This window comes from Stenotrophomonas sp. 364, assembly GCF_009832905.1.
GTDB lineage: Bacteria > Pseudomonadota > Gammaproteobacteria > Xanthomonadales > Xanthomonadaceae > Stenotrophomonas > Stenotrophomonas maltophilia_AP.
The window spans coordinates 4699778-4754874 of sequence record NZ_CP047135.1; the positions used below are offsets into that span (position 1 = coordinate 4699778).

The 55097-nt window shown below is 66.4% G+C and carries 57 protein-coding genes, 1 tRNA gene and 2 pseudogenes (2 of these 60 running past the window's edge); 38 read left to right on the forward strand and 22 right to left on the reverse strand.

The window, feature by feature from the left end:
• Together GQ674_RS20820 and pnuC are read right to left on the reverse strand one after the other, a co-directional pair.
• Positions 1 to 806, reverse strand: the 5' portion of a protein-coding gene (locus GQ674_RS20820; RefSeq protein WP_159498945.1) for an AAA family ATPase. The gene continues 259 nt to the left of window position 1, outside the view; the window shows 806 of its 1065 coding nt (coding positions 1–806); it begins with the start codon at positions 804 to 806; its stop codon lies beyond the left edge, outside the window.
• Complete coding sequence (gene pnuC, locus GQ674_RS20825; RefSeq protein WP_159498947.1) at positions 799 to 1377, reverse strand: nicotinamide riboside transporter PnuC; 579 nt, start codon at positions 1375 to 1377, stop codon at positions 799 to 801. Before pnuC ends, GQ674_RS20820 begins: the two co-directional genes overlap by 8 nt.
• Before the next feature lie 155 nt (positions 1378 to 1532).
• On the opposite strand from pnuC, the gene GQ674_RS20830 reads away from it, so the two are divergent.
• From GQ674_RS20830 to GQ674_RS20885, 12 genes are all read left to right on the forward strand, one after another.
• The gene (locus tag GQ674_RS20830; RefSeq protein WP_159498949.1) at positions 1533 to 2309 is read left to right on the forward strand and encodes a hypothetical protein; all 777 of its coding nucleotides are present in this window, start codon (positions 1533 to 1535) and stop codon (positions 2307 to 2309) included.
• A gap of 70 nt (positions 2310 to 2379) precedes the next feature.
• Positions 2380 to 2949, forward strand: a complete 570-nt coding sequence (locus tag GQ674_RS20835) for a sigma-70 family RNA polymerase sigma factor (protein ID WP_159498951.1) — start codon at positions 2380 to 2382, stop codon at positions 2947 to 2949.
• A complete protein-coding gene (locus GQ674_RS20840) occupies positions 2946 to 3731 on the forward strand; it encodes an anti-sigma factor (protein ID WP_159498953.1) in 786 nt (261 codons plus the stop codon). Before GQ674_RS20835 ends, GQ674_RS20840 begins: the two co-directional genes overlap by 4 nt.
• Before the next feature lie 494 nt (positions 3732 to 4225).
• The gene (locus GQ674_RS20845) at positions 4226 to 5185 is read left to right on the forward strand and encodes an acyl-CoA desaturase (RefSeq protein ID WP_159498955.1); all 960 of its coding nucleotides are present in this window, start codon (positions 4226 to 4228) and stop codon (positions 5183 to 5185) included.
• A 1-nt stretch (position 5186) separates the two neighbouring features.
• On the forward strand, positions 5187 to 6467 hold the full coding sequence (locus GQ674_RS20850) for an FAD-dependent oxidoreductase (protein WP_159498957.1): 1281 nt from the start codon (positions 5187 to 5189) through the stop codon (positions 6465 to 6467).
• Positions 6464 to 7231 carry a DUF1365 domain-containing protein gene (locus tag GQ674_RS20855; protein ID WP_159498959.1) on the forward strand — a complete coding sequence of 256 codons (768 nt, stop codon included), beginning with the start codon at positions 6464 to 6466 and terminating at the stop codon, positions 7229 to 7231. The genes GQ674_RS20850 and GQ674_RS20855 overlap by 4 nt, the downstream gene beginning before the upstream one ends.
• A complete protein-coding gene (locus tag GQ674_RS20860; RefSeq protein ID WP_159498961.1) occupies positions 7228 to 8484 on the forward strand; it encodes a cyclopropane-fatty-acyl-phospholipid synthase family protein in 1257 nt (418 codons plus the stop codon). Before GQ674_RS20855 ends, GQ674_RS20860 begins: the two co-directional genes overlap by 4 nt.
• A gap of 1 nt (position 8485) precedes the next feature.
• Complete coding sequence (locus tag GQ674_RS20865; protein ID WP_159498963.1) at positions 8486 to 9040, forward strand: DUF2878 domain-containing protein; 555 nt, start codon at positions 8486 to 8488, stop codon at positions 9038 to 9040.
• Complete coding sequence (locus tag GQ674_RS20870; protein ID WP_159498965.1) at positions 9037 to 9834, forward strand: DUF1295 domain-containing protein; 798 nt, start codon at positions 9037 to 9039, stop codon at positions 9832 to 9834. Before GQ674_RS20865 ends, GQ674_RS20870 begins: the two co-directional genes overlap by 4 nt.
• Positions 9831 to 10904, forward strand: a complete 1074-nt coding sequence (locus GQ674_RS20875) for a cyclopropane-fatty-acyl-phospholipid synthase family protein (protein WP_159498967.1) — start codon at positions 9831 to 9833, stop codon at positions 10902 to 10904. Before GQ674_RS20870 ends, GQ674_RS20875 begins: the two co-directional genes overlap by 4 nt.
• 25 nt (positions 10905 to 10929) lie before the next feature.
• Positions 10930 to 11466, forward strand: a complete 537-nt coding sequence (locus GQ674_RS20880; RefSeq protein ID WP_159498969.1) for a lipocalin family protein — start codon at positions 10930 to 10932, stop codon at positions 11464 to 11466.
• Positions 11467 to 11614: 148 nt separating this feature from the next.
• Complete coding sequence (locus GQ674_RS20885; protein ID WP_328803843.1) at positions 11615 to 13510, forward strand: RpoH suppressor; 1896 nt, start codon at positions 11615 to 11617, stop codon at positions 13508 to 13510.
• Between the two features lie 522 nt (positions 13511 to 14032).
• On the opposite strand, the gene GQ674_RS20890 is transcribed toward GQ674_RS20885, so the two are convergent.
• On the reverse strand, positions 14033 to 15403 hold the full coding sequence (locus tag GQ674_RS20890) for a short-chain fatty acyl-CoA regulator family protein (RefSeq protein ID WP_236546141.1): 1371 nt from the start codon (positions 15401 to 15403) through the stop codon (positions 14033 to 14035).
• 111 nt (positions 15404 to 15514) lie between these two features.
• On the opposite strand from GQ674_RS20890, the gene GQ674_RS20895 reads away from it, so the two are divergent.
• The 5 genes from GQ674_RS20895 to mmsB are packed head-to-tail and all read left to right on the forward strand — an operon-like array spanning position 15515 to position 21059.
• Positions 15515 to 17020, forward strand: coding sequence for a CoA-acylating methylmalonate-semialdehyde dehydrogenase (locus GQ674_RS20895; protein ID WP_159498975.1), 1506 nt, complete (start codon positions 15515 to 15517; stop codon positions 17018 to 17020).
• Positions 17021 to 17039: 19 nt separating this feature from the next.
• Positions 17040 to 18206, forward strand: coding sequence for an acyl-CoA dehydrogenase family protein (locus tag GQ674_RS20900; RefSeq protein WP_159498977.1), 1167 nt, complete (start codon positions 17040 to 17042; stop codon positions 18204 to 18206).
• A complete protein-coding gene (locus GQ674_RS20905; RefSeq protein WP_159498979.1) occupies positions 18203 to 19000 on the forward strand; it encodes an enoyl-CoA hydratase in 798 nt (265 codons plus the stop codon). The genes GQ674_RS20900 and GQ674_RS20905 overlap by 4 nt, the downstream gene beginning before the upstream one ends.
• Complete coding sequence (locus GQ674_RS20910) at positions 18997 to 20172, forward strand: enoyl-CoA hydratase/isomerase family protein (protein WP_159498981.1); 1176 nt, start codon at positions 18997 to 18999, stop codon at positions 20170 to 20172. The genes GQ674_RS20905 and GQ674_RS20910 overlap by 4 nt, the downstream gene beginning before the upstream one ends.
• A complete protein-coding gene (gene mmsB / locus GQ674_RS20915) occupies positions 20169 to 21059 on the forward strand; it encodes a 3-hydroxyisobutyrate dehydrogenase (RefSeq protein WP_159498983.1) in 891 nt (296 codons plus the stop codon). The genes GQ674_RS20910 and mmsB overlap by 4 nt, the downstream gene beginning before the upstream one ends.
• A 221-nt stretch (positions 21060 to 21280) precedes the next feature.
• Here the strand turns inward: mmsB and GQ674_RS20920 are convergent, their stop codons facing one another.
• On the reverse strand, positions 21281 to 21706 hold the full coding sequence (locus GQ674_RS20920) for an organic hydroperoxide resistance protein (RefSeq protein WP_159498985.1): 426 nt from the start codon (positions 21704 to 21706) through the stop codon (positions 21281 to 21283).
• A gap of 110 nt (positions 21707 to 21816) precedes the next feature.
• On the opposite strand from GQ674_RS20920, the gene GQ674_RS20925 reads away from it, so the two are divergent.
• Positions 21817 to 22650: an AraC family transcriptional regulator gene (locus GQ674_RS20925; RefSeq protein ID WP_159498987.1), complete on the forward strand. Its 834-nt coding sequence runs from the start codon at positions 21817 to 21819 to the stop codon at positions 22648 to 22650.
• Positions 22651 to 22727: 77 nt separating this feature from the next.
• On the opposite strand, the gene GQ674_RS20930 is transcribed toward GQ674_RS20925, so the two are convergent.
• The 3 genes from GQ674_RS20930 to GQ674_RS20940 form a co-directional block, all read right to left on the reverse strand.
• A complete protein-coding gene (locus tag GQ674_RS20930) occupies positions 22728 to 23120 on the reverse strand; it encodes a hypothetical protein (RefSeq protein ID WP_159498989.1) in 393 nt (130 codons plus the stop codon).
• Positions 23121 to 23380: 260 nt separating this feature from the next.
• The gene (locus GQ674_RS20935; RefSeq protein ID WP_159498991.1) at positions 23381 to 24337 is read right to left on the reverse strand and encodes a cation transporter; all 957 of its coding nucleotides are present in this window, start codon (positions 24335 to 24337) and stop codon (positions 23381 to 23383) included.
• A 46-nt stretch (positions 24338 to 24383) separates the two neighbouring features.
• Complete coding sequence (locus GQ674_RS20940) at positions 24384 to 25097, reverse strand: hypothetical protein (protein WP_159498993.1); 714 nt, start codon at positions 25095 to 25097, stop codon at positions 24384 to 24386.
• A 434-nt stretch (positions 25098 to 25531) separates the two neighbouring features.
• Between GQ674_RS20940 and GQ674_RS20945 the strand changes: the two genes are divergently transcribed.
• Both GQ674_RS20945 and GQ674_RS20950 read left to right on the forward strand, forming a co-directional pair.
• The gene (locus GQ674_RS20945; protein ID WP_159498995.1) at positions 25532 to 26572 is read left to right on the forward strand and encodes a nucleoid-associated protein; all 1041 of its coding nucleotides are present in this window, start codon (positions 25532 to 25534) and stop codon (positions 26570 to 26572) included.
• Entirely contained in the window at positions 26553 to 27764 is a 1212-nt protein-coding gene (locus GQ674_RS20950; RefSeq protein WP_159498997.1) for a hypothetical protein, read from the forward strand. The genes GQ674_RS20945 and GQ674_RS20950 overlap by 20 nt, the downstream gene beginning before the upstream one ends.
• Here GQ674_RS20950 and GQ674_RS20955 read toward each other — a convergent pair.
• Positions 27744 to 28142, reverse strand: coding sequence for a hypothetical protein (locus tag GQ674_RS20955; protein WP_159498999.1), 399 nt, complete (start codon positions 28140 to 28142; stop codon positions 27744 to 27746). The two genes, GQ674_RS20950 and GQ674_RS20955, sit on opposite strands and share 21 nt — an antisense overlap.
• On the opposite strand from GQ674_RS20955, the pseudogene GQ674_RS20960 reads away from it, so the two are divergent.
• Positions 28138 to 28476, forward strand: a pseudogene (locus tag GQ674_RS20960) (Presumed portal vertex protein); the annotation flags it as partial. The gene GQ674_RS20955 and the pseudogene GQ674_RS20960 overlap by 5 nt on opposite strands.
• An 83-nt stretch (positions 28477 to 28559) precedes the next feature.
• On the opposite strand, the gene GQ674_RS20965 reads toward GQ674_RS20960, so the two are convergent.
• Both GQ674_RS20965 and GQ674_RS20970 read right to left on the reverse strand, forming a co-directional pair.
• Positions 28560 to 29459 (reverse strand): hypothetical protein, encoded by a 900-nt coding sequence (locus tag GQ674_RS20965; RefSeq protein ID WP_159499003.1) that lies wholly within the window; start codon positions 29457 to 29459, stop codon positions 28560 to 28562.
• A gap of 138 nt (positions 29460 to 29597) precedes the next feature.
• Positions 29598 to 30170 (reverse strand): annotated as a pseudogene (locus GQ674_RS20970) (Rha family transcriptional regulator); the annotation flags it as partial.
• Positions 30171 to 30410: 240 nt separating this feature from the next.
• On the opposite strand from GQ674_RS20970, the gene GQ674_RS20975 reads away from it, so the two are divergent.
• Positions 30411 to 32084 carry a hypothetical protein gene (locus tag GQ674_RS20975; RefSeq protein WP_159499005.1) on the forward strand — a complete coding sequence of 558 codons (1674 nt, stop codon included), beginning with the start codon at positions 30411 to 30413 and terminating at the stop codon, positions 32082 to 32084.
• Here GQ674_RS20975 and GQ674_RS21685 read toward each other — a convergent pair.
• Positions 32070 to 32315 carry a tyrosine-type recombinase/integrase gene (locus GQ674_RS21685; RefSeq protein WP_236546143.1) on the reverse strand — a complete coding sequence of 82 codons (246 nt, stop codon included), beginning with the start codon at positions 32313 to 32315 and terminating at the stop codon, positions 32070 to 32072. The genes GQ674_RS20975 and GQ674_RS21685 overlap by 15 nt on opposite strands.
• A gap of 299 nt (positions 32316 to 32614) precedes the next feature.
• Positions 32615 to 33130, reverse strand: coding sequence for a hypothetical protein (locus GQ674_RS21690; RefSeq protein ID WP_236546144.1), 516 nt, complete (start codon positions 33128 to 33130; stop codon positions 32615 to 32617).
• Positions 33131 to 33252: 122 nt separating this feature from the next.
• On the opposite strand from GQ674_RS21690, the gene dusA reads away from it, so the two are divergent.
• The 4 genes from dusA to GQ674_RS21000 all read left to right on the forward strand — a co-directional run bounded on the left by dusA (position 33253) and on the right by GQ674_RS21000 (position 37034).
• Positions 33253 to 34248, forward strand: a complete 996-nt coding sequence (dusA, locus tag GQ674_RS20985) for a tRNA dihydrouridine(20/20a) synthase DusA (protein ID WP_159499007.1) — start codon at positions 33253 to 33255, stop codon at positions 34246 to 34248.
• Positions 34249 to 34459: 211 nt separating this feature from the next.
• Positions 34460 to 34831 (forward strand): hypothetical protein, encoded by a 372-nt coding sequence (locus GQ674_RS20990; RefSeq protein WP_201290296.1) that lies wholly within the window; start codon positions 34460 to 34462, stop codon positions 34829 to 34831.
• Between the two features lie 71 nt (positions 34832 to 34902).
• Positions 34903 to 35586, forward strand: a complete 684-nt coding sequence (locus tag GQ674_RS20995) for a response regulator transcription factor (RefSeq protein WP_038691087.1) — start codon at positions 34903 to 34905, stop codon at positions 35584 to 35586.
• Positions 35587 to 35609: 23 nt separating this feature from the next.
• Complete coding sequence (locus tag GQ674_RS21000) at positions 35610 to 37034, forward strand: ATP-binding protein (RefSeq protein WP_159499009.1); 1425 nt, start codon at positions 35610 to 35612, stop codon at positions 37032 to 37034.
• A gap of 126 nt (positions 37035 to 37160) precedes the next feature.
• Here GQ674_RS21000 and GQ674_RS21005 read toward each other — a convergent pair whose 3' ends face one another.
• Together GQ674_RS21005 and GQ674_RS21010 are read right to left on the reverse strand one after the other, a co-directional pair.
• A complete protein-coding gene (locus tag GQ674_RS21005; protein WP_159499011.1) occupies positions 37161 to 37982 on the reverse strand; it encodes a M90 family metallopeptidase in 822 nt (273 codons plus the stop codon).
• Positions 37949 to 38221, reverse strand: a complete 273-nt coding sequence (locus GQ674_RS21010; protein ID WP_159499013.1) for a hypothetical protein — start codon at positions 38219 to 38221, stop codon at positions 37949 to 37951. The genes GQ674_RS21005 and GQ674_RS21010 overlap by 34 nt, the downstream gene beginning before the upstream one ends.
• Before the next feature lie 118 nt (positions 38222 to 38339).
• Here GQ674_RS21010 and birA point away from each other — a divergent pair, with 118 nt between their 5' ends.
• The 4 genes from birA to GQ674_RS21030 all read left to right on the forward strand — a co-directional run bounded on the left by birA (position 38340) and on the right by GQ674_RS21030 (position 40974).
• Positions 38340 to 39317, forward strand: a complete 978-nt coding sequence (gene birA, locus GQ674_RS21015; protein WP_201290194.1) for a bifunctional biotin--[acetyl-CoA-carboxylase] ligase/biotin operon repressor BirA — start codon at positions 38340 to 38342, stop codon at positions 39315 to 39317.
• Entirely contained in the window at positions 39314 to 40051 is a 738-nt protein-coding gene (locus GQ674_RS21020) for a type III pantothenate kinase (protein ID WP_141058168.1), read from the forward strand. Before birA ends, GQ674_RS21020 begins: the two co-directional genes overlap by 4 nt.
• Positions 40052 to 40060: 9 nt before the next feature.
• On the forward strand, positions 40061 to 40882 hold the full coding sequence (locus tag GQ674_RS21025) for an SPOR domain-containing protein (RefSeq protein WP_159499015.1): 822 nt from the start codon (positions 40061 to 40063) through the stop codon (positions 40880 to 40882).
• A 16-nt stretch (positions 40883 to 40898) separates the two neighbouring features.
• Positions 40899 to 40974, forward strand: a tRNA-Thr gene (locus tag GQ674_RS21030).
• A 50-nt stretch (positions 40975 to 41024) separates the two neighbouring features.
• On the opposite strand, the gene GQ674_RS21035 is transcribed toward GQ674_RS21030, so the two are convergent.
• The 5 genes from GQ674_RS21035 to GQ674_RS21055 form a co-directional block, all read right to left on the reverse strand.
• Positions 41025 to 41960: a hypothetical protein gene (locus tag GQ674_RS21035; protein WP_159499017.1), complete on the reverse strand. Its 936-nt coding sequence runs from the start codon at positions 41958 to 41960 to the stop codon at positions 41025 to 41027.
• 31 nt (positions 41961 to 41991) lie between these two features.
• Positions 41992 to 42531, reverse strand: a complete 540-nt coding sequence (locus tag GQ674_RS21040) for an ATP/GTP-binding protein (protein WP_159499019.1) — start codon at positions 42529 to 42531, stop codon at positions 41992 to 41994.
• Complete coding sequence (locus tag GQ674_RS21045) at positions 42528 to 43484, reverse strand: hypothetical protein (RefSeq protein WP_159499021.1); 957 nt, start codon at positions 43482 to 43484, stop codon at positions 42528 to 42530. The genes GQ674_RS21040 and GQ674_RS21045 overlap by 4 nt, the downstream gene beginning before the upstream one ends.
• 90 nt (positions 43485 to 43574) lie before the next feature.
• On the reverse strand, positions 43575 to 43934 hold the full coding sequence (locus GQ674_RS21050) for a roadblock/LC7 domain-containing protein (RefSeq protein WP_159499023.1): 360 nt from the start codon (positions 43932 to 43934) through the stop codon (positions 43575 to 43577).
• A 78-nt stretch (positions 43935 to 44012) separates the two neighbouring features.
• Positions 44013 to 44465, reverse strand: coding sequence for a roadblock/LC7 domain-containing protein (locus tag GQ674_RS21055; RefSeq protein WP_159499025.1), 453 nt, complete (start codon positions 44463 to 44465; stop codon positions 44013 to 44015).
• Positions 44466 to 44774: 309 nt separating this feature from the next.
• On the opposite strand from GQ674_RS21055, the gene rocF reads away from it, so the two are divergent.
• From rocF to GQ674_RS21070, 3 genes are all read left to right on the forward strand, one after another.
• The gene (gene rocF / locus GQ674_RS21060; RefSeq protein WP_159499027.1) at positions 44775 to 45695 is read left to right on the forward strand and encodes an arginase; all 921 of its coding nucleotides are present in this window, start codon (positions 44775 to 44777) and stop codon (positions 45693 to 45695) included.
• Positions 45696 to 45927: 232 nt separating this feature from the next.
• Complete coding sequence (locus GQ674_RS21065) at positions 45928 to 46065, forward strand: entericidin A/B family lipoprotein (protein ID WP_137191860.1); 138 nt, start codon at positions 45928 to 45930, stop codon at positions 46063 to 46065.
• 218 nt (positions 46066 to 46283) lie between these two features.
• On the forward strand, positions 46284 to 46505 hold the full coding sequence (locus GQ674_RS21070) for a CsbD family protein (protein ID WP_038691077.1): 222 nt from the start codon (positions 46284 to 46286) through the stop codon (positions 46503 to 46505).
• A 94-nt stretch (positions 46506 to 46599) separates the two neighbouring features.
• Here GQ674_RS21070 and GQ674_RS21075 read toward each other — a convergent pair whose 3' ends face one another.
• A complete protein-coding gene (locus GQ674_RS21075; RefSeq protein ID WP_159499029.1) occupies positions 46600 to 47418 on the reverse strand; it encodes a hypothetical protein in 819 nt (272 codons plus the stop codon).
• A gap of 107 nt (positions 47419 to 47525) precedes the next feature.
• Between GQ674_RS21075 and GQ674_RS21080 the strand changes: the two genes are divergently transcribed.
• The 4 genes from GQ674_RS21080 to GQ674_RS21095 all read left to right on the forward strand — a co-directional run bounded on the left by GQ674_RS21080 (position 47526) and on the right by GQ674_RS21095 (position 52040).
• Complete coding sequence (locus GQ674_RS21080; protein ID WP_159499031.1) at positions 47526 to 48821, forward strand: tryptophan--tRNA ligase; 1296 nt, start codon at positions 47526 to 47528, stop codon at positions 48819 to 48821.
• A gap of 138 nt (positions 48822 to 48959) precedes the next feature.
• Positions 48960 to 49298, forward strand: coding sequence for a hypothetical protein (locus GQ674_RS21085; RefSeq protein WP_159499033.1), 339 nt, complete (start codon positions 48960 to 48962; stop codon positions 49296 to 49298).
• 31 nt (positions 49299 to 49329) lie between these two features.
• Positions 49330 to 50265 (forward strand): MBL fold metallo-hydrolase, encoded by a 936-nt coding sequence (locus GQ674_RS21090; protein ID WP_159499035.1) that lies wholly within the window; start codon positions 49330 to 49332, stop codon positions 50263 to 50265.
• Between the two features lie 122 nt (positions 50266 to 50387).
• Entirely contained in the window at positions 50388 to 52040 is a 1653-nt protein-coding gene (locus GQ674_RS21095; protein ID WP_137191895.1) for a M28 family metallopeptidase, read from the forward strand.
• A 6-nt stretch (positions 52041 to 52046) separates the two neighbouring features.
• Here the strand turns inward: GQ674_RS21095 and GQ674_RS21100 are convergent, their stop codons facing one another.
• Both GQ674_RS21100 and GQ674_RS21105 read right to left on the reverse strand, forming a co-directional pair.
• The gene (locus GQ674_RS21100; protein WP_159499037.1) at positions 52047 to 52664 is read right to left on the reverse strand and encodes a hypothetical protein; all 618 of its coding nucleotides are present in this window, start codon (positions 52662 to 52664) and stop codon (positions 52047 to 52049) included.
• A 108-nt stretch (positions 52665 to 52772) separates the two neighbouring features.
• The gene (locus GQ674_RS21105; RefSeq protein ID WP_159499039.1) at positions 52773 to 54113 is read right to left on the reverse strand and encodes an MFS transporter; all 1341 of its coding nucleotides are present in this window, start codon (positions 54111 to 54113) and stop codon (positions 52773 to 52775) included.
• Positions 54114 to 54296: 183 nt separating this feature from the next.
• On the opposite strand from GQ674_RS21105, the gene yedA reads away from it, so the two are divergent.
• Positions 54297 to 55097, forward strand: the 5' portion of a protein-coding gene (gene yedA, locus GQ674_RS21110) for a drug/metabolite exporter YedA (protein WP_159499041.1). It continues 99 nt past the right edge of the window; the window shows 801 of its 900 coding nt (coding positions 1–801); it begins with the start codon at positions 54297 to 54299; the stop codon falls past the right edge of the window.

Here is a 55097-nt window from a genome sequence, read left to right on the forward strand (position 1 = left end):
AGGCAGTACAGCAGCGTGGTCAGTGGCGTGGTATCGCAGACCAGCCAGCGATGGGCCTGTTCGGCCAGTGTCTCTTCGCGCGCTACCTGCACTTGTGCGATGTGCAGCAGGTCGTCGTAGTCGAGCGCGCCGCCACGTGCCACCCAATGTTCGCGTCCGAACTCGGCCGCCCACGCGGTCTGCAGCTGAGCGGCCAGCGCGGCGGCGAGCGTGGTCTTGCCGCTGGACTCGCCGCCGAGCAGGCCAATGCGGCCGACGAAACCTGCGTACACGCGCGGATCGAGGAAGCCGCGCAGTGCGTGCGGGTCACGCCGCACCGCCGTGCCCGACACCGCCACCGTGCTGCGGGCCGGGTCCAGGCACACATGCGCCACCGGCCAGTGCGTGCCGGCCTGCGCACTGAAATGGCGCTGCAGTGCGGCCGCGAATCCATCGCCGTAGGCCTCGCTGGTGAATACCGCGTCCACCCGGCGCTGCCACAGCGTGCTGCACACCCAGGCCACGAACGCACGCTGCGTGGCATCATCATCGCTGTTGTCCGGCAGCGGCCGCATCGGCACGCCCAGTTCCGCGCAGCAGGCCGCCAGCCGTGCTTCGTCGAGCACCAGCCGGGTGACCTGCGGGTACAGCGCCTGCAGCCACGCCTCACGCCGGTCGGCCTCACAGCCGGGCAGTTCCGGCTGGCTCCAGCTGAGCAGCAGCACGCTGTCGCAGCGGCGCAGCGCGTGGTCGATCAGGGCCTGGTGGCCCCGGTGCAGCGGGCTGAACTTGCCCACCACCAGGCCGGTGGCGAAACGTTCAACCATGCGCGGCACCGGTCTGGTCGCGCATCAAGTGCCGCCAATGCCGCAGCGAAACCAGCGCGTTGATCCAGAACACCCCGTAGAGCACCGCAGTGAGGTGCAACCCGCGGCTGGCGTACAGCGGAATGGCGATGCTGTTGACCAGCAGCCAGAACCACCAGGAATCCAGCTTGCGGCGCATCATCAGCAGCTGCGCCACCACGCTCAGCACCAGCACCGCCGAATCCAGGAACGGCGCGTAGGCGTCGGTCCAGGTGTGCAGCAGCAGGCCGTAGCCAATGCTGGCCAGCACCGCCGACGGCAGCATCCAGCCCAGCGTGCGCAGCTGTACCCGGCTGATCGGCAATGCATGCCCGTGGTCGCCGCGTAGCCACTGCCACCAGCCGATCACGCTGGTGAGCACGAACACGCCCTGCAGCACCACATCGGCATAGAGCCGGGCCTCGTAGAACACCAGGCCGAACAAGGTGCAGCCGATGATGCCGGTCCACCAGGTATGCACGCTGTTGCGCCCGGCCAGCAGGATCGAGGCGGCCACGGTGAGGTTGGCGGCAATTTCCAAAGCGCTGGTCATGCGGCTGCGCCGGCGGGCGGGGAACGCAGGGTGGGCGTCGGCATCGGGTTCTTCAGCGGCAGCGGTGACAAGCCGCCCAGTTTACCCGCCGCCCGCAGTGCATCCGCCGCGGCGCTGGCTGCGTATCTGCTGGTGACCCCCACGTGGAGCCGGGCATGCGCCGATCCCTCTTACTGTCCTTGGTGCTGCTGCTGTGCCCGGTGCTGCCGGCCGCGGCCCAGCAGGTGCTGCGCCAGGAAGGCCGCGCCTATGCGCCGGCCGATGGCCGCCTGCTGTACCGCGAAACCCACTGGCTGCAGGGCCCGCCCACGGCGCGTTCCCGGCTGGTGCTGTACCGCTGTGCCGACGGCCGCGCGTTCGCGCGCAAGTGGATGACCCCGCAGGGCAGCCCGCAGACCCCCGATTTCGCCTTCGAAGATGCCCGCAACGGCTACCAGGAAGGCCTCCAGGCCAGCGCCACGGGGCGGACCGTGTACGTGCGTGAAGACGCGCGCGCCGACCGGGTCAGCCGTGCCATCGCGATCCCGCCCGATGCAGTGGTCGATGCCGGCTTCGATGCCGCCGTGCTGGGCCACTGGGACGCCCTGCAGGCCGGCCGCCCGGTGGCGTTCCAGTTCCTGCTGCCCAGCCGTCAGCGGCTGGTGCCGTTGAAACTTCAACGCAACGCGTCGGTCACCTGGCAGGGCCAACCGGCCGAACAACTGCAGATGCGGCTGGATGCCTGGTTCGGCTTCGCGGTCCCGGCGGTGACCCTGGTGTATGCGCGCAACCGCCCGCGCCTGCTGCAGTTCAGCGGCACCGGCAACGTGCGTGATGCGCAGGGACGCTACCCGCAGGTGCGCGTCGAATTCCCGGCCGAGCCGGTCACGGCGAGCGCCGCCGAACTGGCCGCGGCACGGCAGCAGCCGCTGGTGGCCACATGCGCCGGATGACGCCCCCCTTGCGCCCTGCGCGCGCAGCGACGACGATGCGGGCTGTCTTCCTGCCGATGTTGAGTCTGCGATGCCTGAGCTGGAGCTTGCCGATACGGGTGCCGCACGGCGCCTCGACGACCTGCTGGTCCGGGTTGCCAGCGGCGATCGCCAGGCCTTCGAGTCGGTGTATCAGCTGGCGTCCGGACGCCTGTTTGCGATCTGCCTGCATGTCCTGCGCGACCGCAGCGACGCCGAAGAGGTGCTGCAGGATGTCTTCACCAGCGTCTGGCACAAGGCGGCGCAGTTCGACCGCGCCAAGGCGGCGGCCATGACCTGGCTGTCGATGATGGCGCGCAACCGCGCGATCGACCGTCTGCGCGCGTCGCCGCCGCGCCCGCTGGAGGACGTGTCGGTGGCCGATGAAATCCCCGATTTCGCCCCGCAACCGGCCCAGGTGGCCGAACAGGCCAACGACAGGCAGCGCTTGGACGACTGCCTGGACACCCTGGAACCGCGCCGCCGTTCGCTGATCCGGTTGGCGTTCCTGGACGGGGCCAGCTATGAGGAACTGGCGCGCCGGATCGGCTCGCCCCTGGGTTCGGTGAAAAGCTGGATCCGGCGCGGCCTGGGCCAACTACGGGTGTGCCTGGAACGATGAACATCCGCGACCTCCATGACCTGCATGACGACGGCCAACCGCCGAGCGCTGACATCCTGGCCGGCGAATACGTGCTGGGCGTGCTCGATGCCGCCCAACGCAGCGAGGCCGAGCAGCGCATCGCCAAGGACCCCGGCTTCGCCCGGCTGGTGAGCCAGTGGGAAAACCGCCTGGCGCCCATGCTGGACACGCTGGGCAGTGAAGCGGTGCCTGCGCACGTGTGGCCGCGCATCCGTACCGCGCTGGGCTGGCCGGCGGTCGGTGCCGGTGCGCCCCGCGCGTGGCAGCGCACCGGGTTCTGGCAGGGCATGACCGCCCTGGCTGCCGTGGTCGCACTGGTGGCGGTGTTCAGCCGAGGCCAGCTGGAACCGGTGGCCCCGGTTGCCCCCCCGGTGGCGGTCACCCCGACACCGCCGCCCACCCCGTCCGAACCGGAGCAGGCGACCAAGCCGGTCACCCCGCTGGTGCACGACGACGGCACGCCAGGCTGGTTGGCCTCGGTGGACAAGGCCCAGGGCAAGGTGCTGATGGTGCCGGTGCCGGCTGCTGCCGATGCGGCCGGGCGCGCCCCGGAACTGTGGTTGATCCCGGCCGGCGGCACGCCGCGTTCGCTGGGCCTTGTGTCCATCAACCGCGCCCATACGGTGACCGTGCCGGACGCACTGCGTGATGCGCTGGTGAACGGCTCCGTGCTGGCCATCACGCTGGAACCGTCCAGTGGCGCGCCGCAGGGCATCCCGACCGGGCCGATCATCGCCAAGGGCGACATCGCCACCCTGTAACGCGCTTTTTTTGGTTCTTCTCCCATCTGAGAGAAGGCGCAGATTGGATCGGCTGGCGTCCCCGATCGGGGCGGTCGCGCGCGTGAGGGCCCCGTAGCAGCCGGTAGGCCCCTGGCGCAAATGTCCCCCGGCCGCGGGGCGGCCTCCTCCTTTATTTTGCCCAGGAGCCTACCGGCTGCTACGGGGCTCGGCTTGCGGTAAGCAGGGGAGAAGCCTGGCTTTTCGGGCGCTGTCGGTGGGTCGGGCGCTGGGTCCCCATGCCCTTGGAGGCGAAATAAAGGGGGAGGGGGCGGCCGCAGGCCGACGCCGGAGGACATTCGCCGGAAAGGGCATGGGGGCCCAGCGCCCGGCCCGCCGACGGCTGCGCCTGAAAAGCGTCAAGGCACGTTTCTGCCTGCCCCTCAGCTAGGCGAAGAACCTTTTTTTCCGGATCCGTGCATCCGGATGGGCCTGGTTCCCGTATCTCCTGACAAGCACGCCAGGAGATTCGCGATATGTCGGCCGGACCCGCCACTGCAGCACCCCGCACGGCCCGCCGTGGCCTGATGGCCACCGTGCGGCGCTGGTTCGATACCAGCGCCGAGGCGGCGGTGGCCGACGACGCGGCGCAGCGCGTGGACTGGCTGCGCGCGATTCCGTTCGCGGCGATGCACCTGGCCTGCCTGGCGGTGATCTGGGTGGGGGTTTCCTGGGTGGCAGTGGGCGTTGCGGTGGCGTTGTATGCCGTGCGGATGTTCGCCATCACCGCCTTCTACCACCGCTACTTCTCGCACCGCACCTTCCGCACCTCGCGCGCGGTGCAGTTCGTGTTCGCGGTGATCGGCGCGGCCAGCGTACAGCGCGGCCCGCTGTGGTGGGCCGCCCACCACCGCACCCACCACCGCCACACCGACACCCCCGCCGATCCGCACTCGCCCGGCGTGCATGGCTTCTGGTGGAGCCACATGGGCTGGTTCCTCACCACCCACGGCTTCCGCACCCAGTGGGACCGCATCCCCGACCTGGCCAAGTACCCGGAACTGCGCTGGCTGGACCGCTTCGACACGCTGGTGCCGATCGCGCTGGCCGCCGCCCTGTTCGGTTTGGGCGTATTGCTCGAACACGTGGCGCCGTCCTGGGGCACCACCGGCGGACAGATGCTGGTGTGGGGCTTCTTCATCTCCACCGTGGTGCTGTTCCACGCCACGGTCACCATCAACTCACTGGCGCACCGTTTCGGCCGCCAGCGGTTCGCCACCGGTGACGACAGCCGCAACAACCTGTGGCTGGCGCTGCTCACCTTCGGCGAGGGCTGGCACAACAACCACCACTTCTTCCCGGGCGCCGCGCGCCAGGGCTTCTACTGGTGGGAGATCGATGTGACCTGGTACGGCCTGCGGCTGATGGCGGCGCTGGGCCTGGTGCGCGACCTCAAACCCGTGCCGGCCTGGGTGCTGGCCAAGGCGGAGCACTGACATGCGTATCGCCGTGATCGGATCGGGCATCGCCGGCCTGGCCAGCGCCTGGTGGCTGGGCCAGCAGCACGAGGTGACGCTGTTTGAGGCCAACGACTACCTGGGCGGCCACACCCACACCCACCAGGTGCAGGTGGACGGCGCCAGCCATGCGGTGGACACCGGCTTCATCGTGTTCAACCCGCTGCACTACCCGCTGCTCACCGCGCTGTTCGACGAACTCAACGTGGCCTCCCAGCCCACCACCATGAGCTTTTCGGTGCACAGCGAGCGCAGCGGGCTGGAGTACAACGCCACTTCGCTGGACGGGCTGTTCTGCCAGCGTCGCAACCTCGTTTCCCCGCGCTTCTGGGGCATGCTCGGCGACCTGCGTCGCTTCTACCGCGAGGCGCCGGCGTTGCTGCACGGCGACGATGCGGGGCCTTCACTGGGGGACTACCTGCGCGCCGGCCACTATGGGCGCACCTTCATCGACGAGCACCTTCTGCCCATGGCCTCGGCGTTGTGGTCCTCGCCTACCGCCAGCCTCGAAGCCTTCCCGGCGCGCTACCTGGTGCAGTTCATGGCCAACCACCAGATGCTGCAGGTGAGTGGTCGCGCACCGTGGCGGGTGGTGCAGGGCGGCTCGGCGCGCTACATCGACGCGATGCGACGGCGTTGGCACGTTCGCGAACGGCTGGATTGCCGCGTGTTCGGCGTGGAGCGCCACGAGCATGGGGTGCGCGTCCACAGCGCAGCCGGGCTGGAGGGCTTTGACCAGCTGGTGCTGGCCTGCCACAGCGACCAGGCCCTGGCGCTGCTGTCCGATGCCGACCGGAGCGAGCGCAGCGTGCTCGGCGCGATCCGCTACCAGCCCAACGAGGTGGTGCTGCATACCGACGCGCGCCTGCTGCCGCGCAACCGCAAGGCCTGGGCCGCCTGGAACGCACACGTACCGGCCAGCCCGCTGGCGCCGTGCACGGTCAGCTACCTGATGAACCAACTGCAGGGCATCGACACGCCCACGCCGCTGGTGGTCACCTTGAACCGCACAGCCGCCATCGATCCGGCCAAGGTGCTGCGCACGCTGCACTACGCGCACCCGGTGCATGACCACGCGATGGTGGCGGCGCAGCAGCGCTGGGCCGAGATCCAGGGCCAGCGCCGCACCTGGTTTGCCGGCGCGTACTGGGGCTGGGGCTTCCACGAAGACGGTATCCGCAGTGCACGGCGCGTGGTCGATGCGCTGCAGGCGCTGGACGCCGAGTCGTACTGGCCGCTGGCCGAGGCGCAACCGGCATGAGTGCCAGCGCCCTTTACCGTGGCCGCATGCGCCACCGCCGCCACGCCCCGCACCCGCATGCGTTCGGTTACCCGGTGGCGCAGCTGCTGCTGGACCTGGATGAGATCGACACGCTGTTCGCGCGGCGCTGGCTGTGGTCGGTGGGACGCCGCAACCTGGCCGAATTCCGCCGCAGCGACTACCTCGGCGACCCGGAGCAACCGCTGGCCGACGCGGTACGCGCGCGCATCACGGCGGCATTGGGCCGCGCACCCCACGGACCGATCCGCCTGCTCACCCACCTGCGTTATGCCGGCCACGTGTTCAACCCGGTCAGCTTCTACTACTGCTACGCCGACGATGGCCGCACGCTGGACTGCATCGTGGCCGAGATCACCAACACCCCTTGGAAGGAGCGGCACGCCTACGTGCTGCCGGTAGCCGCCGCCGATGCCAGCGGCCGCGCGCTGGCCTGGGAATTCGACAAGCAGTTCCATGTATCGCCCTTCATGGCCATGGACTGCCACTACCGCTGGCGTTTCACCGCGCCCGGTGACGACCTGCATGTGCACATGCAGGTGTGGCGCGCCGGCGTACGCCAGTTCGATGCCGATTTGATACTGCAACGCCACCCGATCACCGCGCGCAGCCTGGCCGGCGTGCTGCTGCGCTTCCCGCTGATGACCGTCCAGGTGGTGGCCGCCATCCATTGGCAGGCACTGCGCCTGTGGCTCAAGCGCACTCCCGTCCACGACCATCCATCGCTTGCAGGAAAACGCCCATGAACGACATGACCCGCCCGGTTGCGCTGCTGACGCCCACGGCGCTGGAGCGCTTCCTGCGCGATCGCCTGCTGGCCCAGCTGGCGCCCCTGAGCGGCGGCTGCCTGCAGCTGCGCGATGCTGCCGGCGATGTGCTGCTGGGCGATCCGGCGGCCACCCTGCGCGTCAGCGTGTGGGTGGATGACCCCGCCTTCTACCGGGCGGTGGCGGCGCAGGGCAGCGTGGGCGCGGGCGAATCCTACATCCGTGGCGACTGGCACTGCAGCGACCTGGTGGCGCTGGTGCAGCTGCTGGTGCGCAACCGCGACCTGCTTGACGGCATGGAGCGTGGCGTGGCGCGCGTCGGCGGCTGGCTGCTGAAGGGCTGGAACCGGCTGCGCCGCAATACCCGCGAAGGCAGCCGCCGCAACATCGCCGCGCATTACGACCTGGGCAATCCGTTTTTCTCGCTGTTCCTGTCGCCGGACCTGATGTACTCCTCGGCGCTGTATGCCAGCCCGGCCGACTCGCTGGAAGACGCCTCGCGGCGCAAGCTGGCACGCATCTGCGCGCAGCTGCAGCTGCAGCCGGGCGACCACGTGGTGGAGATCGGCACCGGTTGGGGTGGGTTCGCGTTGTACGCAGCCGGCGAGATCGGCTGCCACGTCACCACCACCACCATCTCGGTGGAACAGTACACCCTGGCCAAGGCGCGCGTGGAAGCGGCCGGCCTGCAGGACAAGGTCACGCTGCTGCTGAAGGACTACCGCGACCTGGACGGCCAGTACGACAAGCTGGTCTCCATCGAGATGATCGAGGCCATCGGTGCGCAGTACCTGGACACCTATTTCGACACGCTCACCCGCCTGCTCAAGCCCGAGGGCCTGGCGCTGCTGCAGGCCATTACCATCGAAGACCAGCGCTACGAACAGGCGCGGCGCAGCGTGGACTACATCAAGCGCTTCGTGTTTCCCGGCAGCTTCATTCCCTCGATCAACGCGATCATGGCGGCCAAGACCCGCAGCAGCGACCTGCAGCTGATCGGCCAGCAGGATTTCGGTACGTCCTACGCGCTCACCCTGCGGGCCTGGCGGCAGCGCTTCCTGGCGCAGCTGCCGGCGGTGCGCGCGCAGGGCTTCGACGAACGTTTCATCCGCCTGTGGGAGTTCTACCTGGCCTACTGCGAAGGCGGTTTCCTGGAACGCTCCATCGGCGTGTCGCACCTGCTGATGGCGCGCCCGGGCTACCGGCCTGCCGCGCCTGGCGAAGGCGGCTGAGATGGTGCGCTTCTGGGCCAACGTGATCGGCAACCAGCTGGTGTGGCTGTGCGCGGTGGTCGGCGCCGGGCACGGCCTGCGCTGGCCCGCGTTGCTGGCCGCCGGTGTGTACGTGGCCAGCCAGCTTGCGCTGTCGCCGCACCCCGGTGTTGAACTGCGCCTGCTGGGCGTGGCGCTGCTGTGCGGTCTGCTGGTGGATGGCGTGGCCGGTGGCTCGGGCTGGGTGCACTATGCGGCCGGCAATGGGCCGGCGTGGGTGGCCCCGGTGTGGATTCTGGCCTTGTGGGCGGCGTTCGCCATGACCTTGCCGGTCTCGTTTGCGGTGCTGCAGAAGCACCTGCGCATCGCCGCCCTGGTCGGGCTGCTGCTGGCACCGCTGGCCTATCTGTCGGCGGCACGTGGCTGGTCAGCGGTGGTTTTCGCTGCGCCGCGCTGGCAGGGCGTGCTGTTGCTGGGCCTGGGTTGGTCATTGGCGCTGCCGGTGCTGGCCGCGTGCGCGCGCCACTGGCAGCGCACGTCGCCCCCCCTTTCTGATACGGCGGGAGAACACGCATGAAGCTGCTGTGGTGGGTATGGCTGTATGCCGCGTTGATCATGAGCTGGGGCTGGTGGTGGCAGCGCCGTCACCAGAATATCGGCGTGGTCGATGTGCTGTGGGCCAAGGGCGTGGGCGCGTCGGCCCTCCTGCTGGCGGTGCTGGGCAGCGGCGCACCGGCACCGCGCATCGCCCTGGCGGTGCTCGGCGGGCTGTGGGGATCGCGGCTGGCGCTGCATCTGTGGCACCGCGTGCGCAGCGAACCGGAGGATGGCCGCTACCAGCACCTGCGTGCCCACTGGAACGGGCACCAGGGCAAGATCTTCGGCTTCTTCCAGTTCCAGGCGGGGCTGATCGTGCTGTTCGCGTTGCCGTTCGTTGCGGTCGCGCACAACCCCCAGCCCGATGACCTGCGCTGGATCCTGGCCGCCATCGCGGTCTGGCTGCTCAGCGTGGGCGGCGAAGCGCTGGCCGACCGCCAGCTGGCACGTTTTCGCGCCGACCCCAGCAACAAGGGCAAAACCTGCCGCGACGGGCTGTGGCGTTACTCGCGGCACCCCAACTACTTCTTTGAATGGCTGCACTGGTTCACCTACGTGCTGCTCGCCGTGCATTCGCCGCTGTGGTGGCTGGCCTGGTCCGGCCCGGTGGTGATGTACGTGTTCCTACGCTGGGTCAGCGGCATTCCCTTCACCGAGGCCCAGGCACTGCGCAGCCGTGGCGAGGACTACCGCGACTACCAGCGCACCACGCCGATGCTGTTCCCGTGGTTTCCCTCCCGCTCATCGAATACCCGCAAGGAGCCGTCCCCGTGAATGTCGCCAGTGACTACCTGCCCGCGCCCGACCACGCCCCGGGCCTGACCGGCCTGGCCGAGCGCGGCCTGCTGCCCGACGCGTTGCTGCGCCTGGGCATCCGTCGTCAATGCGAGGCGCGGCTGCGCGAGGAACTGGCGGGTGGCCAGCAGGCGCAGTCGCAGCGCTTTGCCGCGCGCATCGCCGAGCTCTCGCACAGCGCCGTGGCGCTGCACGTGGATGCGGCCAACCGCCAGCACTACGAAGTGCCGGCCGGCTTCTTTGAGCTGTGTCTGGGCAAGCGCCTGAAATACAGCAGCTGCTACTACCCCACCGGCACCGAAACACTGGACCAGGCCGAAGAGGCCATGCTGGCCCTGTACGGCCAGCGCGCCCAGCTGGCCGATGGCCAGGACATCCTGGAACTGGGCTGCGGCTGGGGCTCGCTGACCTTGTGGATGGCCGAGCATTATCCGAATGCGCGCATCACCGCCGTGTCCAACTCCAACAGCCAGCGCGAACACATCCAGGCGCAGTGCCGCCTGCGCGGGCTGAACAACGTTACCGTGCTGACCCGCGATGCCAATACGCTGGTGCTGGATGCGGCCGCGTTCGACCGTTGCGTGTCCATCGAGATGTTCGAGCACATGCGCAACTACCAGCAGCTGCTGCAGCGCATCCACGGCTGGCTGCGCCCGCAGGGCAAGTTGTTCGTGCACATCTTCGTGCACCGCACGCTGATGTACCCGTTCGAGACCGAGGGGGACGACAACTGGATGGGCCGGCACTTCTTCACCGGTGGCCTGATGCCCGCCGCCGACACGCTGCTGTGCTTCCAGCAGCACCTGCACCTGCAGCAGCGTTGGCTGCTCGACGGCACCCATTACCAGCGCACCGCCAACCATTGGCTGGCCAACCAGGACCAGCACCGCGACGCGGTGCTGGAGATCATGCGCCAGTGCTACGGCGCGCCCTCGGCAGCGTTGTGGGCGCAGCGCTGGCGCATGTTCTGGATGGCCTGCGCCGAGCTGTTCGGCTACCAGGACGGCCAGCAATGGCAGGTGGCCCACTACCTGTTCGACCGCCCGTGACCCCGCCTGCCATGAGGATCCTGCCATGTCTTACCGCGCCCTCGCTCCCCTGTTGCTGGCCAGTCTGATGCTGGGCTGCAGCGGCAATACCCGTCCCATCCCGCCCGTGGCACACGTGGATGTGCCGCGCTTCATGGGCGACTGGTATGTGATCGCCCATATCCCCAGCCGCCCCGAGCGCGAGGCGTTCGATGCGGTGGAGTCCTACGCGCTGCGCCCGGATGGACGCATCCAGACCACCTTCCGCTACCGCAAGGGCAGCTTCGATGCGCCGGTGAAGACCATGCACCCGATCGGCAAGGTCAAGCCCGGCACCAACGGTGCTGAGTGGGGCATGCAGTTCATCTGGCCGATCCAGGCCGAGTACGTGATCGTGTACCTGGATGCGGAGTACCAGCAGACCATCGTGGGGCGCAGCAAGCGTGACTACATGTGGCTGATGGCGCGTACCCCCACCATTCCGGAGGCGGACTACAAGGCCGCGATGACCCGGCTGGCCGCGCTGGGCTACGACCTGTCGAAGGTGCGTCGCGTGCCGCAGTCGGGTACCAAACCCGAGTAAGGCGTTCCGTGCCGTGCTTCTCAGGCCGTGAGAAGGCCCCGGGCGATACTGTCGTTATCAGCCCGTTTGGTGCCGGCCCCTGGCCGGGATGCCTGCGGGGCCTGCGCGGATCGGCCGCGCATGGGCAGGCGGACGGGAGGAGTCGGGCGTGGCGGACAAGTACTGCGATCTGGTCATGAAGGGCGGCATCACCAGCGGCATCGTGTATCCCAACGCGGTGCTGTCGCTGGCACGCGAGTACCGCTTCAAGAACATCGGCGGCACCTCGGCCGGAGCGATTGCCGCTGCGGTGGCCGCCGCAGCGGCATTGGGGGATCGCCGCCGCCACGCCGGTGAGGCGGTGGAGGCACAGGTGGGGTTCCCCGGCCTGTCGGCGGTGTCGGCGCAACTGTCCACGCGCGGCTTCATCTACGGCCTCTTCCAGCCCGCGCATGGTGCGCGCACCGCTTACCGCCTGCTGGTCATGCTCACCGGCAAATCCAGCCTGCCGCGCAAGATCGCCTGCCTGCTGGCCGCCGTATTCGCCATCGCGCCGCTGGAGCTGCTGGCCGCGTTGATCGGCCTGCTCGGCATCGGCTGGCTGGCCGGCGGCGTGGCCGGGGTCTGGGCGACGCTGCTGCCGTCGCTGCTGTGTGCCTATGGCGCGGGCGTGCTGGCGTCGGCGCTGCGGGTGGCGCGGGTGGGGCGGCGCAACCTGCTCGGGCTGTGCAACGGCAGCACCCAGGCCGATGCCGCCACCCCGGCCCTGACCGACTGGCTGCATGACCGCCTGCAGGCGCTGTCGGGCAAGCCGCCGGGCCAGCCGCTTACCTTCGGCGACCTGCACCAGGCCCCCCGCTACGCCGGCGAGCCGGCCGACGCGCAGGCCATCAGCCTGCAGATGATCACCACCTGCGTGTCGCATACCGAGCCGCGCACGTTGCCGTTCAGCGGGGCGCATTTCTGGTTCCTGCGCGAAGAATTCGCGCAGTTGTTCCCGGCCAGCGTGGTGGAGTGGCTGGTGGCCCAGGCCGGCGCGCCCGAGCAGGTCGATGGCCGCGCGTATTACCGCCTGGTCGACGGCGAGCAGTTGCCGGTGCTTGTGGCCACGCGCATGAGCCTGAGTTTCCCGCTGTTGATCAGCGCGGTGCCGCTGCACGAGCCGGCGCGTCGCGAGCGTCGCTGTGAACCGCAGCCTGATGCGCCAGGCCCGCACGACACCTGCCACGTCGCCGACAGCATGGAAGGCCTGACCAGCGGCGGCCAGAGTTGTGGTCCGGTGATCACCGCCTTCCGCGTGTGCTGGTTTTCCGATGGCGGCATCAGCAGCAACTTCCCCATCCACCTGTTCGACGCCGCGTTGCCGCGCTGGCCCACCTTCGGCATCAATCTGGTGTATCCGCGCCACGCCGATGCCGTGAGCGTGCTGGACGCCGGCAGGCATGGCGCACAGGCCCAGCTTGAACAGGCGGTGTTCCTGCCCACCGAGAACCGTCAGGGCTGGCAGCGCAGCTACCACGCCATTGCGCGGCCGCTGGCGGCCGCGGAGATGTCCGGCTTCCTGTTCTCGATCGTATCGACCATGCAGAACTGGCGCGACGTGCTGCAGGCGCGTGCGCCAGGCTACCGCGACCGCATCGTGCACGTGTCGCTGCAGGGCGACGAAGGTGGCATGAACCTGGACATGCCGCAGGACGTGCTGAGCCGCATCGCCGCCAAGGGCAGCGTGGCCGGCGAGCGCTTCTGCGGGTTCTCCTTCCAGAACCACTACTGGATCCGCTGGCGCAACCTGGCTTCGGCCTACCAGCGCTACACGCTGGAGATCGCACGCACCGACGATCCCGCGCAGCGCGTGGCCGCCTGGCATGACGCGTACCAGAGCGTGGCCACCGGCGACCCGCCACCGCCGTCCTACCGGCTGGGTTCGGAAGACAAGCGGCGCGCCTCCCGGCAGCTATGGCGGCGGATGGTGGAACAGGGCCAAGCCTGGGAAGACCTCGGCCCCGACCTCACCGACGGCGCACCGCGCCCGCTGCCGCAGATGAAGGTCACGCCGATTTACTGAGCCGGTAGGGGCGCGCGACGGCAACGCATGGAACGTCGCCTTCCGGTATTACCGACCGCTGATGAAACGTGAGCCACCGGTAGAACCGACCGTGGGTCGGCTGCCCTTCGCATCGGAGTCGAACATTCCCGGCACCGGAGGTAGAGCCGACCGTTGGTCGGCTGCCCTTCGCATCGGAGTCGAACATTCCCGGCACCGGAGGTAGAGCCGACCGTTGGTCGGCTGCCCTTTGCATCGGAGTCGAACATTCCCGGCACCGGAGGTAGAACCGACCGTTGGTCGGCTGCCCTTCGCATCGGAGTCGAACATTCCCGGCACCGGAGGTAGAGCCGACCGTTGGTCGGCTGCCCTTCGCGTCGGAGTCGAACATTCCCGGCGTCGGACGGAAGTCGACCAACGGTCGACTCTACCTCCGTGGGGTCGAACATTCCTGGCGTCGGACGGAAGTCGACGAACGGTCGACTCTACCTCCGTGGGGTCGAACATTCCTGGCGCCGGATGCACGTCGACCAACGGTCGACTCTACCCGCGGCCTGGCAGCTGCGCGAATGCGCGTTGCATGCAGTCTTCGCGCGGGCATACGCGGCAGCCCGGGCCGATGGAGACCGAGTTGCCCGGGCTCTGGATGTCCAGCCCGCGCGTGTAGATCAGCCGTTCGGCATGCTGCAGGTCGCAGCCCAGCGCCACCGCGAAGGTCTTGCGCGGTTGCCCATGCCCGATCGGGCCGCTGCTCACCTGCCGCGCCAGCCAGAAGTGGCGGCGTCCGTCGGGCATGCGCGCGGTCTGGGTGAGCACGCGTCCGGGCTGGTTGAACGCCTCGTACACGATCCACAGCGGGCACGACCCGCCCACCTGCGAGAAGTGGAAGTCGGTGGCCGAGTGCCGCTTGGACACATTGCCGGCCCGGTCCACGCGGATGAAGAAGAACGGCAGGCCCGGCGCACTGCGCCGCGCCAGCGTACTCAGCCGATGGCACACCGCTTCGAAGCCCACCCCGAAGCGGTGCGCCAGCGCATCGATGTCATAGCTGCTGTGCTCGGCCGCCCGCAGGAACTGCGCATACGGCATCACCAGCGCGCCGGCAAAATAGTTGGACATGCCGATCCGCGCCTGCGCGACCTGCTCCGGCTCGCGGAAACCGGCACGTGCGATCACCGCATCGATCTGCGCCGCATAGCCCAGCAGCGCCAGCTCGGCCGCCATCTGGAATGCCTGCTGGCCCGGCTCCAGGTAATCGGGCAGCCACAGCGTGCGGCTGCCACCGTCGTAGACCCGCTTCTCGCGCCCGGCCTGCAGCGGCGCCACCTCCACCAGCACCCCGTGGCGGTCGGCCAGCAGCTGGCGCAGCCGGGGCGCCACGTGACCGGCCACCAGCCCCCACTCGCCGAACAGCTGCTCGGCCAGATCGTCCAGCTCGGGAATGTGGTTGTGCATGCGGTTGAAGAAATCGCGCACCTGGTCGCCGGCGGGGAGCGCCTGCCCGGCATGCACGTCGCCCAGCTGGAACTCCAGCGCGGCGGCATGTTCGCGCAGCGCCAGGTGGCGGCGGTGCAGGTCCAGCAGGGCCTGGCTCACCTGCGGCAGGTTGCCGGCCATGGCGCGCAGCTCGGTGCTGCTCACATCGTCCAGCCCCAGGTCGCGCAGGGTCTCGCTCAACGCTTCCTGCAACGCGCCGGGCTCATCCACGTCGAACAGCCCGGAAACGTCGCCCAACACCTCGCGCAGCTTCTGCTGCACTGCCGGCGTCAGCGGGCGCTTGTTGCGCTCCATCTGGTTCAAGTAGCTGGCCGACAGCCCCAGCGCCCGGGCCAGCTCCACCTGGCTGTAGCCGCGCTGCTCGCGCAGCTTGAGCAGGCGCAGGCCGATCTGGCGGTGGATGGGCTGGCTATTCACAGAATTCACAAGAATCGTAGCGGGCATTGGCCAGATTAAGCGTATACAGCCCGGAAATCGAGCAGGGCCTTGTGAATAATGCCAACAACTTTCGAGCCCCCGGGATTGTCCATGACTGTTGCAGCGCCCCGTATCCGCATGTTGATCGATGGCCAGTTCATCGAATCGGCCAGCTCGCACTGGCAGAACGTGGTCAATCCGGCCACCCAGGACGTCCTGGCCCAGGTTCCGTTCGCCACCCCCAGCGAAGTCGACGCCGCCGTCGCCTCGGCCAAGGAAGCGTTCAAGACCTGGCGCAAGACCCCGATCGGCACCCGTGCGCGCATCTTCCTGAAATACCAGCAGCTGATCCGCGAGCACATGAGCGAGCTGGCCCACATCCTCAGCGCCGAGCAGGGCAAGACCGTGCCCGACGCTGAAGGCGATGTGTTCCGCGGCCTGGAAGTGGTCGAGCACGCGGCCGCCATCGGCAACCTGCAGCTGGGCGAGCTGGCCAACAACGTGGCCAACGGCGTGGACACCTACACCCTGCTGCAGCCGCTGGGCGTGTGCGCGGGCATCACCCCGTTCAACTTCCCGGCGATGATTCCGCTGTGGATGTTCCCGATGGCCATCGCCACCGGCAACACCTTCATCCTCAAGCCGTCCGAGCAGGACCCGATGGTCACCATGCGCCTGGTCGAACTGGCGCTGGAAGCCGGCATTCCCAAGGGCGTACTGAATGTCGTGCACGGCGGCGAAGAGGTGGTCAACGCGATCTGCGACCACCCCGATATCAAGGCCGTGTCCTTCGTCGGCTCCACCCGTGTCGGCACCCACGTGTACAACCGCGCCTCGCTGGCCGGCAAGCGCGTGCAGTGCATGATGGGTGCCAAGAACCATGCCGTGGTGCTGCCGGACGCCAACAAGGAACAGACCCTCAACGCGATGGTCGGTGCCGCCTTCGGCGCGGCCGGTCAGCGCTGCATGGCCGCCTCCACCCTGGTGCTGGTCGGCGAAGCACGCGAGTGGGTGCCGGACCTGGTGGCCAAGGCCAAGACGCTGAAGGTGAGCGGTGGCAGCGTTGCCGGCACCGACGTCGGCCCGGTGATCTCCTGCGCCGCGCGCGAGCGTGTCGAAGCGCTGATCGCCTCGGGCGTGGAGCAGGGCGCCAAGCTGGTGCTGGATGGTCGCAACCCGCAGGTGGACGGCTTCGAGAAGGGCAACTTCGTGGGCCCGACCATCTTCGACGGCGTCACCCCGGGCATGCGCATCTACGACGAGGAAATCTTCGGGCCGGTGCTGGTGATCCTGGAAGCGGACACGCTGGAAGACGCCATCGCACTCATCAACGCCAACCCGAACGGCAACGGCACCGCACTGTTCACCCAGTCCGGCGCGGCGGCCCGCAAGTTCCAGGAAGACATCGACGTGGGCCAGGTGGGCATCAACGTGCCGATCCCGGTGCCGGTGCCGCTGTTCTCCTTCACCGGTTCGCGCGCTTCCAAGCTCGGCGACCTGGGCCCGTACGGCAAGCAGGTGGTGATGTTCTACACCCAGACCAAGACCATCACCTCGCGTTGGTTCGACGACGAGACCCTGGGTCATGGCGTCAACACCACCATCAGCCTGAAGTAAGCACCAACGGAGTTCGACCATGAGCCACTCGATGACGACGGAACTCGACGAAGCGCAGCAGGCCTATAGAGAGGCTGCGCGTGACTTCGCCCAGGCCGAACTGGCGCCGCACGCCGCGCGATGGGATGCGGAGGGCATCTTTCCGCGCGAGGCGATCGCCAAGGCAGGGGAACTCGGGTTCTGTGGCCTGTACATGGACCCCGAGGTCGGTGGCAGCGGCCTGAGCCGTCTGGACGCCGCCGTCGTCATCGAGGAGCTCGCCAACGTGGATCCGTCCACGGCGGCCTATGTCAGCATCCACAATATGGCCTCGTGGATGGTGGCCAAGTGGGGCCAGGAGAGCCTGCGTGCCGCATGGGGCGCAGATCTCTCCTCCGGCACCAAGCTGGCCTCGTACTGCCTGACCGAACCGGGCGCCGGTTCGGACGCGGCCTCGCTGAAGACCAGCGCGGTGCGTGACGGCGACGATTACGTACTCAACGGCTCCAAGGCCTTCATCTCCGGCGCCGGTGCCACCGAGCTGCTGGTGGTGATGGCGCGCACTGGCGGTCCCGGTGCCGGTGGCATCAGTGCGATCGCGGTGCCGGCCGACCTGCCGGGCATCAGCTACGGCCGCAAAGAAGAGAAGATGGGCTGGAACAGCCAGCCCACGCGCGGTATCACCTTCGAGAACGTGCGGGTGCCGGTCAGCCACCTGCTGGGCGAGGAAGGCAGCGGCTTCAAGCTGGCCATGAAGGGCCTGGACGGCGGCCGCATCAACATCGCCGCGTGCTCGCTGGGCGCGGCCCAGGGCGCGCTGGACGCCGCGCGCCGCTACATGGGCGAGCGCCGCCAGTTCGGCAAGGCGCTGTCCGAATTCCAGGCGCTGCAGTTCAAGCTGGCCGACATGGCCACCCAGCTGGTCGCCGCCCGGCAGATGGTGCACGGCGCCGCGCGCAAGCTCGATGCCGGTGCCAGCGATGCCACGGTGTGGTGCGCAATGGCCAAGCGCTTCGCCACCGACGCCGGTTTCAACATCTGCAACGACGCGCTGCAGATCCACGGCGGCTACGGCTATATCCGCGAATACCCCATTGAACGGTTGCTGCGCGATTCGCGCGTGCACCAGATCCTGGAGGGCACCAACGAGATCATGCGTGTGATCGTGGCCCGCCACCTGCTCAATACCGACGAGGAACTGCGATGATCGACTGGCGCACGCATGATCACACCGGCCTGAAGGTCGAGGCCGACGGCCATGTTGCCGTGGTCACGCTGGACAACCCGCCGGCCCACACCTGGACCGTGCACAGCCTGTCGGCGTTGCGCGACCTGGTGGGCGCGCTCAATGCGGACAACGGCATCTATGCGCTGGTGATCACCGGCGGCGGCGAGAAGTTCTTCTCGGCCGGTGCCGACCTCAAGCAATTCGCCTCCGGCGACAAGGCCGCCGCCCGCGAAGCGGCGCGCCGGTTCGGTGAAGCGTTCGAAGCGCTGTCCGGCTTCCGTGGCGTGTCCATCGCCGCGATCAACGGTTATGCGATGGGAGGTGGCCTGGAATGCGCGCTGGCCTGCGACCTGCGCATCATCGAAGAACACGCCCAGGTGGCGCTGCCGGAGGCCACCGTGGGCCTGCTGCCGTGCGCCGGTGGCACCCAGAACCTGCCGCGCCTGGTGGGCGAGGGCTGGGCCAAGCGGATGATCCTGCTGGGCGAACGCATCGATGCCGACACGGCCGTGCGCATCGGCCTGGCCGAAGAAAAGGTGGGCAAGGGCGAAGCCAAGGCCCTGGCGCTGGAATGGGCGCACAAGGCCGGCAAGCAGAGCCCGTCCAGCATTTCCGCCTGCAAGACCCTGGTGCAGGCCACCCGCAGCGGCACCCACGCCTCGGCGCTGGTGGCCGAGCGCGAGGCCTTCGTGGACCTGTTCGACCGTGCCGACCAGGCCGAGGGCGTCAACGCCTTCCTGGAAAAGCGCGCCCCACAGTGGAAGAACGCATGAGCACGCCGACCGCCAGCGACGAGGCCCCGGTGCTGTTTGAAGAGCGCGCGGCCGCCAACGGCACGCGCATCGGTATCGCCACGCTCAACGCACCGCGCACCCTCAATGGGTTCTCGCTGCCGATGGCCCACCTGCTGCGCGAGCGTCTGGATGCGTGGGCCAACGATGACGGCATGGCGCTGGTGGTGCTGCAGGGCGCAGGCGAAAAGGCGTTCTGCGCCGGCGGCGACCTGCACAGCCTGTATCGCAGCATGGTCGACTATCGCGAGGCCGGAAAGACCGACATCCGCGACAACGCCTACGCGGCTGAATTCTTCGACGTCGAATACCGCGTCGACTACGCCATCCATACCTATCCCAAGCCGATCCTGTGCTGGGGCCACGGCATCGTGATGGGCGGCGGCATCGGGCTGATGTCCGGCGCCAGCCACCGCGTGGTCAGCGAGCGCTCCAAGCTGGCGTTCCCGGAAATCACCGTGGGCCTGTTTCCCGACGTAGGCGGCAGCTGGTTGCTGCCGCGCGTACCGGGCAAGGGCGGCCTGTTCCTGGCGTTGACCGGTGCGCCGCTCAACGCAGGCGATGCGATCTATGCCGGCCTGGCCGACATCCACATCGCCGAGACGCAGCGCGAGACCGTGTTCAACGCGCTGGCGGACGTGCACTGGAGCCGCGAGGCCAAGCGCAATCACGAACAACTGACCGCGCTGCTGCAGCAGCACGCCAGCGATGCGGCCACCGGCCCGCTGCTGCGCAATGCCGCCGCCGTGGATGCGCTGTGCGCCGGTGACGACGTTGGTGCGATCGTCGAGGCGATTCGTGCCTTGGAGACCGAGGACGCCTGGTTGAAGACCGCGCAGGCCACGCTGGCCGCCGGTGCACCCGGCTCGGCGCGGCTGGCGTTCGAACTGCAGCGACTGGCCGCCGGCGCAACGCTGGCCGAGGTCTACCGCATCGAATACATCGCTGCGCTGCACGCGGCCGCCCATGGCGATTTCGCCGAGGGCATCCGCGCGCTGCTGATCGACAAGGACCGCACGCCGCGGTGGCAGCCACGGACGCTGGCGGACGCCACGGCCGAATGGGCCCACACCTTCTTCGTTTCGCCGTGGTCGGATGCCGCGCATCCGCTGGCCGACCTCGGCACCCCCGTCCCTGAAAGGAGCCACGCATGAGCCGTATTGCATTCATCGGGTTGGGCAACATGGGTGGCCCGATGGCCGCCAACCTGGCCAAGGCCGGCCACGCCGTGCGCGTGTTCGACCTGGTGCCTGCCGCCGTGCAGGCCGCCGTGGATGCCGGTGCCACCGCCGCACATTCGGCGCTGGACACCCTGGCCGACGCCGAAATCGTGATCTCGATGCTGCCGGCCAGCCGCCACGTCGAAGGCGTGTACCTGGGCGATGACGGCCTGCTCGGCGACATCCCGGGCGGCGCGCTGGTCATCGACTGCAGCACGATCGCCCCGGCCACCGCGCGCAAGGTGGCCGAAGCGGCCGCAGCGCGTGGCCTGCAGATGCTCGACGCACCGGTGTCCGGTGGCACTGCCGGTGCGCAGGCCGGCACGCTGACCTTCATCGTTGGCGGCGAGGAAGACGCGCTCGAACGTGCGCGCCCGATCCTGCAGGCGATGGGCAAGAACATTTTCCACGTGGGCGCCAGCGGTGCAGGCCAGGTGGCCAAGCTGTGCAACAACATGGCGCTGGGCGTGATTATGGCCGTCACCGGCGAATCGATCGCCCTGGGTGTCGCGCACGGGCTGGACCCCAAGGTGCTGTCGCAGATGATGGCGGTCAGCACCGGCCGCAGTTGGGCTACCGAGGTATGCAACCCGTGGCCGGGCGTGCTGGACAATGCCCCCGCCTCGCGCGGCTACAGCGGCGGCTTCGGCAGCGACCTGATGCTCAAGGACATGGGCCTGGCGGTGGAAGCGGCGATGAGCGTCGGCGCCTCGATCCCGCTCGGCGAACTGGCGCGCAACCTGTATTCGATGAACCACCAGGCCGGCCGCGGCAAACTGGATTTCTCCAGCGTTGTCCAGCTGATCGCCAACGAAAAGTAACGCGTAGTGCCGGGCTCTGCCCGGCAACCTCATGAATCCAGACACGACCGGGTAGGCAACGACCGTTGGTCGTGGCTGCCAGACCAGACGCATCCCGCGGGCACACCCACGGGAGCCACCGCGGTGGGATGGGCGGTTGCCAGGCTATCGAGCCAGGCAGCCGCCCATTTTTTTACCCGTGCGTCAGGTGCCGCCCGTAGGCCGGTACGGCACCTGCGGCATCAGGCAACGGTCAGCGTCACGTCGATGTTGCCGCGGGTCGCGTTGGAGTACGGGCACACGATGTGCGCCTTCTGCACCAGCTCTTCCACCTGCTCGCGCGGCAGGCCCGGGACCGAGATCTCCAGCGCCACCTCGATGCCGAAGCCGGTCGGGATCTGGCCGATGCCCACCTTGCCGGTGATCGCGGTATCGGCCGGCAGCGCAACCTTGGCCTGGCCGGCCACGAACTTCAGCGCGCCCAGGAAGCAGGCCGAGTAGCCGGCGGCGAACAGCTGTTCCGGGTTGGTGCCGGGGCCGCCCGCGCCGCCCAGCTCGCGCGGGGTCGACAGCTGCACGTCCAGCACGTTGTCGGACGAGGTGGCGTGGCCTTCACGGCCGCCGGTAGCGGTGGCGGTGGCGGTGTACAGAACCTTTTCGATGGACATGGGAATCTCCTGCGGCGTGAATGGGGTGGGCCAGATGGCAGGTGTACTTTGACCGGTCCAGGGGTACGTTGGGTTACATTTCGTCTGTCAAACTTGACCAGGAGTCCAGAATGGTCGATCGCCTGCAGTCCCTGCTGAGCCGTTTTGCGGTCAGCGCCGAAGTTTTCCACGCCGGTCCGCTGTGCGGTATCAACGACCTGCCCGCCGATGGCGAACGCGGCCAGCTGCACCTCATCCGCGAGGGCCAGGTGCGCGTGGAGCACGCCGACGGCAGCGTGCTGCAGATCGACCAGCCCAGCGTGCTGCTGTACCCACGTCCGCTGGCGCATCGCTTCGTTACCGATGCGGGGCGCGGCGCCGACTTCGCCTGCGCCCACCTGCAGTTCGAGGGGGCCGGCAACAACCCGGTGGCCAGCGCGCTGCCGCCGATCATCTGCCTGCCGTTGGACCAGCTCTACGGCGGCCAGCCCATCCTGTCGCTGTTGTTCGAAGAAGCCTTCGCCCAGCGCTGCGGCCGCCAGGCGCTGCTCGACCGTCTGTTTGAAGTGGTGCTGATCCAGATCCTGCGCGCGCTGATGGAAAGCGGCCAGTTGCGCGTGGGCCTGCTCGCCGGCATGGCCCATCCGCGCCTGCGCCACGCGCTGGTGGCCATGCACGAGGCACCGGCCGACGAATGGACGCTGGAGTCGCTGGCCCAGCGTGCCGGCATGTCACGCAGCGCGTTCGCCGACAGCTTCCGCGACACCATCGGCAGCACCCCCGGCCACTATCTGCAGGGCTGGCGCACGCGGCTGGTGCAGCAGGCCTTGCGCAAGGGGCAGCCGCTCAAGCGCATCGCCATCGATGTGGGGTATGGCAGCGAAGCGGCACTGTCGCGCGCCTTCAAGGCGCAGACCGGGCTGTCGCCGCGGCAGTGGAAACAGGGGGTTGCACCTGGCGCGTGATGCCGCGTTATCGCATCGTGGGGCACCTCAGAGCTCGGTTGTCTCCAGCCACCCCACGCTTCAGTCAACCCGCAGGTCTACTGGATATTGACGGGATCGTTTCCCTTTCGAAACGAATAGCCCACCAAGTCCCAGCCTCCCCCATGGCCGGTTGACGGTTCTACCCAGCGATAGCTCCAAGTTTGTGCGGTTCCGTCAGGAAGGTTGTTTTCGACGTTGTATTCTTCGCCCGGATATCCTTTGTCCGGCAAGCCGCCCGGTGGCGTGGGGGAATCGGAGGACCTCGCGGATCGTCCCCGGAAGTGCTGCATTCTCTCCACACTGACTACACCATTGCGCGCCAGCGGTCGTCTGTCCGGCGACCGCGCTGCGATCCAGTCCAGAATGCTCCCAGCTGCAGGATCGCCAGATGCATACGTATGACGGGTGACGACGGTGGTGTGCGGGGTGGCATCGACTTTCAATGGCATCGCAAATCCTCCTGCGACGGCTAGGCACAGGGCAAGCACGCTACCCGTTCCATGGTTCAGCATATTGTTCTTCTCCTCGTGTGTTGCGCGACTCCATCGCGCGTTTCAACCGTCCGACGTGAACGGTATCGAGGAGCCTAGTGAGCGCTTGCCAGGCCTGCCAATCCAATGTCTGGATGGGAACGGGCAGTCAGTACGTCCGCGACTATGCCTCGACATGAAGTGGCCTCTCTCCGCATCCGCGTGCAAGGTGGGCCACGTCAGATCGCCCACTCCCGATCCGTGGTGAACATGATCGTCAGCCACCGGTCGGTGGATTCCTCGCCCAGCGCTTCGCCGATCTCATCGCGAAGCCGGTCCCACTCCACCAGCGCACGCGGCGGATCGTCGGCGCGCACCACGAAGAACAACTCGATCTGCTCGCCACGCCCGACCTTGGCCACGTAGCTGCGGTATTCCAGGAAACCGTGCCGGGCCACGATGTCGCGCGCCACGGCATCCACGTGCGCCTGCAGGTCCACCGGGGTGATCAGCAGAATGTCCGACAGCGCCTGGCGCACCGTGCCCAGCGGCGCAACCATCACGAACAGGCACACCACCAGCAGGATCGCCGGATCGATGTAGGGCACCAGCCAGGCCCAGTGCGTGCCGCCCAGCAACCCGCCGCCGATGAAGGCGACCAGGTAGGCCGCCGACATGCTGGCCGACACCACCCAGTTCTTGCCGTCCAGCGCGATGAATTCCGAGCCGATGCTGCGGTTGACCCGCCGGATGAACACCGCCAGCCCGATCTCGGCAATGATCGACAGCACCGCGAACAGGATGGCCGGCCCCAGTGCGATCTCGCGCCCGCCCGACATCAACGCGTCCACCGCATTGACTGCCGCATACAACGCCGCGCCGATCATCAGCGTGCCGCTCACCCCCAGCACGATCGGTTCCAGGTGCCAGAAGCCCATGGTGAAGCGCTGGTTCAAGCGCGACTGCAGGGTATCCACGTGGGTCGACATGCTGATCAGCCGCACCACCAGCAGCGACAGCCAGGTCATCACCACGTCGATCAACCCGTAGATGCCGTCGAAGATGATCAGCGAGGAGTTGGCCAGGAAGCCGAACACCACGGCGGCCGCCGCCATCGCCAGCGAGGCGGCGATGGAGAGGCGCAGCACGCCTTGCTCGGTGGTGGGGTCGAACAGGCGGGGGCGGGCAGAGGTCATCGGAGCGTTAGTGGAGTGCGACGCTGCATTACATACGCTCCTTCGGTCACCGTCCATGTATGCCTGACGTCGCCGGCACCCCGGCGGCGGCGCCCGTTCCGATGTCCGTCATCAGGTCGTCCAGGCCCGGGCGGGTATCGATATCCAGGGGCGGCAGGCCGTACTTCTGCCTGTCCCGTTCAATGTTCGCAATGACCTGGTGGGCAATCAGCGTGGCGTACATCTCCTTCTGAGGCGTCAGCTGTGACCGGCCATTGGCCAGTCCTGCAGGCCAACTGCCACGCATCTCGTCAGCCTTCCGATAGGCCGATGCCCGGACGGGATCAGCGACGCCATTCACGCCCTCGCCGTGAGTCCGCGCGATGGTCTCAAGTGCGTAGATGAAGCCAGACTGGGCAGAAGCAGCGAGGAACTCCATCGCATCCCTGCGCCGGGCAGAGTCGAGAAGTGCCAGTTGCTCCGCATCCAGGATGGCTGCCGCGTCCAGCAGCTCGTTTCGGTCGAACGGGCCTCTCGCGCCCCGGCGAAGCAACGCATCGCCAGCCGCTTCCGTGGAGGGATATCCGTTACGCACCAACCACGCTACATCGGCGTCTGTCTTGGCGCCGGAGAGCGCGTCGCCAATGCGTGGAGATGCACGTGATACAGGGCTTGACGAGCGGCGTTCGACGGGCGCGGCTGCAGCCGGACCTCCATCCACTTCAACAGCAATGGACGCCTTTTTCAGTGCCGTGGGCAGTGGCAGGGGAGTGTTCCTCACCGGGCAATCCACATGTGGCGATCCAGGCGGCCAGGGGCAATTACCAGCGCCCCCACAGCAAGTGCAAATAACTTTGTGGACATTATGTCTGTGTCCACGGCGACCTCATGTCGCGTTCCCTGAGTGTTCCCAACCGTTGGCGCGTGTCAACACGTGCCCGACCGGTGGATCCTGGGGCAGCGTTCATTCCAAGCTGCGATCAAATCGTGGGTTTGCGGCCTACTTACCGGGGCGTCAGAAACAACGGACGCAGGCGGTCATCAGAGCAGTTGGCTCAATTAAGAGACCACGACCAGAAGTCGCGACACGCATTGGAGAAACCTGCGGGATAGAAGCACGGCGAATCTCTACGGGCCATCGGCTTCCCACACAATCCTCACATAAGTTAAGCTCCGCGTGCCTATCTAGGGCATAAGGACTACCAGGGGGGAAGAATGGAAATCAAAGCGGCAATTATTCATCATTTGAAAAAGCTGCAGCACACATCCGGAGAGGGCAGTGTGTCAGTTCATTGGCGTGACGATCTGTTGCCAGCCAACGATACGTTAACGGCAGTGTGCGCTCAGACGCTTCACCTCTTTAGCAAGAAGGGTAACAGTACTGGCACATTTGGCGAGGATGAGGATCTTCATAGATTCCCTGTCCGAGTGAAAGAACATCGGGCCGGAGAGGTTGATTTCCTCGCATTCTCGAAACTTGCCGTCAACATCATCATGGGCGAGATGGAAGGTGCGCCACTCGCAACTGGGGGGCATGCCTTCATCGTCAGCTATGAGGTCGGCGGTGAGGAATTTCTACTCGTAACCATGCTCAAGCTTAGAGAGGGAGCTGGGATCGACGACGACAACCTTGACCTAACCCCAACGCTGGTCATCGATACGGACAAGCTGCACGAAGCGGCCAAGGTGAATCTCAGCAGGTGGGACGCAGGGACAGTACCCTATCTCACGTTCATAAAGGGCCGCGGTGCGGATGAAGTGACAGCTTATTTCCGTAAGGCTCTGGCGTGCGATGACTACACCAGCGGGCGTCATCATACGAAGCAAGTCATTCAGGCAGCGAAAACTTACGTACTGCAGCTCGAAAGCCTGTCTGATGAAGAAAAGCAGGAGCGCTGGAAGGAAGTCAGAGGTAGGTTGCACGAGTGTTTTTCAAAGAGCAAAGAGGAAGTGGTTCTCACCGCGATCGCAGTGGCAGTGGAAAATCTGGAGCCTGAAAAATTCATCGAGTTCGTCACGACTGGTGAGGATGCGCACAAGTTCCAGTTCAGCCACGGATTCAAGCCCGACCAATCGGTATACAAGGAACTGCGCAGGGTTCACGGAAAGATGGGTACGATCGCGGTATCATTTGACATTCAAGATGTTGCCGAAAAGCGCGTTACTTATGATGAGAATCAAGACGCTCTGCTAATTCACAATCCTAGCGAATCGCTAAAGGCAGAAGTAAAGGCAAATGCAACCCCGGGATCTTAAAACTACGCACGATGCCGTCCTCTGGCTCGATAGAGAGCTTGAGGGTGTCGAGCAGCAGCTTCTGGATAAGCAGGTGTACTCGGGTCGACTGCCGGACAGCTACAACTTCTCTGCGACGCTTCGCATCCTCCGTGCGATTGGCGGAAACTTTCTTGGGGATCCTGATGAGCCTACGAGGCTGATTAGTTTTATCCCAGAGCGAGGGGCTGTTTATAGCGACCTGAAGCGGATGCTGGTTTCGCAAAAGGCGAACCTGACCGGCGTACCAGCGGGGTTTACGCTCACCAATATTGCATACAGTTACCGCGGGCAAGATGCTGATGCTCCAGACTCGGTACTTGCTTACTTCCACGCGGTTAAGCTCTGTCGTTTGCTAGCCGAGTTGGCTGACTACGCAACTCATGGTGATCTATGTCTGCACTTCCTCGTGCGTCCAGATGCTCGGTTCAAGATATCGCTTGAGTACGGCTCCGAGGATCTGCGGATTCTTCCGGAGTTGGATTCTTTTCGGGCAGAGTACATGGATGAAGATTTTCATCGTGCGGAGAAGCACGCAATTGCTCGGGACGCATTAGCAGAACTGGCCTCGGGCTCTGGCGAGCTGACGATAAGGCAGCTCGCGCAGGGTTTTTCAAACTACGTGCGTAACGTCCGCGCATCGTATGCGCTTTTGCTGTCGAAGTTCACGGCCGCTAGTGTTGCGAAGGAAATCGCAAAGCAGAATTTGGATGATTCATTGAGGCTCAATAAGTCATTTTCCGATATCCAGAATCAGCTGCTGGCGCTGCCTGCTGCGCTTCTGGTGGCGGGTGCGTCGATCGCCTATGACGCGCCCTTCAAGAACATATCGGTGCTGATAGGAATCTCCATTTTTGTCGCGCTCATGTGGATGTTGGTAGCCAATCAAAGAAATTCTGTGCGCGCTATCGGCCGCGAGATAGAAATTCGGAGAACCGAGCTTGCTGCGCAGCCAGACGTTGTATCTGAGCCTCACCGTCAAGCGTTTCGCGATCTGCACGTTCGTGTTGATCATCAGCTGAACGTACTCGTTGCTGTACGAATCGCAGTGGCCATTGTTTTTCTCAGCGTGGTGTACATGGCGGTGGATGGGCTATCCTCCGGTGCGGTCACATCCTCAGTTCTTACTTTTGCTCGTGCAACCCAATCCTTTCTATGGCCCACCGGATTGTGATGATCTCTCCAGCACCAGCGAAGTGGTGAGGCCGGTGCTGCCCGTGATGCTGTGGGTTGCCTCGGCGATCAACCAGGTGCGGTCATCGATGTCGGGCTTGAATCCGGACACATCGATGCGCTGCTCGAGGTAGAGTGTTGCCCGGCCCAGCGCCAGCGAGTACTCCAGCTTGGCCGCGTCGCGCTGCACGCGCTTCCATTCGGCGTCTGCATGCTCGCGTGCGGTTCGCTTGCTGTTGAAGGTCTCGGGCAGCGATTTGGAGTTCGTGGCCGTCCTCACCAACACCGACTTGCGTCGGGCGCCTTTTTTGTCGTTGCAGTACGCGCGCACGCCGCTGTAGGTATCTCGCTGACTGGCGCTGAACCTGTGGCTGGGCAATTTACGCAGCCTTTTCCTTCATTCGCCCAACGGTAAGAAGGACCGTCCGCAGCTGATTCCAGTCAGCGAGGTAGCGGCCAAGGATGAGTTCATGAGCATCAAGAGCGTCATGCGCGACGACCTACTGGCATCGCTGCGGATCCCCCGCAGCCGCTGGGAGTGGGTGCCGCAGAATGCTGGCGGCTTCCGGTCCATACGCGATGCGTACGCCGCTCAGGGCGAGACCGAGTTGGCCGCGCTGCAGGCCCGGATGCTGCCCGTGAACGACTGTGTCGGCGACGACGTGATCCAGCTTGCTCCGTTCGACCCGAAGACACTGGGCGGGATTGCATGATGCTTCCCCTGCCGTGCTTGGCTTAATGCGCAAGCCCCATGCCCAGCTCTCGCAGGAGAGGCATGGCTTTTGCTTTGGGTCGATCAAGTGCGAATGCTCGTGATCGGTCGGCCGTTCTTCTCTTGCAATGCCTTGCGTGCATCATCCCATTGAAGCATGAGGATGGTGCGCTCAACATCTTCACCGCCGTCACTTCGTGAGCAAAGCCAGAGCGCATAGACCTTCTGAGTGGCATCAACTTTCCTCGCCATATCAGCGTGAGCTTGCTCAATCGCTTGTCTGGCTTGATTGCACTGCGATTGCACCATCTGTCGGAGCTTGACGTGGGCCGTGCTTATGCGCTCGATCGCTCTCTTACAGGTGATGCGTATATCGATCTGCTCATCGATTTCCGCCAGGACCGTCGGTTTGAACTTTTTGTTCTGGGCCAGAACTGTCTTCAACGAATAGAAGATCAGAGATTCAGCCCAGCAGGCCTTTCGAGCGCCCTTTACGCCGTGTATAGGCGCGGCGCTGTGCTGTGCATGATTTCGGAGGGCGCAGATAGCACGATACTCATTGCTTGCGTCATAGATATTCCTCAGCTGACCCTCGGCTAGCTGTTTGAACGTCACCGGCGCTGCGATCCCGGCAACCAACAAAGGCTCGCCTAGGTCAAGATGCTTGAAGTCTTGAACCACTTGGTCGACGTACGATTGGTGAGCAGTCAGGAAGTTCATGAACATACGGTTGGCTTCAGCTAGCACGCCATTCGCAGTCTGATAGGAGTAGTCGGCAGAGGTGACAGACATCAGTGATTGATGTGCGCAGTGCACCTCAAAGTCCCGATAGTTGTTGAGCAGAATTTCGTACTTCTGCTCAAAGGCATTCAGATCTATCAGAGTTTGCCTAGCATGCTGCAACGACAGATAGTTGGTGTGATCAAGCTCTACAAGGTCTGACGTAGTCAGGTCTGCGATCTGTATCCAGTAGACGGTTGCCATATGATCTCCTTGAAGGGCTACGCCGCTGATCTTAGAACGATAGCCTGCGTTGATCCCACGTCCCAGTTCCATACAGGAGGGCCGCCCCACCAGGCGGCCTTTTTTGTAGCTCTGCGTGTGCGAGAGGGGACGACGTGCTCAACGCACGGTGCCGTCGATAAGTGCCATCGGTGATGCGCCGAGACACTGCATCGATGGCATGGGTATGACAAGTGCGGTGTTGATCTGGTGCAGCTGCCAGTACGCCTGATTCTTCTCGCGCGGTGTTTCTGCGCGGGTCAGTTCGCGACTGGCAATCCTTGCCTGATCATGCAGCACCATCTTGTCCTTGAGACGGATGCTGCGGGTGAACTCCTTACTTGACTCGATAGGGGCGACATACAGATCCCGAAGCTTCGCTTCCATAGCGTTGAAGGCGCCGATGTATGCCAGCTTGAAGGTGAGCGCTTGCCTGCCGGTAAAGGCAATGGCGAGCAGGGAAAAGCCGTCGCGCATCAATGCGTAGGCCCGTTCGCGGCAGATCGCGCCATTGCCCGCGCCCACCTCGACCTCGATGGGTCGGAAGAAGCCGGTGGTCAACATGAACGCACTTTTGCGCTCATGATCGTCTGCCCAATCTTCCCCTTGGTCATCAACCTCTTGGTCCACTTGGCTGTATTCGGCCAGGTTGACCAACAGGCGCTCAATCGCGAGGAGGGCGTCAGCATGTCGCTTCTTGAAGACGCGGCTACGTCCGGGCTCGAGGTCAACGCCTGACCCTCAGAGGACAGCTTCACAACAGGCGTGGAGGCCAGCAGGGCCAAGGGATAGTCAGTCGTCATTGGTGGATTCTGCCCGAACGCAGCCCCGCATGTGACGGGAGACCAGTCTATCCGCTGGTGTCTAGGCCGCGCTTGCTTCCCGCAGGCACGCGGGGGGTGTAATTTGCGGAAAACAAGGAGTGGCTCACCGATGTCCGTCGAGCAGAACGTAGCGAAGTTTGTTAGGGGCAGCACGCGTCGCGCCGTCTGCCTCCACGGGCCGTGGGGCGTTGGAAAGACCCACATGTGGAACCAGGTGGTCAAGGTCCAGGGGGTTCAGCAGACCTACGTGTCGTTGTTCGGAGTTGACTCGCTTGATGCCTTGAAAGCTCAGGTTGCCCTTGCGGCGCAGGATCAAACTGCGTTGAAGTGGTACAAGCGGAACTACTATGTTAGAGACCTATGGCGTTGGCTCACCGGGGGTGGTTCTCTTGTGCCATCAGAGTTTGGGGGCGGTGGCCAGTTCACTGCTGCCACCCAGGCCCTCGCGTTCTATTTCGTTAAACGACGTTTGATCTGCATTGACGACGTTGAGCGGCGAGGGAGCAACCTCAGTCTCAAGGATGTTTTCGGCCTCGTATCGCATCTTGAAGAACGTCGAGGCTGTCGCGTGTGCGTGATCCTGAATTCTGGGGCGCTCAACGTGTCCGACGGGAAAGAATGGGCAGAGCAGCGTGAGAAGGTGTTCGAGGCAGAGTTTTACTACGATCCGTCGGCCGAAGCGGCTATAAAGGTGGCGCTCGGCGATGGGGATCAGTTGCAAAGGTGGCATGCAGACGCAGTCACTGCGTTGTGCGAGCTTGGGGTTAAGAACGTTCGCGTCATTCGCAGAATCGCGAGGAGTTTGGACCTCGTCTTTGGAGACTTTGGACCGGTTCACGATGCGACCGTGAGAAGTATTGTCCGCGACGTCGTGTTCTTGGAGTACTGCAATTGCGGAAGTGCAATCGGTGCACCGCCGCTTGAGTTCCTGATGCGTGAATCGCCGATGGCCTTAGCGCTTGATCGTATAAATCAAGAGCGCGGCGTGTCGGGTGAGCGCAAATACACCCCGGAAGAGGTAGGGTTCGCAGACAAGATCAGCCGCTACGGCATAGACAGTAGCGACAAGCTGACCAAATTGCTTTCAGAAGGCGTTGCGGCGGGGTATCCGGCTGAAGGTCTACGTGAGGTTGTCGAGGCTTGGGACCGAGAGGCGCGTACGCATGCAAAGCACGAACGGTTCAACGCCGCTTGGCGACGCTATCGAAACGATCTTTCGGCCGGCGAGGAACAGGTGCTCGGGGAAATGATGGCGAGTTGGACAGCCGTCGTTGGTAACGAGAGCGCAATGAATGCTGATGGCTTCGTCCGAATGCTGCGATCACACGGACGCGACGACCTGGCAAGTCGAGTCATCAATGACTGGATCGCAGCTAGGAGCGGTGACCGTGTTGACGAGCTACAAGAGGGAGCTCTTTCTTTCTTCGGAGAGATAAGGGATGCAGAGTTTCTACAGGCGCTCGATCAGGCGCGGCAGGCCTCTCCGCTCGCTATTACGCTTGATGCTGCCCTCGACAAGATAGCGAGTAGCATGGGTGATGAAGAAGCGTTCTCTGCCATTGCTCGGGCGGACGTATCCGAGCTGGCTTCCGCATTTAGGCGCCGGCAGCTTAGCTTCTACGTCATCAAAGAGCTTCTAGATCGACGGTCGGCCCATATAGACGCGTACTCTCGGGCCGGGCTCAATGCAGAGGCCGCGCTTCAATGTATAGCATTAGTGTCGGAGTGGAATGCGGTACGAATCAAGACAATCCACGGTGTTTCCGGTTCAGGCGAAATCTGATCGGTGCAGATGCTCTGGCCGGACCTGGGTGTAGCGCTTTAGCTCGTTCCAAGACTGGTGGAGGGTTACTGCTCCAAGCTCGGTGATGTCGTAGCCCTGCTCGAACAGGCGGGACGTGGCTTCATGCCGAAGATCGTGGAAGCAGAGGTCCTCGATTCGGAGCTTCGCGCAGGCGCGAGTAAATGCCGTGCCCACGGAATTGGAGTTGTAGGGGAAGATCGGCCCGTCCACGGCCGGCTTGGGCTGGCACTGGGCGATGTCCCATGCCTCACACAGGAGGGGGTCGTCTGTGGTTGCCGGCCTTCTTGCGGGGGTGTTTCGCATCCCTGAGAAGTGACGTGCTGTTGACCTGATCGACGTCGGACGACGGCGGCCTAGTGATCTCGCTTTCACGCTTAGCGGTAAGGATGGGGAAGTCGATGATGTACACCATCGGGATGGTCGACCTCCACGCCGCCGCACGTAAGTGCTCGCGCAGGCGCTCTAGCTCATCGGCGGTAGGCCGCCTATCCCGTCGCTTCGACTTCCGACTAGGCGCAACGGCGCAGCACCGGCCGAGCCTCTGCAACGGGATCGCTGGCCAGCTTCACGCCTTTCATCGGACCGGCCAGCTTCAGCAGCTCGGAGAGGAACCCCAGCTCTACGTTCATGGTTGCGGGCGCGCAGGCTGGGATAATGACGCCGTTCGCCATCATGTGGTCACCGCGGATTCGCCGGCGGGCGTGCTCGATCACGTCGTTGGCCGTGAGCCTCCTGGCCACGATGTCGCCGAGTCCCTCGCGGATCCTGGTCATGTTGCCGGAGTGCGTCTTGGATACAGCCCTAATGCTGGCCAGCTCGTTGATCCGCCAGTCGATCAGCTCGCCGATGGTGGTCTCTTCACCAGGTGTACCGCCTCGGGCCTCGTGATCGGCCAGTTCGCGGTCCATGCGGTCCCCCCAGGCCTTTGCAGCGGTCTTGGTGGGGAAGGTCCGGGTTTTGGTGGGGTGGCCTTTGCGGCGCACAATAGCGCGCCAGCGGCCGTCCCGGTTTTGCAGGGTCGCCATGGTGTACCAGCTCGATGTACCACGCTCGCCGTGGTACGCCAATGGTACAGCTGGCTAGGAAAATGCGGGAAAAACCGGGCAAATGCGGGAAAGTCTGTGAACCCTATATGGTTGATAAGTTGATGAAATCTATGGAAATCAAGGGAATCCGGCTCTGCGTGGCCCCGATGATGGACTGGACGGACCGCCATTGCCGGTACTTCCACCGGCTGCTGGCCCCGGGTGCGCGGCTGTACACCGAGATGGTGCACGCCAATGCGGTGATCCACGGCGACCGTGAGCGCCTGCTCGGGTATGACGGCAGCGAACATCCGCTGGCCCTGCAGCTGGGGGGCAGCGACCCGGCCCTGCTCGCGCAGGCTGCGCGCATCGCCCAGGACTGGGGCTATGACGAGGTCAACCTCAACTGCGGCTGCCCGTCCGACCGGGTCCAGGCCGGGCGCTTCGGCGCCTGCCTGATGCGCGAGCCGACCTTGGTGGCCGAGTGCGTGGCGGCCATGGTCGCGGCGGTGGACATCCCGGTTACGGTGAAGTGCCGGCTGGGCGTGGATGAAGACAACGACTACGAAACCTTCCGTAATTTCGTCGATCAGTCTGCCAACGCGGGCAGTGCGATGTTCATCGTGCACGCCCGCAATGCGTGGCTGAAAGGCCTGTCGCCGAAGGAAAACCGGGAAGTGCCGCCGCTGCGCTACGACTGGGCCCACCGGCTCAAGGCCGACCGCCCGGCGCTGCAGGTCGTGCTCAACGGCGGCCTGGCCACGGTGGAGGCGGCGCAGGCGCAGCTGCCGGCGCTGGACGGGGTGATGCTGGGCCGTGCGGCTTACCACGACCCCTACGTGCTGCATCAGCTGGAGGCCGCCCAGACCGGTGCGTCCGTGCAGCCGCGCGAGGCACTGCTGCGCGCCATGCGCCCGTACATCGAGGCGCAACTGGGCCGCGGCCTGGCCCTGAAGCACATCACCCGCCACCTGCTTGGCCTGTTCCACGGCCAGCCCGGCGGCCGCGCGTTCCGGCAGGTGCTGAGCGAGGGTGCGCACCACGCAGGCGCCGATTGGGCGGTGATCGAGCAGGCGCTGGCGGTCACCCGCGCGCAGGCCGACCGGGTCGCCGCGTGAGGCGTGTCACCTTGTCGGCTTGACAAGGCACCCACTTTAGCCGCCAATGTTCACTTAGATGAACGGCGCCGAGGTGCGACCGGAAAAGTTCAGACCGGATTCACTGCGTAAAACCAAGAATTCGCTAAAGATTCGTAAAACGCCGACCCGGTTCGGCCGCTTCGATTCACAACTTTTGAACGTTTCGCTGCGCTCCGCTAGGATCAAACCGATGCTCTCCGTGACCCGCCAACGCCGTCTTGCTGTCCTCGCCCTGCTGGCGACGGGCGCCGCTGCCGCCATCGGCAGTGTGTCGGCGCAGGAACCGACCCCGGATCCCGCCCGCAGTGAGGCCATGATGCGCGCCGCACGTGGGGCACCGCCGGAACGTTCGCTGTCCGACGCGGTCCGCCGCGTCCAGCGCACCACCGGCGGCCACATCCTGGGCGCCGAACGGGTGCCCTACGACGGTCGCGACATCAACCGGGTCAAGTACATGGACGATCGTGGTCGGGTCCGCTACATGGATGACCCCGCACCGGCGCGTTCACAGCCCCGCGCACCGCGATCGGATATGTCTTCACTACGCGGCGATAACCCCTGAACAGGGATAGTTGTCGCAATCAACTGTATTCCACTGGCCTCCGGCCATACCCAGGACACTAGGGAGAGTTCATGCGTATCCTTCTGGTCGAAGACGAAGCCCCGCTGCGGGAAACCCTCGCCGCCCGGCTCAAGCGCGAAGGTTTTGCCGTCGACGCTGCGCAGGACGGTGAGGAAGGTCTGTACATGGGCCGCGAAGTGCCGTTCGACGTCGGCATCATCGATCTGGGCCTGCCCAAGATGTCGGGCATGGAGCTGATCAAGGCGCTGCGCGATGAGGGCAAGAAATTCCCCGTGCTGATCCTTACCGCACGCTCGAGCTGGCAGGACAAGGTCGAAGGGCTCAAGCAGGGCGCCGACGATTACCTGGTCAAGCCGTTCCATGTCGAAGAGCTGCTGGCCCGCGTCAATGCGCTGCTGCGCCGTGCCGCTGGCTGGAGCAAGCCAACGCTGGAATGCGGGCCGGTTGCACTGGATCTTGCCGCGCAGACGGTCAGCGTCAGCGGCAGCAACGTGGACCTCACCAGCTACGAGTACAAGGTGCTGGAATACCTGATGATGCATGCCGGTGAGCTGGTCTCCAAGGCCGACCTCACCGAACACATCTACCAGCAGGATTTCGACCGCGACTCCAACGTGCTGGAAGTGTTCATCGGTCGCCTGCGCAAGAAGCTCGATGCCGACGGCGAACTCAAGCCGATCGAAACCGTGCGTGGCCGGGGCTACCGCTTCGCCATTCCGCGCAACGAGGGCTGAGCCGCTAGTCGGGCGAAGGGATGATGTCAGGCCGTCTGTGGTTCTTTAAACGCTGGCGGCCGCGCTCATTGCAGGCGCGCCAGCTGCTGGCCGCCTCGGTCGGCCTGGTCGCGTTCCTGGCCATCGCCGGCTATGCGCTGGATGCGGCGTTCGCCGATACGGCGCGCGCCAACATGCAGGATCGACTGAAAAGCTACGCGCGCGCCTACGCGGACGGTATCGACTTCACGCGCGATCGCTCGGTGTACATTCGGGAGCAGCCGCCGGATTCGCGCTTCGCAGGGCCCGGTAGCGGCCTTTACATGCAGTTGGTCATGGGCAATGGCACCACGGCAAATTCGCTTTCTGCCGAAGGACCGATGCTACCCCCCGTGCGAGGCCTTCTGGCACCCCGTCAGGAGGTATTCGAGGGACCCCTGCCGATGATTGACATCGACGGCAGCCAGGCATCCGTGTACCGCTATGGGCTGGGCCTGGTGTGGGACGCCGACGCCGACCCGGCCACCGAATTCCCGTACACCATCTACGTGATGGAGGACTCGCGCGCGCTTGGTGCGCAGCTGCGCGTGTTCCGCGGTCGTGTCTGGTTCTGGATGGGCGGCGCCGGCCTGATCCTGTTGATGCTGCAGACCGTGATCCTGCAGTGGAGCCTGCGCCCGATGCGGCGCGTGATCACCGAGTTGACCAAGGTGCAGCGCGGCGAGAGCGAGCGCATGAGCGAGCGCCACCCGCGCGAGCTGGAACCGCTGACCGACAGCATCAACGCCTTCATTGAAAGTGAGCGCGAGAATCTCGAGCGCCAGCGCAACACCCTGGCCGACCTTGCGCACAGCCTGAAAACGCCCTTGGCGGTGCTGCGTACGCAGCTCGACAGCGGTGCGCAGGACCAGGACCTGCGGCAGGAGTTCGATGTGCAGCTGCGGCGCATGAACAACCTGGTGTCCTACCAGCTGGCGCGCGCGGCATCGTCGGGGCACAAGCTGTTCTCGGCGCCGCTGCCGATCGAGTCCAACGCCGAGGAAATCGTGCGCGGGCTGGAGAAGGTGTACGCCGGCAAGGGCGTGCTGTGCGAGTTCGATATCGACGAAGGCGCGCGCTTCCACGGTGAACCGGGCGACCTGCAGGAACTGCTCGGCAACCTGCTGGAGAACGCCTTCAAGTGGGCCAAGCGCCGCGTGCTGCTCACCGCCAAGCCGTTGCCGGCGCAGGGCGCACGCCGCGCCGGGCTGGTGTTGTCGGTGGACGACGATGGCCCGGGCATCGCGCCGGAAGACATCGCCAAGGTGCTGCAGCGTGGCGTGCGCGGCGATGAGCGCGTGCAGGGCCATGGCATCGGTCTGTCGATCGTGCAGGATCTGATCAAGGATTACCGTGGCGAACTGCAGGTCAAGCGTTCGCCCGAGCTGGGCGGCGCGCGGTTCGAAGTGAAGCTGCCGCCGGGGCCGTGATCGCCGCGTGGTGCCGGCACCGCATCGACCAATGGTCGATGCCTACCGGGCGTGGCCAACGCGCCAATCCCCAGGTCGGTATGAACCCAACGGTAGGTGCCGACCGTCGGTCGGTACGCAAAACAATCACCGCGCAATGGTAGGTACCGACCGTTGGTCGGTACCCGCCAACCCCGGCGATGCCCCATAGAACCGCCGCAGATGCGCAGCCACGCCCGGCATCTCCTGGGCCAGCAGGTCCGGCGCGGAGAAGTGGTACTCGGTGACCACCGCGAAGAACTCTTCCGGCGCCTCGGCCGCATACGGGTCGATCAGCGTGTCCCGGCCACGGTCCACCTGTGCGCAGAACGTGTCATACGCTGTCTGGAAATCCTTCGCCCATTCGCGCTGCCAGTCGCGCGGGAGCGGCGGGGTGCCGTCGATCGCACCGTCGAGCGCATCGATCTTGTGCGCCATCTCATGCACGGCCACGCAGTAGCCGGCATGCGGGTCGGCGATGTCGGCCTGGATATCGGCCCAGGAGAGAATCAGTGGACCGCTGTCCCACGATTCGCCAATCAGCTCGTCGTCCCATTGGTGCAGTACGCCGGCCGCGTCCACGTGGCTGCGCTGGACGCGGAACGCGTCCGGATACACGATCAACTGCGACCAGCCGCGCAGGCCTACCTCGCCCAGCTCAAGCAGGGGCAGGCAGCACAGCGCCGCCAGCAGCACCGCATCGCTGTCATCCAGGACCAGGCCACCGACCGGGCTGATGGTTTTCTCATGCAGGAAGCGCGCGGAAAGATCGGCCAGCCGATCACGGCGTTGCGCGTCCAGTCCCCGCAGCCACGGTCCACGCTGGCAGCTGCGCTGCCACAGGCCCGGATCAATCGCGCGCGGCGTGCGCCGCAGCCAACCCCACATACGTTCGATCAGCGGAACATGCCCGGCAGGAAGCTGTGCCATTTCGGCGCGCGCAGGCGCGGCAGGACGTCGTCGTCGCCGCCACCCCCGCTGCTGGTGCCACTTGCCGCGCTCGGCTTCGCGGCCGGTGCGCGTGCAGCAGGAGCCGCCGCCGGTGCGGTGCGCTCGCTTTCGGCCGGGGAATACACGCAGCCACCCCGCCCCGGGCTGGTCAGCGCATCGGAAGCATGCGCGGCCAAGGGGGCCATCAGCAGGATCAGGCAATGGGCGAACGAGCGCATCGTCGACATCCGGAAGGGCGGGTCAGTCTTCGATTCTAGCCCGATTCAGGGCCGTGATTGGAACCCCGCCCGGCAGGCAAGCAGCGGGGCTTTCCCGCATACTTTTGCCGATCACCTGATGGAAGCTGCTGTGGACGACCGCCAACTGCTGGCCAAACTGGGCGCCGGGCGCCTGTCCGGCGACGCCCTGGCCCACGAGCTGGGCGTGACCCGCGCCGCGATTTGGAAGCGGATTCAAGGACTTAGAGCTGCCGGGGTCGAGGTGGACGGGCGCGCGGGCGAAGGCTACGGCCTGACCCGACCGCTGGACCTGCTGGACGCCGATGCCATCCGCACCCGCCTGCCGGACGCCGCCCAGGCCCTGGTGCGCGACCTGCAGGTGGCGTGGACGGTGGACTCGACCAATGCCGAATTGCTGCGGTGCAGCGCGCCTGAACAGGGCGTTCGCGTCCTGTTGACCGAGCGCCAGACCGGCGGTCGGGGCCGACGCGGCCGCACCTGGGCCTCGCCGTTGACCGCGCATGTGTACCTGTCGGTGCTGCGGCTGTTCTCCGGTGGGCTGGTGCGCCTGAGCGGCCTGAGCCTGGTGGCCGGCATCGCGGTGGCCGAAGCGCTGCACGACCTGGGCTATGTGCAGGCGCGGCTGAAGTGGCCCAACGACCTGATGGTCGACGGGCGCAAGCTGGTGGGGCTGCTCGTCGAGGGCGGCGGCGAATATGCCGGGCCGGCGCGTGCGGTGATCGGTATCGGTATCAACGTGCACATGCCGGCTGCCTTCGCCGACCAGATCACCCAGCCCTGGATCGACCTGGACACGCTGGCCGGTGCGCCGGTGGACCGCAATGCCGTGGTCGCGGCGGTGCTGGCGCGGCTGTTGCCCGCGCTGGAGACCTTTGATGCCGAGGGCCTGGCGCCGTTCCTGCCGCGCTATGCCGAACTGGATCTGCTGCGTGGCCAGACCGTGCGCGTCGAGCAGGGCGGGCAATGGCGCGAAGGTACCGCGCTGGGGTTGGCCGACGATGGCGCGCTGCGCGTGCGCATCGACGGCGTGGAGCAGCACGTGCACGCCGGCGAAGTCAGCGTGAGGGCGCAATGAGCGACTGGTTGTTCGACCTCGGCAATTCGCGGTTCAAATTCGCGCCGCTGCAGGGCGTGCGCGCCGGCGATGTGCAGGCCTGGCCGCACGGTGCCGAGACCATGCCCGCCGAGCAGCTGCAGGCACTGCCCAGTGGCGATGTCGCCTATGTGGCCAGCGTCGCCGCGCCGACCCTCACCCGCAGCATGCTGGCGATCCTGCAGGGCCGTTTCCGCGAGGTGCGGGTGGCCCGCACCCAGGCCCGCTGTGCGGGTGTGCAGGTGGCCTATGCCGACCCGGACAAGTTCGGCGTGGACCGCTTCCTGGCGCTGCTGGCCGCCGCCGAGCGCGGTGAAGCGGTGGTGGTGGCCGGGGTGGGCACCGCGTTGACCATCGACCTGCTGGATGCCGATGGCCTGCACCACGGCGGCCGCATCGCGGCATCGCCAACGACCATGCGCGAAGCGCTGCATGCGCGCGCGGTGCAGCTGCCGCCCACCGGCGGTGACTACAGCGAGTTCGCCAATGACACGGCCGACGCGCTCGCCTCCGGCTGCGACGGTGCCGCGGTGGCCCTGATCGAACGCAGCCGCGCGCAGGCGGCCAGGCTGCTGGGACACCTGCCGGCGCTGCTGGTGCATGGCGGCGGCGCGCCCGCGCTGATGCCGCTGCTGGAGGATGCGCATTACCAGCCCGCGCTGGTGCTTGACGGCCTGGCGCGCTGGGCCGTGCATCAGCCGGCAGGCACACGGTAGGATCGCCGCATGCTGACCCGTGCCCTGATCGTCGTGCTGGCCATCCTCAACCTGGGGGTGGCGTTGTGGTGGATGCTGCGGGGCGAACCGGTGCCCGCGCCGCCGCCACCGACCACCGGGGTGGCCCAGCTGCAGCTGCTGCCTGCCAGTGCGAGTGCGCCCACGGGCGCCGCCATTGCCAGCACGCCCGCCGCGGCGCTGGATGACGTGACGCCGGCACCCGTGCCGCCGCCGCCGGCCGCTGCGCCGGCGCAGGCACCGGCTGCCGAATCACCCGCCGCCACCGCGGTGGCGCCTGCGCCCGTCGCCGCACCGCCTGCGCCCGCAACGGCCGTAGCCCAAGCCCCTGCGCCCGTGCCTGCCGCGCCTGCGCAGTGCGTGAGCCTGGGTCCGTTCACCGACCGCGCCGCGGCCCAGGCCGCGCAGGCCAAGGCCGGCGGGACGCTGCGTGGCGCGCGTCTGCGCGAGGTAGCCGATGCCGGGGCTACCCGCTACCGGGTGGTCCTGCCCGCGGCCGCCAGCCGCGAGGACGCCCAGGCCACGGTCAAGCGCATCGTCGCCGCCGGGCTGAGCGACTACTACATCATCGCCAACGGTGAAGAGACCAACGCCATTGCCCTGGGCCAGTACCGCAACCGCGAGGGCGCCGAACGCCGCATGGCCGCGCTGAGTGCGGCCGGCTTCAACGCCCGGCTGATCGCAAGCGGTGGCGATGGCAGCGCGCAATGGTGGCTGGACGCGACCCTGGCGCCCCCGGCCGATGCCAGCGTCGCCCGCCAGCGCAGCGGTGCGGCCCAGCAACGCTCGCTCGACTGTGCGCGGGTGCGTTAGAATCGCCGCGCGCCATGCCGCTTTAGCTCAGTTGGTAGAGCAACTGTCTTGTAAACAGTAGGTCATCCGTTCGATTCGGATAAGCGGCACCATCTTCTGCGCACGCCTGCGATCTCCTTGGCGGCGGTGCGGTGCGCTCCTTTCAGCGCAAGCCGGAATCGGTCTGGATCTGATGCCGCCACGGGAACACCCCGTGCGCGAAGTGGCTGACGTAGCCGCCCTGCGATGCTTGGATGACCATGAACTGCAGCCCGGGCCGCAGGTCCTGCAACGCCTGCAGCTGCGCAAGGTCGAGCGCGCTGTTGCGGAGGATGAAGCTGTGCACGCTGGCAAAGCCCGACCCGGAGAACAACCGCGAATAGGCGTCGTACGCGGTGACCATGCCGTCGGGCCGTTCGTCGGCCCAGGCGGAGCGCAGTTCGGTGGACTCGGCGAAATCGAGCAGGCCAAGTCGCGGCAACGTGCTGGCGGTGGCCAGGTGCGTGATGAAGCCCTGCGTATCGCAGCCCGCACCGATCCGCAGCGTGGCCAAGTGTGGCAGGGATACATCGAAGAACGACGCATCCGGGGCATTGGGCAGCACCAGTTCGGTCAGGTGCGGCGCCTTCGCGGCGAACCGGGCCATGTCGCCGGCCTCTTCCATGATCGTGCCGCGGCGCTGGACCAGCGAGGCGTTGTGGTCGGCCGGTTCGGTGGGGCGGATCGACAGCGAGCGAAGGTGCGGGAAGTGCACCCCCGTGTCCAGCAGCGGCGTGAACTCCCACTCACGGATACCGTTGGCCCCTTCGTCAGGGCCGGTGAAGGAAAGCGAGACGATCACGTCGGCCACCTGCTGGTCGGCCAGGCACTCCAGCGTCCAGGCGAAGGTGTCGTCCCATGGGTTGCCGTGGAATTCCAGGTGCACGCCACCGTGCAGCGGTGCCAGCGCCAGGCGCTGCTCCAGGCCCACCTGGCGCGGCATGCCCGGATCGTGCGGGCCCATGCCGTTCTCGACGAGCGCGTCGATGTTGAACGCGTGGATGCGCTGCTGCAGTTCCAGCAGCGCTTGGTAGCCGGTCGTGGACGAATCGGTTCGCATCTGGCAGTCCTGGGTGAGGGGGGCGAGCAGCCTAGTGGGTCTCGGCAAACCGATACGACAACAACGACTTCACCAGGAACGTCACCTGGGTGGCCGAGCGCGCGTCCACGCGCATCACCGGCAGGCGGAAGCCGGCATCCAGCAGCGCCTGGCGCACGTCGGGCACCAGCAGCTCGGGGTGCTCATCGGTACGGGTGATGCCCACCGCCAGGCTCGCCTGCGGCGCGATCCGCGAGAACTCCTGCAGCAGCTCCACCGTGGAGGCAATCGGGTCGGGGTGGCGCGCGCTGACCAGCACGATCACGCCCAGCGCGCCTTCGCAGACCATCGGCCACATGAAATCCAGGTAGCGTTGCCCGGGCACGCCGTAGACGTGCAGCAGCTCGCCGTCGTCCAGCTCGATCGAGCTGTAGTCCAGCGCGACGGTGGTTTCAACCTTGTCGCCGTACGCGTCTTCGCTGAGCGGCATTTCGGTGCTGACCGGTTCGACATCCGAGATCGCACGCACCGCAGTGGTCTTGCCGGCGCCCATGCCGCCGACGAACACCAGTTTGTTGGCCGGCTGGCTCATGACGCGGCCCCCTGGAACAGGGTGAGGCCGAAACGCCGCGCCACCCACGAGAAGAAACGCGAATCGTTGGTTTCAGCGCGGGGCGGCGAAGGGGGCACGGGAGCGTCCTGGGTCAAGGCGAGGCCGCTGGCGAGCGCGGCGGAGAACAGCGACTGTACGGTGTCTTGCGGCATGCGGCAGGCGCTGGCCAGCGCGGTGGCACGCCACGGACGCGCGTGCAGGCGGGCAATCGCCAACAGCCAGGTGCCGGGTACGTCATCGGCACTCAGGTCGGGCCATTGGCGCAACTGCAGCGACGCCTGCGCGGCGGGGGCGGGCATCAGCTCCGGCCGATGCCGTGCGATGCAGAAGAACAGCGCTTCGAACGAATGCCGCTGCGGCAGACGGTAGGCGTACTGGTGCCGGAAGGTTTCCGCATCGATCGCGGTCAGTGACCAGGTCGCATCGTCCAGCTGCGCGGCGACCTCGGCCAGCGTGGTGGCGGCGGGCAGCGCGATGCTGCGCGTGGCCGGGTCGACCAGCAGCGTCATGCCGCCACGCTGCAGCAGGTGCAGACCCGCCGGTTGCGCATCGTGCCGGGCCAGCTGCATCAGCAGCGGCGTGCCTTGCACGACATCGGCGGTTTCCGGTGCGCGCAGCAGCAAGGTGGACAGCTGTTCGTTGATGTCGCGCACGGTGGCGCCGTGCGGAAGCTGGCCAGGCGCGGTGGCACTGAAGCGTCGTGCGATCAGCAGCGTCGGCACGCCCAGTGCACGGGCATCGGCCAGCGCGGCGGTACTGGCCGCATGGTCCAGGCTGAGCACCAGCAGGTCCACGCGTTGTCCGGACCACGCAGCCAGGGTCACGTCCATGCGCTCGGCGAGCAGCAGGGAACTGGCCAGCTTGAGCCGGGTCTGGTGCAGCAGGTCCAGGCCGAGCGCGGCGATCTGGAAGGAACGAATGGGGGTATTCATGGGGTGTCCCTGCGGCCGATGGCGGCGTGCACGCCGCACGCGTCGGCGCGAACGTCCCGCGCGGCCTGCGCCGCACGGGACATGCATCAATCAGCTGAAATCCAGGGTCTTCTCTAAGGCCTTCAGCTCATGCCGCGACATCGCCAGGTTGGCCTTGGCGCGGTCCATGATCACGTACAGGAACAGCACAGGGTTGCTCTCCAGCGGGCGGATCAGGTGGTACTGCGTGCCCAGGCTGATCAGGATGTCTTCGATACTGTCGGCCAGGCCCAGCTGTTCGGCCACGCGGCGCTTGGTGCGCACCACGTCGGTATTGCCGGCGGCGGCCAGTTCCAGGTTGATGTTGCCACCACCGAGGGTAGCCAGCGCCATGCCGCTGTCACTGTCGACCAGGGCGGCGCCGACGAAACCAGCGACCGAATTGAGCTTTTCCAGATTGAGGTTGGACACGGAAATCCTTGTGAGTCAGGCAAAGGGGAAGACAGGCCGACGGCCTGCCTGAAGGCACTGCAGGAAAGCGGAAGGCGATCAGGCCGCGCGCGGGCGCAGCACGGCGTCAAGACGGGTGGCGCACTCGCGCGCATGGAACAGCAGCACGGCCATGTTCAGGTCGTGGCTGCCCACCGCGGTCAGGGTCAGCGGTTTGTCGCCCTGGATGCGGATCAGCACCACGTTGCCCTGGCGGGTGCAGATGGTGGCGTAGTCGGCTTCGCTCAGCGCCAGTTCGCGCGAGACGGTCTCGCCCAGCGTCAGGAATGAATTGGCCATCGCGGCCAGCCGACGGCCATCCACGCCCAGCGCGGAACTCTCGGCGACGGCACGGCCATCGGCGGTGGAGAGCATCAGCAGGGTGAGGCTGGATTCGCGTTCGCGCGCCTGTCGGAAGGTCGCTTCGATGCCGTCGATGTCATACAGCTGGCGGGCCGGTTGGCTCTCGCCGCTGGCACTGCGGACGATCTGATGGATGGTACTGCGCTGCACGTACTGCCCCCTGGTACACAACAAAAACGACCAACCCGCGAGGGATTAGTCAATCAGTACTGCGAAGATGTGTGAAATGTAGCACGGAAATTTTGCCTTCACGGCAAACGCAAGATGAATCGCAGGATCGTTTTCGGCGGTGTCAAACCGCTGACGGACGCCGCCATCCCCACCGTGTCCGGATGCGACGCACCGGGTCACGCAGCGTCGCGGAGGGTCATTGCGACCGGCCTGCTGCACCGCCGCGAGTGAGCCTGCATCCGGCTGGCTAGACTGTGGCTCTTTTTTCGCATTTGCAGGAGGCATCCCATGGCCACGTATCCCCCGGTTTCCCTGATCGGCGTTCCCACCGACATCGGCGCGGGCCATCGCGGCGCCGGTCTGGGCCCGGATGCACTGCGTATCGCCGGCCTCGGCGACGCGCTGGCCGCGCGTGGCGTGGATGTGCGCGACCTGGGCAACCTGGATGGCCCGCGCAATCCGTGGACCGCGCCGGTGGAGGGCTATCGCCACCTGGACGAGGTGGTGGCGTGGAACCGCGCGCTGATGGACGCCACCTACGCCGAACTGCAGGCCGGCCGCATGCCGATCATGCTGGGCGGCGACCATTGCCTGGGCATCGGCTCGATCACCGCGGTGGCGCGCTGGTGCCGCGAGCAGGGCAAGACCCTGCGCGTGCTGTGGCTGGATGCCCATTCGGATTTCAACACCAGCGAGGTCACCCCGTCGGGCAACGTGCACGGCATGCCGGTGGCCTGCCTGTGTGGGCTGGGCCCGGAAGCATTGACCCGGTTGGGCGGCGATGCTCCGGCGATCCGCCCGCAGCAGGTGCACCAGATCGGCATCCGCTCGGTGGACCAGGAAGAAAAGCGGCTGATCAAGCAGCACCAGGTGGATGTGTATGACATGCGCTACATCGACGAAGCCGGCATGAAGCGCACCATGGAAGCTGCACTGGATGGCATCGACGCCAACACCCACCTGCATGTCAGCTTCGATGTGGACTTCCTGGACCCCAGCATCGCCCCGGGCGTGGGCACCACGGTGCCGGGTGGGGTGAACTACCGCGAGGCGCAGTTGGTGATGGAGATGATTGCCGACACCGGCCGCATGGGCTCGCTGGACATCGTGGAACTCAATCCGTTGCTGGACAACCGCAACAGCACCGCCGTGCTGGCCGTGGACCTGGTGGAAAGCCTGTTCGGAAAATCCACCCTGATGCGCGACTGAGGGCCCGCCCGCCGGGGTTTTCCTGAAATTTGCTGAACGCTGCCAAGGTGCGTTCACATTCACTGCACGCCCCTCCCGCCAGATTGCACTTCACGCGGCGGCGGTGCTGGAAACAGCCACGACGTCACCGCGATCGGGAAGAGGATCTGCCATTGCCGCCGTGCGGTGGCCGGTTCATCTGACAGGTGGGACCGGATTGCCGGTGTCGACGTAGATTAAACAGGAGAACCCCATGAAGCGTGTTATTGCACTGATGCTGTTGTCGATGTTCTCGGTGGCCATGCTGTCCGGCTGCAACACCGTTGCCGGTGCTGGCAAGGACGTGCAGAAGGCAGGCGAGACGGTCGAAGACGCTGCCAAGGGCAACTGATTCAACCGATCATGCGTCAACAAGAAAGGCCGGGATCTCCCGGCCTTTTTTTGTATGCGCGCGATTCAATGCGCGCGCTCGCCACGGCACGCCCGTGCGTGCACCGGCCATTCAACCACGTGAGCATGCGTTTCATCCACGCTTGACCGCCACCGAACGTCGTCCATCGCATTCTGTCCGTGCGGCGAAGGTGCCGTTGCAATCAAGGAAGCGAACCCATGAACAAAGACATCATTTCCGGCAAGTGGACGCAGCTCAAGGGTAAGGCCCAGGCCAAGTGGGGCGACCTCACCGACGACGATTTCAAGGTAGCCGAAGGCAACGCCGAGTACTTGGCCGGTCGCCTGCAGGAACGCTATGGCTGGGCCCGCGACCGCGCCGAAACCGAGGTCCGCGACTTCGAAACCGCCATTCGCAAGGACTACCCAGATTACAAATGACGCCGGCACGCACGTGCCAGTGACAGCTTCACCGGGTGTATGAAACGAAACGGGCCGCATCGCGCGGCCCGTTTCGTTTGTGCATGCGCCGCCCTCAACGGCGGCCATCGTCGCCCGGCGGGTCGGGCACGTACTGCGACGGGAACGCACGGGGTCCGTCCTGGCGCGGCTGTTGCACCGGCAGGATGCCGCGTGCGCGCAGGTTGCGGGCGCTGTCATAGCGCAGCTCGGTCTGCTGTACGGGGTAGTCGGTGGCGCGCTCGAATGTGGTGTCGCGTACCTGCGAGGTTTCGCGCGCGCCATGCCCGGTGCCCAGCCGCTGGGCCGGTGCAGGCGCCGCGGCAGCCGAACCGCGCGCGCTGTCGGCCATGGCCTCGGCCTGCGCGCCGGCGTCCTGCGTGGACAACCGGCGGCGCCCCGGTACGGGCTTGAGCGCGGGCGTGGTCAGCACCGCGCCGGCTTCGCGGAACACCGCGATGCCGATCACCCCGATGTTGTCCGGGCGGCCGGTGCGCCCGGCGTAGCTCTTGCCGGGCGAGGTGAACACGAACTGCGCCACCTCGTCCTGCGACTTGCGCCAGCCGCTGATGTCGGCGGTCTGCCAGGGGTTGAGCACGTAGCCGGTCTGGCCGGGCGCGGCCACCTCGCCGCTGATGGCGTTCAGGCCATCCACCGACACCACCACCAGCACCCGCTCGGCGCTGTGGTTGCGCAGCCGCACGCTGTAGCGGTGGCCCTTTTCCCCCGCGATCCAGCGCTGGCTGCCGCCGCGGTACTGCGGCAGCGTGGTGCCCGCATCGCGGTCCAGCACGGTCAGGTAGACCGGGCCCGGGTCCAGACGCGGGGGCAGCGGGGCCGGGCGGAAGCCGCACAGGGCCAGCACGGCGAGCAGGGGCAGCAACAGGCGTTTCATGGCACGGCTCCACGTTGGGGTGATGGATTGAACGGCTCACCGTTGCCAACGGGGTTGGGCCGGGGCAGGTAAACTGGCGTGGTTCACCTGTCCGTAATGATTCCCCTATGACCACCCGCGTTCTTACCGGCATCACCCCCTCCGGCACCCCCCACCTGGGCAACTATGTGGGCGCCATCCGCCCGGCCATCGCGGCCAGCCAGGCGTCGGAGATCGAGAGCTTCTTCTTCCTGGCCGACCTGCACAGCCTGATCAAGGCGCAGGAACCCGAGCGTACCCAGCGCTCGACCCTGGAGATCGCGGCCAGCTGGCTGGCCTGCGGGCTGGACCCGGACAAGGTGTGGTTCTACCGGCAGAGCGACATTCCCGAAACCACCGAGCTGATGTGGTTCCTCACCGTGATCGCCAGCAAGGGCATCCTCAACCGCGCCCATGCCTACAAGGCAGCGGTGGACAAGAACCGCGAGGAGCAGCTGGACGAGGACGCCGGGATCAGCGCCGGGCTGTTCATGTACCCGGTGCTGATGGCCGCCGACATCCTGATCTTCAAGGCCAACCGCGTGCCGGTGGGTCGCGACCAGATCCAGCACATCGAGATGGCGCGCGACTTCGCCCAGCGCTTCAACCACGTGTACGGCAAGGCGTACTTCCCGCTGCCGGAGGTGGTGATCGACGAACAGGTGGCCACCCTGGCCGGCCTGGACGGGCGCAAGATGAGCAAGAGTTACCACAACACCATTCCGCTGTTCGCCCCGCGCGCGGAGCTGAAGAAGCTGGTGTTCTCCATCCTCACCGATTCGCGCGCACCGGGCGAACCGAAGAGCACCGACGGCTCGGCGCTGTTCCAGATGTACCAGGCCTTCGCCAGCGCCGAACAGACCGCCGCGTTTGCGCAGGCCTTCGCCGACGGCATCAGCTGGGGCGATGCCAAGCAGCAGCTGTTCGAGCGCATCGACGCCGAGCTCACCCCGCTGCGCGAGCGCTACGAGGCGCTGATGGCCGAGCCGGAAAAGATCGAGGCGCTGCTGCGTCGCCGTGGCCAGCAGCTGCGCGAGCAGTACGCCGTGCCGCTGCTGAAGGAACTGCGCCATGCGGTGGGCCTGCGTGACCTGTCCAGCGCCGGCGACATCGCCGGTGACGATGCCACCGAAGCGCGCGCGGCACCGCCGCTGTTCAAGCAGTACCGCGAGCAGGACGGCCGCTTCTACTTCAAGCTGCTGGCCGGTGACGGCAGCCTGCTGATCCAGAGCGAAGGCTTCGATTCGCCGCGCGATGCCGGCCAGTTGATCGGCGTGCTCAAGCAGACCGAACACGGCGATGGCCTGCAGAGCGAGCTGTTCAAGCTGGATGCCGAAGTGGACGTGGTGCTGGCCGCATTGCAGGAACTGCGCGGGTTGGCATGATTGACGCGGGTACCGACCAACGGTCGGTACCTACGGAAGGGGCGGTCGCATGGCGATGACGGTCATCGCCTGCACCGCCCCCATCAACCCCAACCGCCCCACGTGGCATGATGCGGGCATCCTGAAGGGGAGACTGCGATGGCCTGGTTGTCGTTGTTGTTGTTCCTGCCCTGGTTCGTGCTGCTGGGTGCGCTGTACTGGCTGTTCCCGCGGCAACCGCGTCATGCGGCGCGGCGCGCGTTCGATGCCATCGCGCTGCTGCTGGCCTTCGTGCTGAGCATCGCGGCGATGCTGTGGGGCCACCATATCGGCGTGGTGCAATCCGATGCCGGGCCGATCTGGCGCCAGGTGCTGGCGGTGCTGTACGCCTATGGCGCGTTCCTGGCGGTGCTGGTCGGCGCGATCCTGCTGCGCACCCCGTGGCTGGCCCAGCGTGCGACCAAAGCCGCATCGAAGCGGGCCGGTGGATCGTCCTAAGATGGCGGCGTAATCCGCCCGGGATGATCCGATGTCGTTCGACCCCAGCATCCACACCATCGATACCGGCTTCATGCAACGCGGCAGTTTCGACGCGGCCTACCTGGTCGTGGAGAACGGCCGCGGTGCGTTCATCGACTGCGGCACCGGCCTGGCCGTCCCGGCGATGCTGGCCGCGCTGCAACGCGCCGGGCTGGCCGTGGACGCGGTGGACTGGCTGATCCTCACCCACGTGCACCTGGACCACGCCGGCGGCGCTGGCCTGCTGATGCAGCAGCTGCCGCACGCCCGGCTGGTGGTGCATCCGCGCGGTGCGCCGCACATGGTCGATCCAACCCGGCTGATCGCCGGGGCGACCGAGGTGTATGGGCAGACGCAGATCGAGCACAGCTACGGCCCGATCCTGCCGGTCAGCCCCGACCGCGTGGTCATCGCCGACGACGGCCATTGCGTGGACCTGGCCGGGCGCAGCCTGCTCTGCATCGACACCCCCGGCCACGCGCGCCACCACCTGTGCGTGTGGGACGCGCGCAGCCGCGCATGGTTCACCGGCGACACCTTCGGGTTGTCCTACCGCGAGCTGGACAGTGATCGTGGCGCGTTCATCGTGCCCACCTCCTCGCCGGTGCAGTTCGACCCGGAACCGCTGAAACAGTCGATCGCGCGCCTGCTGGCGGCCGCGCCGCAGGCGATGTTCCTGACCCATTACGGCCGCGTCGAGGACGTGGCCAGACTGGGCGCCGACCTGGTCGAGCAGATCGATGCCATGGTCCACATCGGGCACCAGTGCGATGCGCGCCCCGACCGCCACCGCTGCCTGGTGGCGGCGCTGACCGCGCTGTACCTGGAGCGCGCGCAGGCGCACGGGTGCAGGCTTGACGACGCGGCGGTGACGCAGGTGCTGGCGATGGACATCGAACTCAATGCGCAGGGCCTGGCCTGCTGGCTGGACCGCGACCGCCGGTAGGCCATGACCGTCGGTCGTGGTGCTCCCGGCATCGCCGCCACGGCATCCGCTGCACGGTCATGCAGGTGTCACGTTACACTCGCAGGCCCTTGCTTTCCGTGCTGGTGCCTGCCGTGAATCCGATGCGCATGTTGCTGCTGTCGTCCTGCCTGTTCGTGGGTGGCTTGGCCCACGCGGCCAATGACCTGCCCGGCGGCGGCATCGACCCGCAGGCACTGTCGCGGCACGTGCGCATCCTGGCCTCGGACGACTTCGAAGGTCGCGCCCCGGCCACGCCGGGCGAAGAGCGCACGGTTCAGTACCTGATCGAAGAATTCAAGAAGTACGGCCTGCAGCCCGGCGGCGTGGACGGCAGCTGGGTGCAGCCGGTGCCGATGGTGCGCGCCCAGGTTGACGGGCCGGTGCGCGCGCAGCTGCGCCAGAAGGGCAGCACCCGCACCCTGGCCAATGGCGAGGACGTGACCCTGCAGAGCCTGCGCCCGCAACAGGCGGTGGCCATCAAGGACGCACCGCTGGTGTTCGTCGGCTACGGCATCGACGCACCCGAGCGGCAGTGGAACGACTACAAGGACGTGGACCTGCACGGCAAGATCGCCGTGGTGCTGATCAACGATGCCGACTTCGAGGCCGATCAGCCCGGTGCGTTCGATGGCAAGGCGGTGACCTACTACGGCCGCTGGACCTACAAGTTCGAAGAGGCCGCCCGCCGCGGCGCGCAGGGCGTGCTGATCGTGCATGAAACCGCACCGGCCGCGTATGGCTGGGCCACGGTGAAGAGCTCGGGCACCTCGCCGCTGTTCGATATCGAGCGCACCCCCGAGCAGGCGCTGGCCCAGCACGTGCCGGTGCGCGGCTGGATGCAGCGCAGCCTGGCCGAGCAGTTGTTCCGCGACGCCGGCCTGGATTTCGACGCCGAAAAGCGCAAGGCCATGACCCCGGCGTTCAAGCCGGTGGCACTGGGCGATGCGCGCCTGTCGGTGGACTTCAAGCTCAAGCGCGAGCAGGTCATCACCCGCAACGTGGTGGCCAAGCTGCCCGGCGGCGCGCATGCCGATGAAGCGGTGATCTTCTCCGCGCATTGGGACGCGTTCGGCATCGGCCAGCCCGATGCCAAGGGCGACCGCATCCGCCGTGGTGCGATCGACAACGCCACCGGCGTGGCCACTGTGCTGGAGCTGGGCCGGGTGTTCGCCGCCGGCCCGCAGCCGCAGCGCACGCTGTACTTCGTGGCGCTGACCGCTGAAGAGAAGGGCCTGCTCGGCGCCAGCTACTACGCCGCGCACCCGCTCGCCCCGCTGGACAAGACCGCTGCGGTGTTGAACATCGAGATGTTCAGCCCGGATGGCCCGACCCGTGACATCGCGTCCTGGGGCAAGGGCCGGGTGTCGCTGGAAGGCGACCTGGAGCGCGTGGCCAAGGCCCGTGGCCGCAGCTATTCGCCGGACCCGAACCTGGAAGCCGGCTTCTTCTACCGTGCCGACCACTTCGCTTTCGCCCGCCTGGGCGTGCCGGCGATCACCATCGGTCCGGGGTTGGACATGACCGACGGCGGCGTGGAGAAGGGCCGTGAACTGCGCGATGCCTACTTCGCCGCGTGCTACCACCAGGCCTGCGACGCGTGGACCCCCACGTGGGACGCCAGCGGCCATGCCGCCGATACCCTGCTGGTGTACGACCTGGGCGCCGAGCTGGCCAACAGCCGCCGCTGGCCGCATTGGGAACAGGGGTCGGAGTTCCGCAAGGTACGCGAGCAGAGCGAAGCCTCGCGCCGCTGAGGCACCTCAGCGGCGGCGCGGTCCACGGCGTGGACCACGCCGCGGCAGCGGGTTCGGGGGCGGCAGGGGTCGCCCCGATCGCAGCAGGGCCCACCCGAAGCCGACCATCCCCAGCGCGATCGCCGCCTCCATGCACTGCTGCACGGTGAAGGCCACCGGCGAGAGTTCGTACCAGAGCCAGCGCGGCGGCCCACGCACGTTGGCCAGAGTCACCCCGCGGTAGACCGCCACCGCGATCTTGAGCAACATCCCGGCACTCAGCGCGACCGCCGCAACGAAGGCGTAACCGCCCGCGCGCCCGCGATACCGCCAGCGCCACTGCCGGAACAGGGTGACCACGCACAGCAGGGCCGCGCCCAGGAGCACCCCGGTCAACGCATGTTGAACCGGTCTCAGCCAAGGTCGCAGGGGCTGGTCGCGCTGCTCCAATCGTTGGCAAGCCAGTGCGTGCGCCTGCTGCTCCAGCGCGGTAGGCGCGCGGGCCACGCTGCTGGGGTGGCGGTCGGGCACCGGCTGCCCGGCGCGGCATTCGCGGGCACCGCCCACGGCCGGGATCAACAGCCCCAGCCCGATCAACATCCACAGGATCCATCCCCGCACCGCCACGTCCCTCTGCTGCGTCATCCAATGCCCCACGCCGCATCATCGGCGCAGGGTCACGGAGAAGGGTACGCGATCGGCCGGCGGTGATTGAAGCGCGGGCCGCGTGTGCGGCCCGCCACGGACGACGGCTTACGGGTGGGTGCGGGTGCCGTCCAACCAGTTGGGGCCCTTGTTCTTCAGGAAGAACACGTACACCACCAGCGATACCGCAATGATCGCGGTGACATACCAGGCGAACTGGCCTACCCGATCGCTGCTCTTGGCCGCCTGGTACAGCAGGGGCGCGGTCCCGCCGAACAGCGAGTTGGCCATCGCATAGCCGAAGCCCACGCCCAGTGCACGCACGTGGGTGGGGAACAGCTCGGCCTTCACCACTGCGTTGATCGAGGTGTAGCCGGTCAGGATCACAAAGCCGATCGCCAGAATCACGAAGGCCATCAGCGGATCCTGCTGCTGGGGCAGGGCCGTGATCAGGTAGTGGCTGTACAGCACGCCGCCCACGCCGAAAAACACCAGCAGGCTCTTGCGGCCGACGATGTCGGACAACCAGCCGCCAATGGGCTGCAGCACCATCAGGAAGGTCAGTACGCCCAGGTTGATCAGCGTACCGGTCATCACGTCGGTGCCGGCGAAGGCGCTCTGGATCATCTTCGGCCCGTTCACCGAGTAGGTGTAGAAGGCCACGGTGCCACCGGCGGTGATCAGGAAGCACAGCAGCAGCGGACGCCACTGGTGCACGAACAGCTCGTACATCGAGCCGGACGCCTTGGCCCGCCCTTCCTTGGCCGCTTCGATGGAATCCTCGCCCAGCGATTCGTCCATGCTGCGGCGCAGCCAGAACACCACGATGGCGGCGATGCCGCCGATGCCGAAGGCGATGCGCCAGCCCCATTCGGAGATCTGCGGCTTGTCCCAGAAGGTGAGCATGCCCAGCAGGGTCAGCTGCGCCAGTACGTGGCCGCCCACCAGGGTGACGTAGTGGAACGAGGACAGGAACCCGCGCCGGCCGGGAATGGCCGCCTCGGACATGTAGGTGGCGCTGGTGCCGTATTCACCGCCGGTGGCAAAGCCCTGCAGCAGGCGCGCGAACAGCAGGATCACCGCCGCCCAGATGCCGATCTGCGAGGCGGTGGGGGTGATGGCGATGAGGAACGAACAGCCGGCCATCACCGTGACCGAGACCGTCAGCGCCAGGCGCCGGCCGTAGCGGTCGGCGAAGCGGCCGAAGTACCAGGCACCGATGGGGCGCATCAGGAAGGTGGCGGCGAAGATCGCCCAGACGTACATGGTCGAGTTCTTGTCGGCGGCCGAGAAGAACTGCGATTCGAAATACACCGCGAACACGGAGTAGACGTAGACGTCATACCACTCGACGAGATTGCCGGCCGAGCCTTTGAGGGTGTTGGAGATCGAGCGCCGCAGCGCGGCCCGCTCGGGGTGTGCCACGGCGGCGGGGGAGGGAGTACTCATGCAGGGAGGGTGTCCTGGCTGGGAAACGATGGTGCGTCACCCTTGTTACCCTACCGCACGTCAACGACAGGTGCCCGACACCGGCGCCCCGGCAGGCCAAAGCAGACACAGCTTGCCGTTTTCTTTCGTGAACCGGGCAGCGCAGTGGCCTAGAATCCGGGTTCCCCCGGATGGTGGTGTGCCATGTCTTCGCCCGAACCCTCAGCGGCTGCTCCCCGGAGTGGCCTTGTCGTACTTGCCCTGTTGCTGGTGTACGTGGTCTGGGGGTCCACTTACCTGGGTATCCGGCTGGCGCTGGAGGGCGGCGCCCTGCCGCTGACGATGGTGTCCGGTGCCCGGTTCATCATCGCCGGGTCGCTGATGTACGCGGTGCTGCGCTGGCGCGGGATGGCCGCGCCGACCCGCCGCCAGTGGCGCAACCTGGCGATCATGGGCCTGACCATGCTGGTGCTGGGCAACGGCATGGTGGTGCTGGCCGAGCGCACGGTGTCGTCGGGCCTGGCCGCCACGGCGGTGGCCTCGGTGCCGTTGTGGATGGCGCTGTTCGGGGCGATGCGCGGTACCCACGCCAGCCGCGGCGAATGGCTGGGCATCGCGATCGGGTTCCTGGGCGTGGTCTGGCTCAACGCCGGCAGCAGCCTGACGGCCTCGCCGCAGGGGCTGATCCTGCTGCTGATCGCGCCGATCGGCTGGGCCTTCGGTTCGGTCTGGGCGCGCGGGCTGGACCTGCCCAATCCGTTCATGACCGCCGCGGGGCAGATGCTGTGCGGCGGGCTGATGCTGGTGGCGCTGGGCGTGGCCACGGGTGAACGCCCGACGACGTGGCCGAGCATGAACGGTCTATTGGCGGTGGCCTACCTGTGCATGTTCGGTTCGATCGTGGCGTTCACGGCCTATGTGTGGCTGCTGCACAACGTGCGCCCGGCATTGGCGGCCAGCTATGCCTACGTGAATCCGGTGATCGCGGTGATGCTGGGCGCGTTG

Coding starts and splice junctions, on each gene's coding strand:
- pnuC (WP_159498947.1), bottom strand. CDS start 1,377: ATGACCAGCGCTTTGGAAATTGCCGCCAACCTCACCGTGGCCGCCTCG.
- GQ674_RS20830 (WP_159498949.1), top strand. CDS start 1,533: ATGCGCCGATCCCTCTTACTGTCCTTGGTGCTGCTGCTGTGCCCGGTG.
- GQ674_RS20835 (WP_159498951.1), top strand. CDS start 2,380: ATGCCTGAGCTGGAGCTTGCCGATACGGGTGCCGCACGGCGCCTCGAC.
- GQ674_RS20840 (WP_159498953.1), top strand. CDS start 2,946: ATGAACATCCGCGACCTCCATGACCTGCATGACGACGGCCAACCGCCG.
- GQ674_RS20845 (WP_159498955.1), top strand. CDS start 4,226: ATGTCGGCCGGACCCGCCACTGCAGCACCCCGCACGGCCCGCCGTGGC.
- GQ674_RS20850 (WP_159498957.1), top strand. CDS start 5,187: ATGCGTATCGCCGTGATCGGATCGGGCATCGCCGGCCTGGCCAGCGCC.
- GQ674_RS20855 (WP_159498959.1), top strand. CDS start 6,464: ATGAGTGCCAGCGCCCTTTACCGTGGCCGCATGCGCCACCGCCGCCAC.
- GQ674_RS20860 (WP_159498961.1), top strand. CDS start 7,228: ATGAACGACATGACCCGCCCGGTTGCGCTGCTGACGCCCACGGCGCTG.
- GQ674_RS20865 (WP_159498963.1), top strand. CDS start 8,486: ATGGTGCGCTTCTGGGCCAACGTGATCGGCAACCAGCTGGTGTGGCTG.
- GQ674_RS20870 (WP_159498965.1), top strand. CDS start 9,037: ATGAAGCTGCTGTGGTGGGTATGGCTGTATGCCGCGTTGATCATGAGC.
- GQ674_RS20880 (WP_159498969.1), top strand. CDS start 10,930: ATGTCTTACCGCGCCCTCGCTCCCCTGTTGCTGGCCAGTCTGATGCTG.
- GQ674_RS20895 (WP_159498975.1), top strand. CDS start 15,515: ATGACTGTTGCAGCGCCCCGTATCCGCATGTTGATCGATGGCCAGTTC.
- GQ674_RS20900 (WP_159498977.1), top strand. CDS start 17,040: ATGAGCCACTCGATGACGACGGAACTCGACGAAGCGCAGCAGGCCTAT.
- GQ674_RS20905 (WP_159498979.1), top strand. CDS start 18,203: ATGATCGACTGGCGCACGCATGATCACACCGGCCTGAAGGTCGAGGCC.
- GQ674_RS20910 (WP_159498981.1), top strand. CDS start 18,997: ATGAGCACGCCGACCGCCAGCGACGAGGCCCCGGTGCTGTTTGAAGAG.
- mmsB (WP_159498983.1), top strand. CDS start 20,169: ATGAGCCGTATTGCATTCATCGGGTTGGGCAACATGGGTGGCCCGATG.
- GQ674_RS20920 (WP_159498985.1), bottom strand. CDS start 21,706: ATGTCCATCGAAAAGGTTCTGTACACCGCCACCGCCACCGCTACCGGC.
- GQ674_RS20925 (WP_159498987.1), top strand. CDS start 21,817: ATGGTCGATCGCCTGCAGTCCCTGCTGAGCCGTTTTGCGGTCAGCGCC.
- GQ674_RS20930 (WP_159498989.1), bottom strand. CDS start 23,120: ATGCCATTGAAAGTCGATGCCACCCCGCACACCACCGTCGTCACCCGT.
- GQ674_RS20935 (WP_159498991.1), bottom strand. CDS start 24,337: ATGACCTCTGCCCGCCCCCGCCTGTTCGACCCCACCACCGAGCAAGGC.
- GQ674_RS20945 (WP_159498995.1), top strand. CDS start 25,532: ATGGAAATCAAAGCGGCAATTATTCATCATTTGAAAAAGCTGCAGCAC.
- GQ674_RS20950 (WP_159498997.1), top strand. CDS start 26,553: ATGCAACCCCGGGATCTTAAAACTACGCACGATGCCGTCCTCTGGCTC.
- GQ674_RS20965 (WP_159499003.1), bottom strand. CDS start 29,459: ATGGCAACCGTCTACTGGATACAGATCGCAGACCTGACTACGTCAGAC.
- GQ674_RS20975 (WP_159499005.1), top strand. CDS start 30,411: ATGTCCGTCGAGCAGAACGTAGCGAAGTTTGTTAGGGGCAGCACGCGT.
- GQ674_RS21690 (WP_236546144.1), bottom strand. CDS start 33,130: ATGGCGACCCTGCAAAACCGGGACGGCCGCTGGCGCGCTATTGTGCGC.
- dusA (WP_159499007.1), top strand. CDS start 33,253: ATGAAATCTATGGAAATCAAGGGAATCCGGCTCTGCGTGGCCCCGATG.
- GQ674_RS20990 (WP_201290296.1), top strand. CDS start 34,460: ATGCTCTCCGTGACCCGCCAACGCCGTCTTGCTGTCCTCGCCCTGCTG.
- GQ674_RS20995 (WP_038691087.1), top strand. CDS start 34,903: ATGCGTATCCTTCTGGTCGAAGACGAAGCCCCGCTGCGGGAAACCCTC.
- GQ674_RS21000 (WP_159499009.1), top strand. CDS start 35,610: ATGTCAGGCCGTCTGTGGTTCTTTAAACGCTGGCGGCCGCGCTCATTG.
- GQ674_RS21005 (WP_159499011.1), bottom strand. CDS start 37,982: ATGGCACAGCTTCCTGCCGGGCATGTTCCGCTGATCGAACGTATGTGG.
- GQ674_RS21010 (WP_159499013.1), bottom strand. CDS start 38,221: ATGCGCTCGTTCGCCCATTGCCTGATCCTGCTGATGGCCCCCTTGGCC.
- birA (WP_201290194.1), top strand. CDS start 38,340: ATGGAAGCTGCTGTGGACGACCGCCAACTGCTGGCCAAACTGGGCGCC.
- GQ674_RS21020 (WP_141058168.1), top strand. CDS start 39,314: ATGAGCGACTGGTTGTTCGACCTCGGCAATTCGCGGTTCAAATTCGCG.
- GQ674_RS21025 (WP_159499015.1), top strand. CDS start 40,061: ATGCTGACCCGTGCCCTGATCGTCGTGCTGGCCATCCTCAACCTGGGG.
- GQ674_RS21035 (WP_159499017.1), bottom strand. CDS start 41,960: ATGCGAACCGATTCGTCCACGACCGGCTACCAAGCGCTGCTGGAACTG.
- GQ674_RS21040 (WP_159499019.1), bottom strand. CDS start 42,531: ATGAGCCAGCCGGCCAACAAACTGGTGTTCGTCGGCGGCATGGGCGCC.
- GQ674_RS21045 (WP_159499021.1), bottom strand. CDS start 43,484: ATGAATACCCCCATTCGTTCCTTCCAGATCGCCGCGCTCGGCCTGGAC.
- rocF (WP_159499027.1), top strand. CDS start 44,775: ATGGCCACGTATCCCCCGGTTTCCCTGATCGGCGTTCCCACCGACATC.
- GQ674_RS21065 (WP_137191860.1), top strand. CDS start 45,928: ATGAAGCGTGTTATTGCACTGATGCTGTTGTCGATGTTCTCGGTGGCC.
- GQ674_RS21070 (WP_038691077.1), top strand. CDS start 46,284: ATGAACAAAGACATCATTTCCGGCAAGTGGACGCAGCTCAAGGGTAAG.
- GQ674_RS21075 (WP_159499029.1), bottom strand. CDS start 47,418: ATGAAACGCCTGTTGCTGCCCCTGCTCGCCGTGCTGGCCCTGTGCGGC.
- GQ674_RS21080 (WP_159499031.1), top strand. CDS start 47,526: ATGACCACCCGCGTTCTTACCGGCATCACCCCCTCCGGCACCCCCCAC.
- GQ674_RS21085 (WP_159499033.1), top strand. CDS start 48,960: ATGGCCTGGTTGTCGTTGTTGTTGTTCCTGCCCTGGTTCGTGCTGCTG.
- GQ674_RS21090 (WP_159499035.1), top strand. CDS start 49,330: ATGTCGTTCGACCCCAGCATCCACACCATCGATACCGGCTTCATGCAA.
- GQ674_RS21095 (WP_137191895.1), top strand. CDS start 50,388: ATGCGCATGTTGCTGCTGTCGTCCTGCCTGTTCGTGGGTGGCTTGGCC.
- GQ674_RS21100 (WP_159499037.1), bottom strand. CDS start 52,664: ATGACGCAGCAGAGGGACGTGGCGGTGCGGGGATGGATCCTGTGGATG.
- GQ674_RS21105 (WP_159499039.1), bottom strand. CDS start 54,113: ATGAGTACTCCCTCCCCCGCCGCCGTGGCACACCCCGAGCGGGCCGCG.